General features: G+C 70.5%; 36 protein-coding genes and 5 pseudogenes. 25 read left to right on the top strand and 16 right to left on the bottom strand.

Annotation, left to right across the window (positions count from 1 at the left end):
- The 5 genes from GA0115240_RS33515 to GA0115240_RS33495 form a co-directional block, all read left to right on the top strand.
- Positions 1 to 636: FixH family protein (locus GA0115240_RS33515; RefSeq protein ID WP_176725246.1), on the top strand; the 636-nt coding region annotated here is incomplete at its 5' end.
- Between the two features lie 77 nt (positions 637 to 713).
- Complete coding sequence (gene efeB, locus GA0115240_RS33510; protein ID WP_256070170.1) at positions 714 to 1,949, top strand: iron uptake transporter deferrochelatase/peroxidase subunit; 1,236 nt, start codon at positions 714 to 716, stop codon at positions 1,947 to 1,949.
- A 161-nt stretch (positions 1,950 to 2,110) separates the two neighbouring features.
- Positions 2,111 to 3,040 carry a prephenate dehydratase gene (pheA, locus tag GA0115240_RS33505; protein WP_093742654.1) on the top strand — a complete coding sequence of 310 codons (930 nt, stop codon included), beginning with the start codon at positions 2,111 to 2,113 and terminating at the stop codon, positions 3,038 to 3,040.
- A 542-nt stretch (positions 3,041 to 3,582) separates the two neighbouring features.
- Entirely contained in the window at positions 3,583 to 4,935 is a 1,353-nt protein-coding gene (serS, locus tag GA0115240_RS33500) for a serine--tRNA ligase (protein ID WP_093742666.1), read from the top strand.
- Positions 4,932 to 5,768: an HAD family hydrolase gene (locus GA0115240_RS33495; RefSeq protein WP_093742652.1), complete on the top strand. Its 837-nt coding sequence runs from the start codon at positions 4,932 to 4,934 to the stop codon at positions 5,766 to 5,768. The genes serS and GA0115240_RS33495 overlap by 4 nt, the downstream gene beginning before the upstream one ends.
- Here GA0115240_RS33495 and GA0115240_RS33490 read toward each other — a convergent pair.
- The 5 genes from GA0115240_RS33490 to GA0115240_RS33470 all read right to left on the bottom strand — a co-directional run bounded on the left by GA0115240_RS33490 (position 5,701) and on the right by GA0115240_RS33470 (position 10,346).
- Positions 5,701 to 6,447, bottom strand: a complete 747-nt coding sequence (locus GA0115240_RS33490; RefSeq protein ID WP_202451988.1) for a rhomboid-like protein — start codon at positions 6,445 to 6,447, stop codon at positions 5,701 to 5,703. The two genes, GA0115240_RS33495 and GA0115240_RS33490, sit on opposite strands and share 68 nt — an antisense overlap.
- Positions 6,448 to 6,577: 130 nt before the next feature.
- Positions 6,578 to 7,444 carry an ABC transporter permease subunit gene (locus GA0115240_RS33485; RefSeq protein ID WP_093742650.1) on the bottom strand — a complete coding sequence of 289 codons (867 nt, stop codon included), beginning with the start codon at positions 7,442 to 7,444 and terminating at the stop codon, positions 6,578 to 6,580.
- Between the two features lie 13 nt (positions 7,445 to 7,457).
- On the bottom strand, positions 7,458 to 8,375 hold the full coding sequence (locus GA0115240_RS33480) for an ABC transporter ATP-binding protein (RefSeq protein WP_093742648.1): 918 nt from the start codon (positions 8,373 to 8,375) through the stop codon (positions 7,458 to 7,460).
- Complete coding sequence (locus tag GA0115240_RS33475; protein ID WP_093742662.1) at positions 8,372 to 9,286, bottom strand: ABC-2 transporter permease; 915 nt, start codon at positions 9,284 to 9,286, stop codon at positions 8,372 to 8,374. The genes GA0115240_RS33480 and GA0115240_RS33475 overlap by 4 nt, the downstream gene beginning before the upstream one ends.
- A gap of 1 nt (position 9,287) precedes the next feature.
- Positions 9,288 to 10,346: an ABC transporter ATP-binding protein gene (locus GA0115240_RS33470; RefSeq protein WP_093742646.1), complete on the bottom strand. Its 1,059-nt coding sequence runs from the start codon at positions 10,344 to 10,346 to the stop codon at positions 9,288 to 9,290.
- A gap of 312 nt (positions 10,347 to 10,658) precedes the next feature.
- Here GA0115240_RS33470 and GA0115240_RS33465 point away from each other — a divergent pair.
- The 8 genes and pseudogenes from GA0115240_RS33465 to GA0115240_RS37485 form a co-directional block, all read left to right on the top strand.
- A pseudogene (locus GA0115240_RS33465) lies at positions 10,659 to 11,717 on the top strand (alpha/beta fold hydrolase); the annotation flags it as partial.
- Positions 11,718 to 11,820: 103 nt separating this feature from the next.
- On the top strand, positions 11,821 to 12,717 hold the full coding sequence (locus tag GA0115240_RS33460; RefSeq protein WP_093742644.1) for a metal-dependent hydrolase: 897 nt from the start codon (positions 11,821 to 11,823) through the stop codon (positions 12,715 to 12,717).
- Between the two features lie 33 nt (positions 12,718 to 12,750).
- The gene (locus GA0115240_RS33455) at positions 12,751 to 13,698 is read left to right on the top strand and encodes a MerR family transcriptional regulator (protein ID WP_093742641.1); all 948 of its coding nucleotides are present in this window, start codon (positions 12,751 to 12,753) and stop codon (positions 13,696 to 13,698) included.
- A gap of 163 nt (positions 13,699 to 13,861) precedes the next feature.
- Positions 13,862 to 14,521, top strand: coding sequence for a hypothetical protein (locus GA0115240_RS33450; RefSeq protein WP_093742638.1), 660 nt, complete (start codon positions 13,862 to 13,864; stop codon positions 14,519 to 14,521).
- A gap of 26 nt (positions 14,522 to 14,547) precedes the next feature.
- Complete coding sequence (locus tag GA0115240_RS33445) at positions 14,548 to 15,570, top strand: hypothetical protein (protein ID WP_256070167.1); 1,023 nt, start codon at positions 14,548 to 14,550, stop codon at positions 15,568 to 15,570.
- Positions 15,571 to 15,678: 108 nt separating this feature from the next.
- Positions 15,679 to 15,993, top strand: a complete 315-nt coding sequence (locus GA0115240_RS33440; RefSeq protein ID WP_093742635.1) for a hypothetical protein — start codon at positions 15,679 to 15,681, stop codon at positions 15,991 to 15,993.
- A gap of 83 nt (positions 15,994 to 16,076) precedes the next feature.
- On the top strand, positions 16,077 to 17,765 hold the full coding sequence (locus GA0115240_RS33435; RefSeq protein ID WP_370673403.1) for a putative T7SS-secreted protein: 1,689 nt from the start codon (positions 16,077 to 16,079) through the stop codon (positions 17,763 to 17,765).
- Positions 17,762 to 18,640 (top strand): hypothetical protein, encoded by an 879-nt coding sequence (locus GA0115240_RS37485; RefSeq protein ID WP_161302636.1) that lies wholly within the window; start codon positions 17,762 to 17,764, stop codon positions 18,638 to 18,640. The genes GA0115240_RS33435 and GA0115240_RS37485 overlap by 4 nt, the downstream gene beginning before the upstream one ends.
- 460 nt (positions 18,641 to 19,100) lie before the next feature.
- On the opposite strand, the gene GA0115240_RS33415 is transcribed toward GA0115240_RS37485, so the two are convergent.
- Positions 19,101 to 19,814, bottom strand: a complete 714-nt coding sequence (locus GA0115240_RS33415; RefSeq protein WP_093742629.1) for an SDR family NAD(P)-dependent oxidoreductase — start codon at positions 19,812 to 19,814, stop codon at positions 19,101 to 19,103.
- Between the two features lie 156 nt (positions 19,815 to 19,970).
- Here GA0115240_RS33415 and GA0115240_RS33410 point away from each other — a divergent pair, with 156 nt between their 5' ends.
- Both GA0115240_RS33410 and GA0115240_RS33400 read left to right on the top strand, forming a co-directional pair.
- Positions 19,971 to 20,579, top strand: a complete 609-nt coding sequence (locus GA0115240_RS33410; protein WP_093742627.1) for a TetR/AcrR family transcriptional regulator — start codon at positions 19,971 to 19,973, stop codon at positions 20,577 to 20,579.
- 1,097 nt (positions 20,580 to 21,676) lie between these two features.
- Positions 21,677 to 21,865 (top strand): annotated as a pseudogene (locus tag GA0115240_RS33400) (LLM class flavin-dependent oxidoreductase); the annotation flags it as partial.
- A 34-nt stretch (positions 21,866 to 21,899) separates the two neighbouring features.
- Here GA0115240_RS33400 and GA0115240_RS33395 read toward each other — a convergent pair.
- The 3 genes and pseudogenes from GA0115240_RS33395 to GA0115240_RS33385 form a co-directional block, all read right to left on the bottom strand.
- Positions 21,900 to 23,117, bottom strand: coding sequence for a hypothetical protein (locus tag GA0115240_RS33395; protein WP_237555419.1), 1,218 nt, complete (start codon positions 23,115 to 23,117; stop codon positions 21,900 to 21,902).
- A gap of 43 nt (positions 23,118 to 23,160) precedes the next feature.
- Positions 23,161 to 23,466 (bottom strand): hypothetical protein, encoded by a 306-nt coding sequence (locus tag GA0115240_RS33390; protein WP_093742623.1) that lies wholly within the window; start codon positions 23,464 to 23,466, stop codon positions 23,161 to 23,163.
- Positions 23,467 to 23,685: 219 nt separating this feature from the next.
- Positions 23,686 to 24,108 (bottom strand): annotated as a pseudogene (locus GA0115240_RS33385) (LLM class flavin-dependent oxidoreductase); the annotation flags it as partial.
- Here GA0115240_RS33385 and GA0115240_RS35955 point away from each other — a divergent pair.
- From GA0115240_RS35955 to GA0115240_RS33370, 4 genes and pseudogenes are all read left to right on the top strand, one after another.
- A pseudogene (locus GA0115240_RS35955) lies at positions 24,094 to 24,252 on the top strand (LLM class flavin-dependent oxidoreductase); the annotation flags it as partial. The pseudogenes GA0115240_RS33385 and GA0115240_RS35955 sit on opposite strands and share 15 nt — an antisense overlap.
- 220 nt (positions 24,253 to 24,472) lie before the next feature.
- Complete coding sequence (locus GA0115240_RS33380) at positions 24,473 to 26,191, top strand: putative T7SS-secreted protein (RefSeq protein WP_093742622.1); 1,719 nt, start codon at positions 24,473 to 24,475, stop codon at positions 26,189 to 26,191.
- Positions 26,188 to 26,553 (top strand): toxin-antitoxin system YwqK family antitoxin, encoded by a 366-nt coding sequence (locus tag GA0115240_RS33375; protein ID WP_093742620.1) that lies wholly within the window; start codon positions 26,188 to 26,190, stop codon positions 26,551 to 26,553. Before GA0115240_RS33380 ends, GA0115240_RS33375 begins: the two co-directional genes overlap by 4 nt.
- A 245-nt stretch (positions 26,554 to 26,798) precedes the next feature.
- On the top strand, positions 26,799 to 27,704 hold the full coding sequence (locus GA0115240_RS33370) for an LLM class flavin-dependent oxidoreductase (protein WP_093742618.1): 906 nt from the start codon (positions 26,799 to 26,801) through the stop codon (positions 27,702 to 27,704).
- A gap of 40 nt (positions 27,705 to 27,744) precedes the next feature.
- On the opposite strand, the gene GA0115240_RS33365 is transcribed toward GA0115240_RS33370, so the two are convergent.
- On the bottom strand, positions 27,745 to 28,557 hold the full coding sequence (locus GA0115240_RS33365; RefSeq protein WP_176725245.1) for a hypothetical protein: 813 nt from the start codon (positions 28,555 to 28,557) through the stop codon (positions 27,745 to 27,747).
- A gap of 377 nt (positions 28,558 to 28,934) precedes the next feature.
- Here GA0115240_RS33365 and mptB point away from each other — a divergent pair, with 377 nt between their 5' ends.
- The gene (mptB, locus tag GA0115240_RS33360; RefSeq protein WP_107407258.1) at positions 28,935 to 30,488 is read left to right on the top strand and encodes a polyprenol phosphomannose-dependent alpha 1,6 mannosyltransferase MptB; all 1,554 of its coding nucleotides are present in this window, start codon (positions 28,935 to 28,937) and stop codon (positions 30,486 to 30,488) included.
- Between the two features lie 126 nt (positions 30,489 to 30,614).
- Here mptB and GA0115240_RS33355 read toward each other — a convergent pair.
- Together GA0115240_RS33355 and GA0115240_RS33350 are read right to left on the bottom strand one after the other, a co-directional pair.
- Positions 30,615 to 31,214: pseudogene (locus GA0115240_RS33355) on the bottom strand (hypothetical protein); the annotation flags it as partial.
- A 14-nt stretch (positions 31,215 to 31,228) separates the two neighbouring features.
- The gene (locus tag GA0115240_RS33350; protein WP_176725244.1) at positions 31,229 to 31,624 is read right to left on the bottom strand and encodes a hypothetical protein; all 396 of its coding nucleotides are present in this window, start codon (positions 31,622 to 31,624) and stop codon (positions 31,229 to 31,231) included.
- A gap of 753 nt (positions 31,625 to 32,377) precedes the next feature.
- On the opposite strand from GA0115240_RS33350, the gene GA0115240_RS33345 reads away from it, so the two are divergent.
- The 3 genes from GA0115240_RS33345 to GA0115240_RS33335 all read left to right on the top strand — a co-directional run bounded on the left by GA0115240_RS33345 (position 32,378) and on the right by GA0115240_RS33335 (position 36,362).
- Complete coding sequence (locus tag GA0115240_RS33345; RefSeq protein WP_141709059.1) at positions 32,378 to 33,943, top strand: glycosyltransferase family 39 protein; 1,566 nt, start codon at positions 32,378 to 32,380, stop codon at positions 33,941 to 33,943.
- A gap of 261 nt (positions 33,944 to 34,204) precedes the next feature.
- On the top strand, positions 34,205 to 34,759 hold the full coding sequence (locus GA0115240_RS33340; protein ID WP_141709058.1) for a DUF6344 domain-containing protein: 555 nt from the start codon (positions 34,205 to 34,207) through the stop codon (positions 34,757 to 34,759).
- Between the two features lie 715 nt (positions 34,760 to 35,474).
- Positions 35,475 to 36,362, top strand: coding sequence for an HAD family hydrolase (locus tag GA0115240_RS33335; RefSeq protein WP_256070165.1), 888 nt, complete (start codon positions 35,475 to 35,477; stop codon positions 36,360 to 36,362).
- Between the two features lie 149 nt (positions 36,363 to 36,511).
- Here GA0115240_RS33335 and cydD read toward each other — a convergent pair whose 3' ends face one another.
- The 4 genes from cydD to hisC all read right to left on the bottom strand — a co-directional run bounded on the left by cydD (position 36,512) and on the right by hisC (position 44,005).
- Complete coding sequence (gene cydD, locus GA0115240_RS33330; protein ID WP_093742656.1) at positions 36,512 to 40,090, bottom strand: thiol reductant ABC exporter subunit CydD; 3,579 nt, start codon at positions 40,088 to 40,090, stop codon at positions 36,512 to 36,514.
- A 73-nt stretch (positions 40,091 to 40,163) separates the two neighbouring features.
- Positions 40,164 to 41,168 (bottom strand): cytochrome d ubiquinol oxidase subunit II, encoded by a 1,005-nt coding sequence (gene cydB / locus GA0115240_RS33325; protein ID WP_093742610.1) that lies wholly within the window; start codon positions 41,166 to 41,168, stop codon positions 40,164 to 40,166.
- Between the two features lie 18 nt (positions 41,169 to 41,186).
- Entirely contained in the window at positions 41,187 to 42,704 is a 1,518-nt protein-coding gene (locus GA0115240_RS33320) for a cytochrome ubiquinol oxidase subunit I (RefSeq protein WP_093742608.1), read from the bottom strand.
- Positions 42,705 to 42,928: 224 nt separating this feature from the next.
- On the bottom strand, positions 42,929 to 44,005 hold the full coding sequence (hisC, locus tag GA0115240_RS33315; protein WP_176725243.1) for a histidinol-phosphate transaminase: 1,077 nt from the start codon (positions 44,003 to 44,005) through the stop codon (positions 42,929 to 42,931).
- Positions 44,006 to 44,353: 348 nt separating this feature from the next.
- Between hisC and GA0115240_RS33310 the strand changes: the two genes are divergently transcribed.
- Together GA0115240_RS33310 and GA0115240_RS33305 are read left to right on the top strand one after the other, a co-directional pair.
- Entirely contained in the window at positions 44,354 to 45,460 is a 1,107-nt protein-coding gene (locus tag GA0115240_RS33310) for a LacI family DNA-binding transcriptional regulator (RefSeq protein WP_093742604.1), read from the top strand.
- Between the two features lie 154 nt (positions 45,461 to 45,614).
- Complete coding sequence (locus tag GA0115240_RS33305; RefSeq protein ID WP_093742603.1) at positions 45,615 to 46,706, top strand: metallophosphoesterase; 1,092 nt, start codon at positions 45,615 to 45,617, stop codon at positions 46,704 to 46,706.
- Positions 46,707 to 46,741 lie beyond the last annotated feature (35 nt).

Raw genomic sequence — 46,741 nt, 5'->3', positions numbered from 1 at the left:
AGCGACACAGGCACCGGCACCGAGCGGGCCGCTCAGCTCCGCCGGCAGCAGGCCGCCCGCAGCGCCGCCCGGGCCCGCAAGGTCCGGGACGCGGACCCGGCCCGCAGCGCGCTGCGCCGTTCGGTGCTGGCCGAAGTGGTGGTGGCCGCGGCGCTGTTGACCGTGACCACGCTGCTCACCGGCTCCCAGCCCGGCCGGGCCGCCGAGGAGCAGAAGGGACTGGCGGACGCGCCGGCCGCGTCCTCGTCCACCGCGCCCGCCGGGCCCTCCTCGGCGCCGGGGGCGTCCGGCCGGATCGCGCTGACCATCCCCTACGACACCGGTGGCCCGAAGGGGCGGGGCACGGCGGCCTTCACGCTGTCCCCGGCCCGTGCGGGCGGCGCCAACCAGATCGGTCTGCGGCTGACCGGCCCGGGCGGCGCCCCGGTCGACGTCCCCGAGGTCCGGGTCGCCTTCACGCTTCCCGCCCAGCACCTCGGCCCCATCCAGGTGCCGCTGAAACACACCGGCACCGGTGACTGGACCGCGGCCGCCGTCCAACTCCCGCTGGCGGGAACCTGGCAGCTCCAGGTGACCGTCCGCACCTCCGACATCGACGAAATCACCCAGACCAGGAACGTGCAGGTCAGCCCGTGAGTACGGTGAACGACGACACAACAGCCCCGAAGAGCGGCGCCCCGGCCGCCCCGACGACCGGTGCCCCCACCGCTCCCGTGACCCGGCGCCGCCTGCTCGGCACCGCGGGCGCCGCCGGGGCCGCCGGACTCCTGGTGGGCGGCGGGGCGGGGGCCGCGACGGCAGCCGCCGCCCGGACCGAACCGACCGCGCTGAGCAGCGTGGGCACCGGGCACATCCCGTTCGAGGGTGCCCGGCAGGCCGGGATCGTGGAGCCCGCCCAGGCCCGCGCGCATCTGGTCGCCTTCGACCTGGCGCCGGGGGCCGACCGGCGGGCCGCGGCCGGACTGCTGCGCCGCTGGTCGGACGCCGCGCGGGAGATGACCCGGGAGGGCCGTCCGACCACCCCGGCTGCCTACGACGACCAGGTGGCCGATGACGCCGGACCTTCCTCGCTGACGGTCACCTTCGGCTTCGGCCGCAGCTTCTTCGCCCGCACCGGGCTGACCGGGCAGCGCCCGCAGGCCCTCGCCCCGCTGCCGGACTTCCCCGCCGACGCGCTCGACGCCCGGCGCAGCAACGGCGACCTGTGGGTGCAGATCGGCGCGGACGACGCACTGGTCGCCTTCCACGCGCTGCGGGTGCTGCAGAAGGCCGCCCACGGAACGGCTTCCGTGCGCTGGCAGATGAACGGCTTCAACCGCACCCCCGGGGCCACGGCCCGGCCGATGACCGTCCGCAATCTGATGGGGCAGATCGACGGCACCAACAACCCCAAGCCGACCGATCCCGGCTTCGACCAGAAGGTCTTCGTGCCCGCGGGCGGCAGCGCCGGCTCCTCACCGGCCTGGATGGCCGGCGGCTCGTACGCGGTGGTGCGGCGGATCCGGATGCTGCTGGACTCCTGGGACCACTTGTCGGTGGCGCGGCAGGAGAAGGTGATCGGGCGCCGCAAGTCCGACGGAGCGCCACTGTCCGGCGGCACGGCGACGACCCCGGTGAATCTGGCCGCCTTCGACGCCGACAATTCGCTCGCCATCGCGGGCGACGCGCACATCAGGGTGGCGGCCGCCGCCTCCAACGGTGGCGCGGCGATGCTGCGGCGCGGGTTCTCGTACCACGACGGGATCGGCAGCGACGGCAGTCCGGACGCCGGGCTGCTGTTCGTGGCCTGGCAGGCCGATCCGATGCGGGGCTTCGTACCGGTGCAGCGCAAGCTGGACGGCTCGGACGGGCTGTCCCGCTTCCTGCGGCACGAGGCGAGCGGGCTGTTCGCGGTGCCGGGCGGCGCGGGACCGGGCGAGTACGTCGGGCAGCGGCTGCTGGAGGGATGAACCGGCGGCGGTCCGGGAGCTGTCCGACAGCGGTCTGCGGGCGGTCCGCCCGTAGCGGGGGAGGCAGGGAGGCGGGCAGGCGGGCAGGCGGGCAGGCGGGCAGGCGATGTTTCACGTGGAACAGCGGCCGGGCGCTCACGAGCGGCCATTAGGCTGACGCCATGTCGCCGGCGAGCCGCTATACGTATCTGGGACCAGCAGGCACCTTCACCGAGGCGGCCCTGCGTACCCTGCCCGAGTCCGCCACCCGCGAGCTGACACCCATGGTGTCCGTGCCCGCCGCGATGGACGCGGTGCGCAAGGGGGAGGCGGGCGGCGCGCTCGTCCCCATCGAGAACTCGGTGGAGGGCGGCATCACCGCCACCTTGGACCAGTTGGCGTTCGGCGAGCCGCTGATGATCTACCGCGAGGTGCTGCTGCCGATCGCCTTCGCCCTGCTGGTCAGGCCCGGCACGGAGCTGGCCGACGTCAAGACCGTCACCGGGCACCAGGCCGCGCAGTCCCAGGTGCGCAACTGGCTGGCGGAGAACCTGCCGCAGGCCCAGTGGGAGTCGGCGCTGTCCAACGCGGACGGCGCCCGGCTGGTGCAGGAGGGCCGCTACGACGGGGCGTTCGCCGGCGAGTTCGCGGCGCCGATGTACGGGCTGGAGCCGCTCGCCACCGACATCCGCGACGCGAAGAACGCCACCACCCGGTTCGTGCTGGTCGGGCGGCCGGCCCGGTTGGCGTCCCCGACCGGCGCGGACAAGACCTCGGCGGTGTTCTGGCTGCGCGACGACCATCCGGGCGCGCTGCTCGAACTGCTGCAGGAGTTCGCGATCCGCGGGGTGAACCTGAGCCGGATCGAGTCCCGGCCGACCGGTGAGGGCCTGGGGCGCTACTGCTTCTCCGTCGACGCCGAAGGCCATCTGACCGACCGCCGGGTCGGCGAGGCGCTGATGGGTCTGCGGCGGCGCTGTCTGAATGTGCGGTTCCTCGGGTCCTATCCGCGGGCGGACGAGGTGGGGGTTCAGGTCACGCCGGGGACCACCGACATCGAGTTCAGCGAGGCGGCGGACTGGCTGAACCGCACGCTGGACGGCCGCGGCTGAGTTTTCCACCGAGTTATCCACAGGCCGCGCGCACCGCCTGTGGGTAACTTGCGGACAAGTCGACACAGTAAGCCGACCAAGTCGACAAATGGGTACACAGACACCAAGCGGGGTGAGAGTGACGCAGCTCACGCACGTCACCCCAATTCGCCCAATGAATCCTCCCGGGGGAACACTTCTCACTCCAAAGAGAGTGTGAGTCCGGTTTCAACGGGGAATCCATAGCCGAACATCGACCCCGGAAAATGATCTTGACCCTTCTCCACAGATCTTCCCCACACCCTGTGGACAAGACGTGGAAATCCCACCGAGGCTGTGGATAACTCACACAGCAAAGGGTCGCCGGCGGCCCTCCGAGGGCCTGTCAACTCCGGTTCTCCACAAGCCCGCTGACTCGAAGGAAGGATCAGGTCAATAGCGTTGACGTGATCCTTTTTCGGTCGTTTCACTGACCTATTGAGCTTTTCCGGCGAAGTGGACATAACGCATATTACGCCGCTAACGCGTCGCGCCGCCGACCCGCTCCCCGGTAACCTGTGACCGTGATTGACCTTCGCCTGCTTCGTGAGGACCCCGACCGTGTGCGCGCCTCCCAGCGCGCCCGTGGAGAGGATGTCGCACTCGTCGACTCCCTGCTCTCCGCCGACGAGCGGCGCAGGTCGTCCAGTACCCGCTTCGACCAGCTGCGCTCCGAGCAGCGGCAGCTGGGCAAGCTGATCCCCAAGGCGCAGGGCGAGGAGAAGGCCGAGCTGCTCAGGCGCACCAAGGAGCTGGCCGAAGCGGTGAAGGCCGCCGACGCCGAGCAGCACGAAGCGGCCGAGCAGGCCCAGCAACTGCTGCTCAAGCTCGGCAACCTGGTCCACCCGGAAACGCCGATCGGCGGCGAGGAGGACTTCGTCGTCCTCGAGCAGCACGGCGTCCCCCGCGACTTCGCCGCCGAGGGCTTCACCCCCCGCGACCATCTGGAGCTGGGCGAGCGGCTCGGCGCCATCGACATGGACCGCGGCGCGAAGGTGTCCGGCTCGCGCTTCTACTATCTGACCGGCGTGGGCGCGCTGCTGGAGCTGGCCCTGGTCAACGCGGCGATCGCGCAGGCCATCGAAGCCGGCTTCACTCCGATGATCACCCCCAACCTGGTCAAGCCCGCGGCCATGGCCGGCACCGGCTACCTCGGCCAGGTCGAGGACGACGTCTACCACCTGGCGAAGGACGACCTCTACCTGGTCGGCACCTCCGAGGTCCCGCTCGCCGCATACCACATGGACGAGATCATCGACGCGTCCCGGCTGCCGCTGCGCTACGCCGGCTACTCGCCGTGCTACCGGCGCGAGGCCGGCTCGTACGGCAAGGACACCCGCGGCATCATCCGCGTCCACCAGTTCGAAAAGGTGGAGATGTTCGTCTGTACCCGCCCGGAGGACGCCGAAGCCGAGCACCAGCGGCTGCTGGCCTGGGAGAAGCAGTGGCTGTCCGCGCTGGAGCTGCCGTTCCAGGTGATCGAGCTGGCCTCCGGCGACCTCGGCTCCTCGGCGTCGCGGAAATTCGACTGCGAGGCGTGGGTCCCGACGCAGGGCAAGTACCGCGAGCTGACCTCGACGTCCAACACCACTGAGTTCCAGTCCCGCCGGCTCAACATCCGGCTGCGCGACGCCGACGGCACCCGGCCGCTGGCCACTCTCAACGGCACGCTGTGCGCGGTGCCGCGGACGATCGTGGCGATCCTGGAGAACCACCAGCTCGCCGACGGATCGGTGCGCGTACCCGAGGTGCTGCGGCCGTATCTCGGCGGCCGGGAGTTCCTGAAGCCGGTCCGGCCGGCCACCGGCGGCCCCGCCGGCCCGTCGGCGGACCCGGCCGCCGGTACGTCCGCCGGTATCTCCGCCGCCGTCAAGTGACCGCGGGCAGCGCCCAGGAGCCGGGCCCCCTGCCGTACCGGCTGGTCGCCACCGATCTGGACGGGACGCTGCTGCGCGACGACGGGACCGTCTCGCCGGCCTCGCGTGCCACGCTCGCCGCCGTCACCGCGGCGGGCGCGGCGCACATCGTCGTCACCGGCCGCTCGGTGTCCTGGACCCGGCACGTCCTGGACGACCTCGATTACCGCGGTCTGGCCGTCTGCGGCCAGGGCGGGCAGCTCTACGACGCGGGCGCGCGCCGGCTGCTGACCTCGGTGACGCTGGACCGGCAGCTGGCCGCGCTGGCACTGGAGAAGATCGAGGCGGAGGCCGGTCCGCTCGCGGTGGCCGCCAGCCGTGACGGCCTGGCGGGCGAGGTCCTGGTCGGCGCGGGCTACCTCTACCACCCGGAGCTGCCCGTCACCTTGATGGCCGATCCCGGCGAGCTGTGGGCCGAGCCGATCAACAAGATCTACATCCAGCACGCGGGCGGCCTGTCCGACGACGCTCTGGCCGAGGCCGCCGTTGCGGCGGCCGGTGATCTGGTGGGGGTGACGATGGCGGGGGCCGGCATCGTGGAGCTGCTGCCGTTGGGACTGACCAAGGCCACCGGCCTGTCGCTGGCGGCGCGGCGCCTGCGGGTACCGGCCGCCGCCACCGTCGCCTTCGGCGACATGCCCAACGACATACCGATGTTCGCGTGGGCGGGACACGGCGTGGCGATGGGCAACGCCCACGAAGACCTGAAGGCCGTCGCCGACGAGATCACCGCGTCCAACGACGACGACGGGATCGCGCTGGTGCTGCGCCGGCTCTTCGCCCTTGAGGTGTGAGCGCGTAGCAGCAGAGCCCGATCAGGACGGCCGTCAGATGGCCCAGATCGGTGAACGTCCCCTGGCTGATCACCGGGTACGCGAAGAAAGCCAGCACGCCGGCCAGATATCCGCCGCGCCAGGGCCAGGGCACCCGGTAGGCCAGGACGCCGACCACGCCGGCCAGCCCATAACTGACTCCTATGTCGATGGTGTGGGCCAGTGAGTGCGGCAGCTTGTCGTCGCGGATGCCGAAGAAGACCGCTCGCTGGCTGACGAGGGTGGCGCCCACATGCGCCAGCGCGGCGACCAACAGCCAGCGTGCGGTGCCGAGCCAGCGTTCGGCGGTGGCGTGCAGCAGTTCGAACAGCACGGCGTAGAAGACGAAGCTGGACGGGGCCTCGATCCACAGCGCGCTGGCGACCAGGACTCTGATCGGGTGATGGGCCAACTCGTCCAGGTTGGTACTGACGCTGTGCAGGAGATACGACCGCAGGTCCGGAGACAGTCCGGCGGCCACACAGGTGGTGACGGCCAGCACGGCCAGCCACAGGTGGGTGCCCGGCGAGGAGGGCACCCAGCCCGCGAGGAACCGCCGCACGTCACCGGGGGTGAACCGGCGGCGCCTGGCGGCCGGGGGAAACGCGCGGCCCTGCGGGGGCGGGGAGGTCGCCTGGACCTCCGGTATCTTCGGGGCCATCCCTCCCAGTCTTATCCGATGATCTGTGAGCCCGCCGGGCGAGCGGGCTCACAGGGCGCCGGTAAGGACCGGTCTCCAGGGTGGGCGCCTCTTACGTCACTCCCCTTACGTCACTCGATTCGTCTTTTTCTTATTCGTCGCCGGCCAGCTTCAGTGACCGCAGCTTGTGGCCCGCGAACCAGGTGGCCGCGCCGGTGACCACCAGCAGCAGGACCACCGAGGTCGTCAGCCCCACATCGGAGCTGACCTGCCCGCCGTCGGCGATCTTCTGCGCGATGGCCAGCGACCACTGCTGGACGCTGAGGGTGCGCGCGCCCGGCACGTAGTTACCGATCACCGACTCCCACAGCAGCGCGTAGACCAGGCCGACCACCACCGCGTGCCGGGTGATGACCCCGAGCATCAGGAAGATCGCGGAGTAGGCGACGGACGCCACCGCCGCGGCGACCGCAAAGGCGACGGCGAGGTGCTGGCTGGAGCCGTCGAGGATGTAGCCGGCCAGCAGTGTCGGTACGGCGCAGAATCCGACGGTGACACCGATGGCCACCAGCAGCTTGGTGGCGATGATGGTGCCGCGTTTGACCGGCTTGGCCAGCAGGTACACGATCGCGCCGTCGTCGATCTCCGGCCCGATCGCGCCCGTGCCGGCGATCACGCCGACCAGCGGCACCATCGCGCTGAGCGCGAAGCCCTGCAGGAGGCCGGCCGCCGTGCCGTCGTCCGCGCCGGTCAGGGCACGGACCGCGGCCACGATGATCAGCAGCAGCATCGGCAGCGCGAACAGCAGCAGGGCGCGCCGGCGGCCGAGCAGGCCGCGGTAGGTCAGCCGGGCCACGGTGGGGTGGAAGAAGGCGGGACCGGTGCGCAGCGGCGGTCGGGGGCCCAGCGGGGCGTACGGACGGGTGGTGGAAGCGGAAGGGTAAGAAGGGGAGGAGGGGGAGAGGGTCGGGCCTGGGACGGCGGTCGGGTCCGCGGCGCCGGCGGTGTTGGCGGGCATCTGTGTCGGCTCCTTATGCCGTGACCAGGTAGGAGAAGACGCTCTCCAAGGACTCGTCGGACGGCGAGACGGTGAAGAGCCGGATGCCGTGGTCGCGGGCGATCCGGGGCAGGAACTCGGTGAAGCCCGCGAAGTCGACGGCCTGGATGAGCAGCGCATTCTCCGTACGGTCCAGCTCGATGGCTGCGGTGGACGCGTGCGCGATCAGCGCGGAGGCAAGAGCGCGGTCGTCGCTGGAGCGGACGAGGTAGCGGTGCGGGCGGTCGGTCATCAGTCGGCGGATCTTGCGGAAGTCGCCGGACGCCGCGTGCCGGCCCGCCACCACGACCTCGATGTGGTGCGCGAGTTGCTCGACCTCCTCCAGGATGTGCGAGGAGAACAGCACGGTCCGGCCGTCGGCGCCCATCCGGCGCAGCAACTCCATCAACTGCAGCCGCTGCCGGGGGTCCATGCCGTTGAACGGCTCGTCGAGCAGCAGCACCGACGGCTCGTGGACGAGCGCGGACGCCATCTTGGCGCGTTGCCGCATGCCCTTGCTGTACGTCTCGATCCGCCGGTCCTGGGCGTACTCCATCTCCACGGTGGCCAGCGCCCGCTGGGCGGCGGCACCCGGGTCGGGCAGTCCGTGCAGCTCGGCGTTGGCGACGACGAACTCCCGCGCGGTCAGGAAGTCGTACATCGACTCCCGCTCCGGGACGATGCCGATCTCGCGGTACGCCTGCTCGTTGCGCCAGATGGTCACGCCGTCGAGGGCGACCGAACCGGTGGAGGGGGCCAGGAAGCCCGCCATCATGTTGATCAGGGTGGACTTGCCGGCGCCGTTGGGGCCGAGCAGCCCGGTCACCCCGGGGCCGATGGTCATGGTGATGTCGTTGACGGCCACCACATTGCCGAACCAGCGGGAGACCTTGTCGATGCCGATCGTCGTCACGACAGGCCCACCTTCCGGTAGCGGCGCATCAGCAGTCCGAAGCAGCCGGCGACGAGGCCGGCGACGACCAGCAGGTAGACCGCCCCGGCCAGTGCGTCGGGCGGCCCGGCGGAATCGGGGAAGGCGGAGGTCGCGCCCAGGAACCAGGTGGAGAAGCCGTCGATCAGCGTGATCGGCGAGAAGACCCCGAGCCAGCCGATCACGTGCAGGTCCTCCTGGGAGGCGGCGACGCCCTGGACGGCGGAGACCGCGCCGTAGGTGATCACGAAGACAGCGATGATCGCCGCGACACCGAAGCCGCGGCGGGGCGTGACAGCGGCGATCACCAGGCCGATGCCCGCGAACAGCAGAGACAGCAGGAGCACGGAGAGCAACCCCTTCGCGAACCCGGCGGTCTGGGTGGCGAAGCCGAGCTTCGCCAGCAGCGCGCCGACGTAAAGGATGAGGAGGGGGACCGCGGTCAGCACGAACAGCGCGGTGGTCAGCGCGGCGTACTTGGCGGCCACGTAGTCGATGCGCTCGATGGGCCGGGAGAAGTACAGCGGAGTGGTTTTGAAACGCAGGTCGCGGGAGACGGACTGCGGGGCCTGCGAGGCGACGAAGAGCGTGATGAGTGCCTGCATGATGACGGCGTAACGGGTGTACTCGACCGGCAGCTTGCTCATGTCGGTGAAGACCGCCACAGCCACCATGATCAGCGCCGGCAGGCACATCACGCCCAGCAGGATCATGGGCAGCACCTTGGACTTGGCGCTGCGCCCGAGGCCGTAGGCGCCGCGCAGACTCTGGCTGTACAGCGAACGGCGGGCGTAGGCGCGGCCGAGCCGGGGGCCGTCGTACTTCCGGTAGCCGATGTTGTGGATGACGTCGGCGGGGGTGGGCGAGGCGCCCGGGGGCGGCGTGGTGGCCAGGTCAGGCTGCGTCACGGCCTTCTCCTTCCTTTTCCGTGATGTCGTCGCCGGGGGTGCCGGCCGGGGCGTCCGGCGGGGCCCCGGTCGGTGTCTCGGTCGGTGTCTTGGCCGGTGTCTTGGCCGGTGTCTTGGCCGGTGTCTCGGTCGGTGTCTCGGTCGGGTCGTCCGTGAAGAGCTCGGCGATGCGGTGGCGGCGCTGTTCCATCCGGACCAGGCCGACGCCGAGTCCGGCGACCGCGTCGCGCACCTGGTCGTACGTCTCCTCGTCCGCGATGTCGACCATCAGCAGGTGGCCGCCGGCCTTGGCGGTCAGGCCGCCGGCGGTCAGCAGGCCGAGCAACTCCTGTTCGCGGTCGGTGACCTCGACCGCGAGGGAGCCGGTGGCCTGGGTGAAGTCGCTGGTCGAGGAGGCGCGCAGCAGCTGGCCCCCGTCGATCACCACGATGTGGTCGCTGGTGCGCTCCAACTCCCCGAGCAGGTGGGAGGTGACCAGTACCGAGATGCCGAAGTCGGTGTGCACTCGGCGGATCAGGCCCAGCATCTCCTCGCGGCCGGCCGGGTCCAGGCCGTTGGTGGGCTCGTCGAGCAGCACGAGCCGCGGGTCGTGGACGAGCGCCTGGGCGAGTTTGACGCGTTGCTTCATACCGGTGGAGTAGCCGCCCATCGGGCGGTACCGCTCCTCGTAGAGGCCGACGTGGCGCAGTGTGTCGGCGGTGCGCTCGCGGGCGGCGGTCGGCGGCAGTCCGGACATCCTGGCCATGTGCACGACGAATTCGGTCGCCGAGACATCGGGCGGCAGGCAGTCGTGCTCGGGCATGTAGCCGACCAGGGCGCGGATCTCCGCTCCCTCGGTGGCCACGTCGAGCCCGAGCACGGCGGCACGACCCTCGGTGGCCGGGGACAACCCCAGCAGGATTTTGATCAGGGTCGACTTCCCGGCGCCGTTCGCGCCCACCAAGCCGGTCACTCCCGGCGTGATGTCGACGGTCAGCCGGTCGAGTGCGGTCACCCTCGGGTACCGCTTGCTCAGGCTTTCGGTAGCGATCACTGTCACGTGCATGACCGTAGTGGGCGGCGCAAGAGCAGGTCGTCAGCCCGGAGGCCCGGATCCGGGTAGTACTCGCGGCTGACGTCCCCGTAGGGGTCGTGCGGGTTGTCCACAGGCGGTCATGGGGGTCTTGACCATGTCAGTGGACGCTGTCACATTGATTGATGTCAGGGTTGAGGTCGGGGTTGAGGTCGGGGTTGAGCTCATCGCTGATGTCGCGGTTGACGCGGTTCGTTGTGAGGGCATGTTGTGGCGGCGTGCAGTGGCCGCACGCGGTGGCGGGATCAGTACCGCGCGATACGGGGGAAGGGCCGGGTGGGCGGCATGAGCGGCGACGGCAACGGGGGCGGCGGGACCCGGAGCGGCGGGACCGGGCGGGCCCGGGAGCGCTTCGTGACGGGCGCGGACGGGGTGCGGTTGTGCGTGGCGGAGTTCGGGGTCGTCGACGACGCCGCGACGGGGCGCGGTGGCGGCCTGGTCGGTACGGGGCGGGCGGGGAGCGGCGCGGGAGGTGAGGCGGAGTCCGGGGCCGGTTCGGGCGGGAGCGTCCGGCCGACGACGGTCGTGCTGCTGCACGGCTACCCGGACAGCAAGGAAGTCTGGTCGGAGGTGGCCGGCCTGCTCGCCGACCGCTTCCACGTGGTGCTCTACGACGTACGCGGGCATGGCCGGTCGGGAGCGCCGGAGCCGCTCAGGGGCGGCTTCACCCTGGAGAAGCTGACCGAGGACTTCGTGGCGGTCGCCGACGCGGTCAGCCCGGACCGGCCGGTGCACCTGGTCGGGCACGACTGGGGTTCGGTCCAGGGCTGGGAGTTCGCCACCGTCCCCGCCACCGACGGACGGCTCGCCTCCTTCACCTCGATCTCCGGCCCCAGCCTGGACCACTTCGGCCTCTGGATCAGCCGCCGGGTGCGACACCCCACCCCGCGCAATGCCGCCCAAGTCCTCCGCCAGGGCCTGAAGTCCTGGTACGTGTACGCGCTGCACACCCCGCTGCTGCCGGAACTCGCCTGGCGGGGACCGCTCGGCAGGCGGTGGCCCCGGATATTGGCCCGCGCCGAGAAGCTGCCCTCCGACGGCTACCCGACGGCCTCGCTGCCGGAGGACGCGGCGCACGGTGCCTGGCTGTACCGGGACAACATCCGGCGACGGATGGGCAGTCCGCGCCTCGACGCCTACGCCCGGGTGCCGGTGCAGCTCATCACACCGACGGCAGACGCGTACCTGTCCGAGCGGCTCTACGACGACCTCGACGCGTGGGTGCCGGACCTGACCCGGCGCACTCTGCCGGCCCGGCACTGGCTGCCGCGCTCACGCCCGGAGCAACTGGCCCGCTGGATCGGTGATTTCGTCACCGGCGAGCGGGACGGCGCCGGGGCCGTTCGCGGCAGCTCCGCGGGGGCAGGTCCGACAGTTCCGTGCCCCTGACAAGCGATCCGCATCGTGCACGCATCCGAAGCACCGCCCGGGCAAGGAGGCCCACCTCGTGAGCGACGCCATCACACCGCGCCGCGTGTCGTTCGACTGGACGCGGACCCCGCTGCACTGGATTCCCGACGAGCCGACGGCCACGCATGTCATCAATGTGCTGCATCTGCTGCTGCCCGCCGGCGAGCGGTGGTTCGTCAAAGTCTTCAAGGAGGCCCTGCCCCTGGTCACCGACGAACAGCTGCTCAAGGACGTCAAGGGATTCATGGGCCAGGAGTCCACGCACAGCGTCCAGCACGCCTACGTGCTCGACCACTTGGCCGAACAGCGGCTGGACACCGACGCCTATACCAGGCGGGTGGAGTGGATGTTCGACGTGCTGCTCGGCGAGCGGCCCCCCTGGGGCCTGCCGGTGCCGGACCGCGAGTGGCTGCGCTTCCGGCTGTCGCTGATAGCCGCGATCGAGCACTTCACCGCGGTGCTCGGCGACTGGATCCTGGCCGCCGACGCCCTGGACCGGGTCGGCGCCGACGAAGTGATGCTGGACCTGCTGCGCTGGCACGGCGCCGAGGAGGTCGAGCACCGGGCGGTCGCCTTCGACATGTACCAGCACACCGGCGGCAGGGGCGCGGCCCGCTACCTGCGCCGGGCCGAGGGGATGGCGCTGGCCTGGCCGACCCTGTTCTACCTCTGGGTCACCGGTGCCCGCTACACCATGCGGCACGACCCGCAATTGGACCACGGGGCGTACCGCTTCAGGGCACACCGGGCCGCGGCCCGCCGCGGACTGCTGCCGTCGTGGGCTTCGCTCAACCGCGCGATGCCCCGCTACCTGCGCCGGTCGTACCATCCCTCGCAGGAGGGTTCGTTGCGCAAGGCCGTCGAGTACCTGGCGATATCCCCGGCGGCCCGCGCCGCCACCGCCAAGCCGACGGGCAGCGCCGCTTCCTCCTGACCATCTGGAGCCGGGCGACCGAGGAGTCAAGGCGTGAGCACCGCCGCCGAGCAGCGCACGTACCGGATCGAGGACCTGTCCCGTGAGAGCGGGACGACGGTCCGCACCATCCGTGCGTACATCGACCGCGGGCTGCTGCCGAAGCCGGAGCGCCGCGGCCGGTCCAACGTCTACGGCGACACGCACCTGGCCCGGCTGCGACAGATCGCCGACCTGCTCGAACGCGGGTACACGCTGGCCAGCATCAAGGAATTGCTGGCCGCCTGGGACGCCGGCACCGGACTCGGCGGGGTGCTCGGCCTGGTGGGGGAGGTCGACCGGCCCTGGTCGGACGAGCAGCCGGCCAGGATCAGCCTGGCCGAGCTCGTCGAGAGATTCGGCGGGGTCACCGACCTCGTGGCCGTGCGGGAAGCCCTGCGGCTCGGCGTGCTGGAGCCGGCGCCGGGCAGTGACGACGAGTTCCTGGTGCCGAGCCCCCAGGAGTTGGCGGTCGCCGTCGAACTGCACGCCGCCGGGGTGCCCCTGCCCGCGATCACCGGCCACCTGGGCGAGCTGCGCACGCAGGTGGAGCACATCTCGGAGCGGTTCTTGGAGTTCACCACCGAGTACGTCTTCCAGCGGTTCCTCCAGCACCCGCCGACCGACGCCGAGGCAGCGGAAGCGGCCGACCTGATCCGACGGCTGCGTCCGCTGGCCCAGCAGACCGTCGACGCGGAACTCGCCCGGGCGATGCGGACGCGCGCCACCGAGCACATCCGCCGTCACCTCGGCGACGCCGGCCCGCCCACCGACCCCGCGCCGCAGCCGGCCCGGCCGCCCGTGAACGACCAACCCGTGCCGGTCCCCCTCCCCCCGACCACCGTGGCCGCCGTCCGCGCCCTGGTCGGCCCCGATCAGGTGTCCGCGTTCGTGGCCGCCGCCACCGACCGCGAGGTCGCCACCCGCCGGATGGACGCCCTCACCGAGCCGGACGCCCCCTGACGGGCGCAACGGCATCAGCCCGTGCGCTTCCCTCATCCCGGCGGCGGAACTTCGGTACTGTCGATGGCCAAGTGCCAGGGGGCCGTGGGCGGGACGTATGAGGGATACGTCGGTGAGTCCGGTTCGACGGTGTCCCGCCGACCGAACGGGGAGTTCATTGACCATGCGGGTACCGATCACGCTTGCCACCACCGCGGTGACGGCTTCTGCCGCGCTGCTGCTGGCCGCCTGCGGCGGAGGTGACGCGACCACCTCGGACAAGACCCCGACGTCGGCTGCGGTCACGCCGTCGACCTCAGCCTCCGCCTCGGCAACTGCTTCGCCCACGGCCTCTGCCACGCCGGGCCGGCCGACCATCACCTTCCCGTCCTACGCCAAGAATGTTTTCGAGGACCAGCACACCGGTGACCCCACCAAGGACTCGGTCCTCGCCGACAACGAGCAGTGGGTCGACTCGATGGACGACGCGATCTTCCAAGGATCCCCGAACACCGAACCGCTGGCGTTCTACAGCACCGGAAGGGGGATGGAGGCAGCCCTCACCTATGTCCACGGTTACATCGCCAAGGGCGACAAGTGGGCCGGCATCACGCGCTTCTTCGCGCGGAAGGTCACGCTTCTCGGTGCTGACACGGCCTCGGTGATCTACTGCTCGGACGAGAGCAAGTCGTACATCACGCATCCGAAGAAGCCGACGAAACACACGCCGACGTCTGCCAACAGCTACGTCCTGTACAACACGCATCTGAAGAAGAACGCCCAAGGCGTCTGGCAGACCGACAGCGTGTTGTCGGACAGGGGGTCCAAGCAGTGCCAGCCCTGAGACGGTCAAAACTCGTCAGCATAGCCGTGGCTTCGGCAAGTGGTCTGGCGCTCCTCGCCGGTCCGGCTCTCGCAGATGATCGCGGCGGAAACGGCAACGTCGGCAACACGCCACCCACAGGCACGCCGACCGGAGCAAGCGACCCCGGCAGGGGGTCGATCTCGGCCAGCGCCGGTGTCCAGTACGACACGTCGAAGAACGGCACCCCCGGCCGCGGTGGCCGTGTCGGCCCCCTCACCCCCGTCGGCAACTGGAGCCCGCCCGCTTGCTGGTACCAGCCGACCTACACGCCCGCGCAGATGAAAGCCTCCGCCGAGACCGTGTGGGCCGAGGACTCGCCCAGCCAGGAGTTCAAGAACGGCGAGCGGGACTATTTCGTCAACGGCAAGCCGTACACCAACTTCAACCTGGACAAGGCCGGCCAGGGATACTTCTGGTCCGGCTACACGCCCCCCGCCAACTACGACGAGCCGGGGGCGAGTTCCTGCACCGACGAACCCTTCTGGGTCGACAAGGGCCAGCCCGCACCGCCCGGGCACCGCAACGCGGTCACCCCCGAAATCCTCGCCGAGCTGGCCTACGAGCAGATCCTCATCCCGCAGGGAACGGCGAACATCAACCCTCCGAGCCCGCAGACCGTGAACGTCCCCACCTGGGTCTGGCTGGACGCCGCCACCTTCCGCCCCGTGTCGGTCACCGCCTACCTGCCCGACTACGGCATCTCGGCGACCACGACCGCCACCCCGGTCAGCATGCGCATCGACCCGGGCACCCCCGACGCCCAGCTCTACCCAGCCACCGGCACCTGCCCGCTCAACGCCGACCGGATCGGCACCCCGTACACCCCCGGCGCCGCAGACCCGCCCCCCTGCGGAGTCACCTACCTCCGCTCCACCCAGAACGCCGGCCCGTACCAGCTCACCGCGACCGTCACCTGGCACATCAGCTGGACCGGCACCGGCCAACCGGAGCCGAAGCCCCTCCCCCAAGGAGCCTTCGGACAACCGCAAGACATCACCGTCCGCGAAGTCCAGACCATCAACCGCTGAGCCGGCAGCTTGGGCAGCGGAGCAATCGGCAGGCCGACAGGCGCGCCCCGGGCCTTCGCGGGCCACCGTTGAACGCGGGACGACTGGGCGTTCGACATCAGCTACGACATGTCGGCCTTCGTCGAGGAGTTGCCCGGCCTGATCGAGGCTTTGCGCTCGGGCCGGGAGATCGAGCTCGATCTCTACCCGCAGGGCGTGGAGCGAACGCTGACGTTCCGCCCGGAGGGAGACCAGGCGCGCATCTCGTGTGTCTCGCACACGTCCTGGGTGCCGCGGCCGGACGTCGAGCTGATCGCCGCCGACGAGTTGCTGGCCATGTGCGTGCGGCTGGCCCAGGGTTTCGCGGAAGCCCTCTCCGCCGTCGCCCCGGCGATCGCGCGGTTGGCCCCCTTCGATCGCTGGTCGCGCGGCGACCGCTGGTGAGGTGAGCTGGGGTTCCTGCCGGGGCGGCTACGGGCCGGGTGGAGTGGTCTGTCGGGCTCGGGGGGAACTGCCTAGGCTGAGCGATGCGTCATTGGTGTTGTGACTGGGGAACTCCGGGGGGAGCGGGGCGGATGGGGCGGCCTGGGGACTGGCACATACTCGATTTGGACCGTGACCCGACGCCGGGTGATCCGTCGCGGGTGAAGGCGTTGTCGCTGCAGTTGCACGACTTCGCCGACGATGTGGAGTCGGCGCTGCGTCTGGTGAAGGGGATGCAGTCGGAGGACGCGATCCTGTCGTGGGCGGGGCTGTCGGCGGATGCGTTCCGGGACGAGTTCGGGTCGGCGCCGAAGAACCTGGACAAGCTGCACACCTCGTACCGGTTGGCGGCCGACGCCCTGGAGGCGTACTGGCCGGACTTGGAGCACGCCCAGTCCCAGGCCGACCGGGCGCTGGCGGACGGCCGCACCGCCCACGCCCAACTCACCGCCGCACAAGGCGGCCTGAACGGTGCGCAGAACTGGGTGCATACCGCGGCTGCCACCGCCGACACCTACGACCCGGCGAAGAATCCGGGGAAGACGGTTCCCCCGCCGGATTCGGACCAGGTCCGCCAGGCCACCCGCGACCTGGCCGCCGCCAAGGCCCAGCAGGCCCACGCCCAGCAGGCGGTGACGTCGGCGCAGTCGGCACTGGACGCGGCCAAACGCCTTGCCGAGCAAGCCCGCGGACTGCGCGAGGACGCCGCCCGCCGCACCGTCACCAAGCTCCACGAAGCCTCCGACGCCGGTATCAAGAATCGGCACTGGTGGGAGAAAGCGGTCCACTGGGTCGCCGACCACTGGGACGACATCGTCACCGTCTGCAAATGGATCGTGGCCATCCTCGGCATCGTCGTCATGATCATCGGCGGACCGCTGGCCTGGCTCGTCGTCGCCGCAGCCCTGCTCGTCCTCGCCGACACGATCAGCAAGTACATCCAGGGCAAGGCCACGTTATGGGACGTCCTGTTCGCAGCCCTGGACTGCATCCCCATGACCAAGGGCCTGACCTCCCTCGGCAAACTCGCCGAACTCTACAAAGCCGGCGGCCTCCTCCGCATCGGCGCCGAAGGCGTCAAAGGAGCGATCACCGGGCTCAAGGACATGGCTGCCGCCATCCGCGGCCTCGGCAACGGAGCGCGGATCATCGTCAAGGGCCTGCCCGACGCGCTGCGCGACATCGTCAAAGTCGCGGTGACTCCGGAGGGAATCGCGATTCCGGTCGCGGACTTCGGCGGAGTCAAGGCACTGATGACCGCGGCGTCGCAGGCTGGCGGCGGTGGACGGAGAACATGGCAGGTCGGGGAGGATGTCGCGGGCCCCGCGCGCGGCAAGACCCTGCGTGCGCCTCACCCGCGGCACACCTTCAGCGGTATCAACCTCAAGAACGTCCAGGCCGAGAACAGCCTCGTCCTGCCGGAGGCACGGCAGGCCGTCGACGGCGACATCGAAGCCATAGCCGCGGGTCAGGCCCGCTTCAACGCGGAGACGGGTCGCTACGAGGTCAATGGACGCTCGTACGGTGTCGAAGACACTGGGACGGTCTTTCCCGACTCGGGACCGGGCATCGTGAAGATCGGCCGTGTCGAGTACTCGGCACTCGCCATGATCAAGAAGGCCGGAGGCGATATGAGCAAGGTCGAGAGGGCCTTCGCCAACGACCCCAAGTTCGTGAACAACCCCCAAGCGGTCCAGACCGCGCTCGACCTCTACAGGACGTACACCAGATGACTTTCGACCCGCAGTTGCTCTACTCCGTGCTCATTCCGCGCCCGGTGGACCCGAAGGATCTGGCCGAAGCAGTGGGCGAGGCGTTCGGGGTTCCGACCGCGCGAGTCGGGGTGCATCCGATGGACGATTGGGAGGATCGGGACCCGCGGGCGCTCGCCACCTGCGAATACGGGGCACTGAACGGTGAGTTGGCTTGGTCGCTGGTCTTGTACACAGTCGAGGCGGCCGGCCCTCAGCCGTCCGAGCGGGAGTTGGCGCTGCGGCTCGCGCGGCTCCTGGACTGTGCCGCGCTGATTCCCACCGTGAGGATCAGCCCCGACGTGCGGCTCGCGGCGGCGCCCGACGGCCGGCTGGTGCACGTCGTGGTGGAGGAGCCGGACGACGAGGACGGCCCGTGGTATGTACGCGCGGCGGAGGAGCCGCTGGCGGACTTCCCCGGTGCGGCCGTAGGTCCCCTGGAGTCCGTGGTCCGCGCGTGGCGGGCTCCGACGCCGGTGACCGCGAGCGGATTCGCGCCGACATCCGGGGAGTCCGCTCCGGCACAGGCCGCACGCGACCTCCTGTCCGCCTGGGAACGGCTCACCGTACGCATGGCCGAGGGCTGGCCGCCCTCCAGGTGGTATTCCGCCGCCCTCTACGAAGACGATCTGCTGACCCGTACTCGGCTCGATACAGCCCTGGAGGGCCTGTCCGCCGATCAGCGTGCCGCGGCCCGCTCCGTGCTCGGCGTACTGGACGCGACCTACCGCTCCCGCACGGTCGACGACGGCGGCACCCTGCTCGCCACGGCACTCGGCCAGCCCGCCGAAGCCCTCGCCTCCCGCCCCTGGTACTGGCACCGTCACCCCGACCCCGCACCATGGGACGCCTCATAAGCAAAACACCGCCCACCCCGGCCGCCGTGCCCGCCGGTGGCCATGTGCGACGCGGCGCCACCGACCTGAGGACACGCCCTCAGCTTGGCTGCCAGTTCCCGGCACGACCAGCGCGACAGCGGAACTCCGGTCTCGGCCGGTAACCGGCAGCCCAGGTGGATTTCGGCGGCGATCCGGGCGTTGCCGCGGCCTCGTGCTGCCATAAGCACGATCGTCGCCCGCTGGCCTGCCCGGTAGGGGGTCTTGTGGCCGTAGGCCATCTTCTTGAGCCAGTGGCGCTCGGCAGCGGTCGGTTCCAAGGGCACGGCGGAGCACACGGGCATGGAAGGAGGGCGGCCCGTCTATCCGTGGTGGAGAACGAAGTTGCGGGGGCTGGCTTCCCGCACGGGCCATCGGCTCGCCCGGGCCACAGACTGGGCTTCGGGCCCGGTGGACCTTCCGGGCAGACCCAAATTACTCGTCAGGCGTTGGAGTGGACACCGATGCCGCCGGAGACGGTGAGGTTGTCGCCGGTGATGTAGCCGGCGGCGTCCGAGGCGAGGAAGGCCACGGCTTCGGCGATGTCGGCGGGAGCGCCGACGCGGCCGAGCGGGACGTCCCGGGCCCAGGAGTCGATCATTTCCTGGGAGACACCCATCTTGCTGTAGGCAGGGGTGTTGATCAATCCCGGGCTGACGGCGTTGACACGTATGCGACGGGGTGCGAGTTCGAGTGCCAGGGACCGCATGAGGGGCAGCAGCGCGCCCTTGGCGGCTGTCATCGCGGCCCCGAGCCCTTCGGCGGCGCCCACGGTGAACACGACCGAGGCGCCCTCGTTGAGGAGCGGCAGCGCCTTTTGCAGGGTGAAGAAGCTTCCCTTGACGTTGGTGTCGAACAGGGCGTCGAAGGCGTCTTCGTCGGTTGATTCGATCGGGCCGGGGCGGGAGATGCCCGCGTTGAGGAAGAGCAGGTCGAGGGAGCCGAGTTGCCGGCGCGCTTGGTCCATCGCCTGGTCGATGTCCGGCAGGGACCGTGCGTCGGCCCGGACAGCCGTGACGTCTTCGGGAAGTCCGGCGTTGGCGACATTGCCGAGGCCGGTGACCATGACGCGGTAGCCGCGGGAGTGGAGCAGTTCGGCGGTCGCCTTGCCGATGCCACTGGTTCCACCGGTGATCAGAGCTGTGGGTGCAGGCATGATGCGCTCCTTTGCGTGCTTCTGGGCGGGGCGTGAGCGGCTCCTGTCCGTGGGGCAGCGGGCGGTGCCGCTCATTCTGGCAGTGTATGCCAGATTGGCGGTGACTGTCACACGGGATGCGCATGCCGCCTTGGCAGCGCTGGGTAATCTGGTGCTATGCAGCAGGACGCCAAGGCAGCGACGAAGACTCCGACCACGCTGTGGGACCGGACACGACAGATGGCCTCCCGAGAGATCCTCGAGACGGCCTTGCGCCTGTTCACCGAGCAGGGCTACGACGAGACGACCATCGCCCAGATCGCCCGAGAGGCCGGCGTTTCCCAGCGCACCCTCTTCCGCTACTTCGGCACCAAGGAGGATCTTCTCGGCGGCAGCCAGGACCGCTTCGGGCAGGTCCTGACAGACACGATCGGCGAACTGCCGGCCGACGTCGGCGTCTGGGAGGCCCTGCGCGCAGGGGTTGCTGCCGTACTGACCCTGCACGACAGCCGCGAACAGGCCCTGGAGCGGTTCCGTCTCCTGCACAACACCGCCTCGTTGCGTGCCGGTTGGCTCGAAAAGCGACTGCGATTCCAGGACGATCTCCTGCCGCTCATCGAGACCCGTATGGACGCAGCTACCGGCACCGAGGGCGCGAAGGCCCGCGCGGTGATCGCGACGGCGTTCGCGTGCCTGGATGCCGCATCGATCACGTGGGTCGCCAACGACGGCAAGGGCGAAATCATGGACCTGTACGACGAGTGCCTGGCTGCGGTGCGCGGCTGACCCGCAGCGGCCAACCAGCCTGGAAACCGCTGACGGAAACCGGGCACATCCGCCGCCACAGACCGGGTCCGGATCCGGATCTCCCAGCTGTCTACCGACTGGTCACGCTGGCGTCACGCGCAACGACACAACTGGCACGTCCGCTCCGCTACCTGGACTCCACAGGACGAGTGCTTCAAGTCAACCCCGAAGGACTTCCAGCGCCGACCACTGAGCCGTCCCAGCCCGAGCCGAAGCCGGACTCCCGCGCCAAGACAACGGCCGAGCCGGTCACCCCTGGCCTTTGCGGTAACGCTTGGCCAGGACGGGGTCGGACTCCCACCACAGACCCGTCGATCCGCCCTCGTGGCCGCTGCTCCCTTGGCCCGCCGGTGCGGGTGCCCGACGTTGAACGTGAGGGCGCAGGCGGAAGATCGACCCGGGGATCAACATCAGGATGAGCCCCAGCAGAGGCACGATCGCCACCAGACCGAGCCCTGTGCTGGAACTGACGATCCGGCACCTCTCACCATCGGTCACCGTGACGGCCACCGCGTTCGACCTGTTGCCGCCGGCAGTGACCCGCACGCTGTGCGGACCGGGCTCAACAGTAAATTCCGCTACCTCCCCCTGCCGGACCGGACCGACCTTGTGCCCGTCCACAACGACACTGAGATTCCCCGCCCTGCGGAGCGGCGGAGCTTCCGCCAATACCGCCAATATTCCGGCCACCGAATGCTCCCAGGGTCTTCGCCAGCAACAAGTCCACGGACGGTACCCGAGAGCGATCACCCGACGCCATGGGAGGACGGGTTGCGTCGGCTGCACCTTCCACGTACCCGATGGAGCCGATCGGACATCCGCAGGCGCGGCGAAGGTGCGCGCGGCACATTCCCGCAGGTCAGCTCGTGATGCACGGACCTGGCTTGATCGACGTCACCAGGGTCCCGATCCTGATCCGTTCGGTCGGCCAGCACGTCAGGCTCATCAGCCTCTGACCGTCATTCCCGCAGGTCAGCCCGTGATGCGTGAACGCCCCTTGACTGAGACCAGTCTGGGCACGAGCCGGACGGTGGGGGAAGCGGTCGATCTAGGGCTGGCCCGAGCAGAGGCGGGAGGTGTGGCAGCGGGCCGAGCAGTTGAGGCTGCACGCCGCCTACACCTACGACCACCTGTCGTGGCGGGTGCCATTCCGGGACCGGACCTGGTTCGAGGCGGTGCCGACGCTGACGGCTGCCGCGGGGGTCACGGAGCGGATGCGGCTCGGGACGCTGGTGACGTCGGTCAAGCCTCGTTCATGCGTCACGGGCTGACTTGGTAGGACGGGCACAAGGGGGCGCCCTATGTGCGCTGGTGTCCATCAACGCTCTGGCGCACGCGCTCACCTGGCGCGACGCGGAGCAGCTCACTGAGCCGGTCGCCGATCACGGATACCCCGGGGCGGGGCTCGTTCAAGTAGTACCAGGGCTTGCGGCGGCGCAGCAGCGCATCACCGTGCTCGCTCCAGGTGAAGCCGGGCTTCCTCAGAAGTCTCCGGAACACCGCGTCGACGGTCTCTGGGTGTGCGGCGGCCAGCCGGCGGATCGGCAGTGGCGTGATCGACTCCTCGCGGAGGTACGTGCGGAGCAGGTCCTGGTGCCGTTTGTGGCCGGCGAGGGTCGGCTTCGCGAAGAGGTCCAGCAGCGTCCCGTAGTCGGCGTAGAAATTGAGCCCGTCGACCTCGTCGTAGATGACGCCGATGGTGTCCGAGTCCGCGAGTTCCGGCGGCAGCTCGAAGGCGGGCAGGTCCGGACTACGGCGACGCTTGCCCCGGGGAGGGCTGGGCTGTCCCGTGACGATGGTCGCCTGCCGGTGGCGGTAGTAGGCGTTGATGAGGTCCTCGGCCTCGGCAGGTGGAAGAACCAGTTCGTCGCTGCCGCAGAACTCGGCGAACGCGGCCCGGTCCTCCCGCATCCGCTGCCAGCCCTGCTCGACCTTCGCGGGGTTGCGGAAGACCAGTTCGGGTCGGCTGGTGGCCAGTTCGAGCGCCGCACCGGCGATGTCCCGCGCGCTGGACCGAGGGTAGGCGGACATCACACCGGAAACGAGCCACGCGCCGGGTACCGCCGCCAGGGCGACCAGTCGGGCGCCGAGGAAGCTTCCCTTCGTCACCGCGCGGAAGACCGACCGCCCCGCGTTGGAGTACGTCCGGTACTCCAGGTCGTCCAGCAGGTTGAGCAGGAGCAAGGAGCCGCCGTCCTTGCCCCGCACCTCGAAGAGTCCCTCTACCGGGTCGCGCCACGCCAGGACCGTCTCCCGGTCGGCATCGGTCAGGGCCGTTCGCCGGGCGACGAAGCGGTCGGCGACCGTGTTGCCGTCCGGCAGGCGGTACTGCAGCAGGAAGTGGTCGATGACGCTGATCGCGGTCGCTTCGTCCACCATGCCGTCAGGGCCGCCGGCCTCCGACAGGAGGGGCGTGAGAAATCGGTCGAAGGCGCGGCTCTCCCCGAACGCGACGAGCTCTTCCTTCAGTTCGGCGCTGCGCCGCAGGGCATGTGCGAGATCTGGGACGGTGTTCATGTCGCACTCCGATTCGCTGCGGCTTTCGTCCTGGTCCACTTCCTCAGCAGCCGGACCAGCGCCGGTACGCCTCGACCCAATGCGCTCCTTCCGGAGGCGGTACCGGCAGGGGAAGTTCCAGCAAGCCGACGTCCAGCTGGTACCCCTCCCGGACGCAACGAGCGACTAGACGGAAGTCGTTCGTGAGATCGACCCTGACCACCGTCACCTCGACGCCCAGGACGGTCGTGGAGAACGGGACCGCCAGGTGTTCGTCGATGACCGCCAGGAAACCGTTGACCGCCTCGATTGCGTCATACGTGTCAACCGTCGCTTCCTCGATCAGCGCGTCCAGTTCGGCGGTGCTCATTGTGCTCACCTTCGCCACGGTAGCGAGCGGGGGCGGGTTCCGTCGTCCGGTTCCCCGAACGATGGCCGCCGGCTCCGAGTGCCGGGAGCCCGCACTTGGTTGAGTGCGGGAGCCGAGGTAGGGGGTTCCACACCGCTTACGCCTACGACCACCTGTGGTGGCGGACCTTTGGGGACGGGTCGGGCCGTGCTTCGGAGCCGGTGACAACGGCGAGACGGGTCAGCTGAGTTGGGCGGGAGCTTCGGTGGCGATCTGCTCGAAGACGGCGGGATCGTGGCCGAAGATCGTGTCGGGTACCGGCCAGTGCAGCACGATCTCGTCGATGCCGGCCTCTGCGTGGCGGCCGGCGAAGTCCACGAAGGCGTCGAGCGAGGTGAAGGGCTCGGCGTAGTCGGGGGTGAAGCCGGTGAGGAAGATCTTCGGCACATCGGCCGGGTCGCGGCCCTCGCCGGCAAGGGCTGCGGAGACGCGTTCGACCTGGCCGCGGATGGCGGCGACGGACTGCTCCGGGGTGCCCTCCTCGAACACGCTCGGGTCCCCGGTGGTCACCCACGCCTGCCCGTACTTCGCGGCGAGCCGCATGCCGCGCGGGCCGGTGGCGGCCACGGCGAACGGCAGGCGGGGGCTCTGCACGCACCCGGGCTCGGGTTCCATGCCGCCTACACCTACGACCACCTGTCGTGGCGGGTGCCGTTCCGGGACCGGACCTGGTGCGGGGCGGTGCCGACGCTGACCGCCGCAGCCGGCGTGACGGAACGCATGCGGTTGGGACCCCTCGTCATCTCGGTCAAGCCTCGTTCACGCATCGCGGGCTGACCTGTGGGCGTGCGGTGTCCTGGCCGAGCCGGACGCCTGCTTCCGCATCGGCGGTTTCGGCCGGGACGAGTGCTCTGTCGAGCTGAGGGGAAACTGCCTAGGCTGAGCGATGCGTCATAGGCGTTGTGACTGGGGAACTCCGGGGGGAGCGGGGCGGATGGGGCGGCCTGGTGACTGGCACATACTCGATTTGGACCGCGACCCGACGCCGGGTGATCCGTCGCGGGTGAAGGCGTTGTCGCTGCAGTTGCACGACTTCGCCGACGATGTGGAGTCGGCGTTGCGGCTGGTGCGGGGGATGCAGTCGGAGGACGCGATCCTGTCGTGGGCGGGGCTGTCGGCGGACGCGTTCCGGGACGAGTTCGGGTCGGCGCCGAAGAACCTGGACAAGCTGCACACCTCGTACCGGTTGGCGGCCGACGCCCTGGAGGCGTACTGGCCGGACTTGGAGCACGCCCAGTCCCAGGCCGACCGGGCGCTGGCGGACGGCCGCACCGCCCACGCCCAACTCACCGCCGCACAAGGCGGCCTGAACGGTGCGCAGAACTGGGTCCATACCGCAGCTGCCACCGCCGGCACCTACGACCCGGCGAAGAATCCGGGGAAGACGGTTCCCCCGCCGGATTCGGACCAGGTCCGGCAGGCCACCCGCGACCTGGCCGCCGCCAAGGCCCAGCAGGCCCACGCCCAGCAGGCGGTGACGTCGGCGCAGTCGGCACTGGACGCGGCCAAACGCCTTGCCGAGCAAGCCCGCGGACTGCGCGAGGACGCCGCCCGCCGCACCGTCACCAAGCTCCACGAAGCCTCCGACGCCGGTATCAAGAATCGGCACTGGTGGGAGAAAGCGGTCCACTGGGTCGCCGACCACTGGGACGACATCGTCACCGTCTGCAAGTGGATCGTGGCCATCCTCGGCATCGTCGTGATGATCATCGGCGGGCCGCTGGCCTGGCTCGTCGTCGCCGCAGCCCTGCTCGTCCTCGCCGACACGATCAGCAAGTACATCCAGGGCAAGGCCACCTTATGGGACGTCCTGTTCGCAGCCCTGGACTGCATCCCCATGACCAAGGGCCTGACCTCCCTCGGCAAACTCGCCGAACTCTACAAAGCCGGCGGCCTCCTCCGCATCGGCGCCGAAGGCGTCAAAGGCGCGATCACCGGGCTCAAGAACCTGGCCGGGTTGATTCGGTCGGCCGGATCCGGCCTGAAGCAATTGACCATTCTGTTCCGTGATGCCTGGCGCGCGGGTAAGGAATTCAAAACCCTGCCGCTGCCTCCTGCCGGCTCGGGAGCCAAACTTCTCGAAGTCCTGGACGAGTCAAGAATCACTCGGAAGGACGGCCTGATCACGAAGATCGACGGCAGGCCGGTTTCCACCTACCTGAAACATGTCACCGACATGAGGGTGCAATCCTACAAGGACTTGATTGCCGAAGGCGGTGTCTTCCGCAAGAAGGACTTGGGTGATTGCATCGGAATCGGAGTGGACCGAAGGACGGGGCACGTGTACGAAGGCATCAATGGGCGCAAGGGAGACGTGTTGGATCCCAGCGAGGTCCACCCCACGATCCAGGACCGCGTGGACCGGCTGCATGATGCCGGCCCTTTCCCGGACCGCGAAGGAAATCCAACCTTCGACTACCCTCATCCTGACCTTCCTTTGCGTCACGCCGAGGTCAAGGCGACCAACATGGCCTTGCACGACCGCGCGGCGGCCGGTCTTGCGGACGGGGCCTCAGCCTTGCCCGAGATCACCATGAACACCCACTTCGTATACACTCGCGGCGGGATGCCGGCACCTTTCTGTGCCAACTGCCACCAAGTCTTGGGTGACGTCACGAGTGTCGCGGGCCGTTTCCCCGGATGGCCGCCCAGTGACGACATACTCATCCCTGGAGACACGTCATGACCCGCGTCAACGTCGATGATCCCGAACTGGATGCCGAACTCGACCAGTCAGTCACCTACCAAGGTCGCCTGTTCACCGGTGAAACGTATGAGGAGAATCCCCGCACGAGAGTCGTCGTCGCCGAGACGACTTATCGCGACGGCCTGGAGGACGGTCCCACCCGTGGCTGGTATCCGGACGGGGAGATCGAATTCGAGGGTACCGTCGAGCGGGGACTTCCCAAGGGCGTCTGGCGTTCATGGCACAGGAATGGCCGACTTGCCGAGGAGAAGGAATTTGGTGGCCGGCAGGGAGGCGTCGTCGCTTTAAGGCGATGGTCGGAGGACGGCGAATTGGTCGAGGAGCGTACCTTCGGCGATTAGTAAGGAAGCTTTGACGGACGGGCATCGATCGCGGGTTGGCCGCGCCATCCATGGATATGCCGGTGGTCGCGCCGGATTCCTGGTGCGGGACTGTCGGCTTCGGCGGACTGCCGCCGGCCGCAAGGTCAAGCCGCCGCCGCATCGGACAGACGCACACTCAGGCTTCGCCCCCTCTGCGAAGCGGACGCTGCCACCTGGCGCTTCGTCCCGGCCGCGACCTGCCGGGCCGACGTACGCTCGGCTCCATGAGCATGCGTCTGAGCACTGTGATCCTGCCGATCTACCGCTGGCACGAGCAGGGCCGGGAGGTGTGGCAGCGGGCCGAGGGGCTCGGGTTCCATGCCGCCTACACCTACGACCATCTTTCGTGGCGGGTGCCGTTCCGGGACGGGCCGTGGTTCGGGGCAGTTCCCACGCTGACCGCGGCGGCGGGGGTGACCTCGACGATGCGGTTGGGCACCCTTGTAACCTCCCCTAATTTCCGGCATCCGGTGCCGTTCGCGAAGGAGCTGATGACGCTGGACGACGTCAGCGACGGGCGGTTGACGCTGGGGATCGGGGCGGGCGGGACCGGGTTCGACGCGGAGGTGCTCGGGCAGCAGCCCTGGTCGCCGAAGGAGCGCGCCGACCGGTTCGCCGAGTTCGTGGAGCTCCTCGACCGCCTGCTCACCCAGGGCGACAGCAGTTTCGACGGCACCTTCTACTCCGCTGTGGAGGCCCGCAACATCCCCGGGTGCGTGCAGAGCCCCCGCCTGCCGTTCGCCGTGGCCGCCACCGGCCCGCGCGGCATGCGGCTCGCCGCCAAGTACGGGCAGGCGTGGGTGACCACCGGGGACCCGAGCGTGTTCGAGGAGGGCACCCCGGAGCAGTCCCTCGCCGCCATCCGCGGCCAGGTCGAACGCGTCTCCGCAGCCCTCACCGGCGAGGGCCGCGACCCGGCCGGTGTGCCGAAGATCTTCCTCACCGGCTTCACCCCCGACTACGCCGAGCCCTTCACCTCGGTCGACGCCTTCGTGGACTTCGCCGGCCGCCACGCAGAGGCCGGCATCGACGAGATCGTGCTGCACTGGCCGGTACCCGACACGATCTTCGGCCACGACCCCGCCGTCTTCGAGCAGATCGCCACCGAAGCTCCCGCCCAACTCGGCTGACGCCGCCGCCACGCGATCCGTCCCCTGGGGCCGGCGGCGGTCAATGCTCTGAGGACGCCGGGAGTTGGTCGTAGCTCTTGAAGGTGTAGTAGGCCGTGAAGGATGCGAGGTTGTCGCCCGCGCCGGAGGGCAGGGCGAAGCGGCGGTTGAGGAGGAGGCCGAGGGGGCCGCAGTGGGTGGCCGCGGGCGCCGAGACGGTGTTGTCGTACGTGGTGAACTCGATGAGGGGCGGGTCTTCCGAGAGCCAGGTGCTCGGGCCCGCCGGCTTGAGGTGGAGGCTCACGGGCTGCTGGTCCGTGCCCATGGTGCATGCCGGTGCGAGAGCCGGCGACACCAGCCGGAATTTCATGTCCAGCGCGCCCCTGTCCTCGCCGGTGCCCAGGAAGTCGGCGTATCCCCCGTACTCGGGCAGGAGGGACAGCCTCGGAGTCGGCAGGCGGTCGGACCGCGTCCCCTTGCCGAACAGTCCGCCCGGCACCGGCGTCGCCTCGGCCCGTAGGGAACCGAAGACCTGGCCGGTCGTGCCGTCCGGCAGGGGGCCCTCGGCGTGTACGAGGGTGATCGGCTTGATCTCGGGAAGGTCGATTCCGCCGAGCCGGACGCTCCCGGCGGCGATCATCACCTCGCAGCGCCACTGAGCCCGGTCGACGCCGGCCGGGAGTACGCGCGGGCAGTCTCCGAAACCGGCCGAGAACGCGCCTGCGGGAGGAGGGGTGTCGGCGGCGGCACCCTGGGCGAAGGCCGGCGCCTGGGCCGCGGCGGTCACCAGAGCGAGGGCTGCTGTGACGGCGGCCGCGGCGGCAGTGCGACGACTGCGATGACCGCGGCGTCCGTTCGTGATCTTCTTGTCCATACCCTTGATCCTGGCCGCCGGCCGGACCCGGCCCATCGGGAAAGACCCCGAGCGGCCCCCACTCGCACCCTGACGCAGCGTCAGGGCGGAACCGGCCGGGGGGCCAGGGGGCCGGAGGGCCAGGGAGCTAGGGGGACCGGCGTGACCGGCGTGACCCCGCGGGCCACTCGCCCGCTGATCGTGGCGCCGACTCACCTGCGGGATAAGGGAGTTGTCCTCCGATTGGCCGGAGCAACGCCCGCCGTTCGCCCGAGTGACATCTCGAACCGGTGTGCTCTGGAGACGCCAGACGCACCTGGCTGAAGTGCTGAGGTTGCGGCACTTTTGGGGCCGGGCCCGGTGGAGGACACACCTCGCCGTTCGAGTGAAGAGCGCCGATGGGTGATATTTCGGAGACTCGCAGGGCTCAGGCGTCCGAGGCCGTGTCGAGCGACGTACTGCGGTACCGGTGGCTGGGTGCCGGCGGCTCCGCGGCACTGAGCCTGGCCGGCTGCTGGGCGGGAGTTCTGCCGGTCTACCAACCCCAGGCCCTCTGGTTCGACGCGCAGCCCACGAAAACCTTCGCGGCCGCGACGATCGGCTACGCCGGCCTGATCGTCCTGGCGGTTTCCTGGTGGCGGCTGGGGCGGCTGATACGGTCCGGCTCGGCCGGCGGCGCCCGCCAGATGATGGTCACCCTCTGGTACTGGGTGACGCCGCTGGCCCTGGGCGCCCCCCTGTTCAGCCGGGACGTCTACAGCTACGCGGCCCAGGGCGCCATGGCCGCACGGGGATGGGACGTGTACACGGCCGGTCCTTCGCTGCTGGGCGGGCCGTTCGCGGCCGGGGTGAACCCGCTGTGGCGCGACACCCCCGCGCCGTACGGGCCGGTGTTCGTGTGGCTGGCCGAGCATGTGGCGCGGGTGACCGGCGATCACGTTCTCACCGCGGTCATGGGGATGCGTGTTGTGGCGCTGATCGGCTTCGCGCTGATCGTCTGGTCGGTGCGGCGTCTGGCCGTCGCCTCGGGTGCCGATGAAGCCGGCGCGTTGTGGCTGGCCGCGCTCAATCCCCTGGTGCTGGTGCACCTGGTCAGCGGCGCCCACAACGACGCGATCATGCTCGGGCTGATGCTCAGCGGCCTGGTATTGGCCCGGCGGGGCCGGCTGGCCCGGGCCGCCGTCCTCATCACGCTGGGCATGCTGGTGAAGGCGCCGGTCGGGCTCGCGCTGATCTTCCTGATACCCGGGTGGTCGGGCAGCCGCACCGGATGGGTCCGGCGCTCGGCGGTGGTGGCGGCGGCTTCGGTGACGACCGTGATCGTGACCACGGCGCTGCTCGGCTACGGCTACGGCTGGCTGTCGGCACTGAGCACGCCGGTCGCATCCGGTCGCGAACTGTCGATCAGCTCGGACATCGGCGTCGTCCTGGGCGCGCTCAGCGGTCATCTCGGGCTCGCCGCGTCCCACACCGTTGTCTCGGCGGTGCGCGCGGCGGGTCTGCTGGCGGCCCTGGGGGGCGTCCTGTTCTGGTTCTGGCGGACACCGCGGCTCGGGCCCGAGTACGCGCTCGGCATGGCGCTGCTGACCGTGGTGATCCTGTCCCCGGCCGTGCAGCCGTGGTACTTCCTGTGGGGCCTGCTGCCCATCGCCGCCGGAGTCGCCGGCCAGGCCGTGCAGACCAAGCTGGCGGCGGCTTCGGTCGGCCTGCTCTACTTCGCGTTCCCGTGCGGTCAGAATCCCGACGTGGCCTACACCCTGTGCTGCTACCTCGGAGCGGCACTGGCGTTGATGATGCTCCACCACATGGATCCGGCCGCCGGATTCTCCCGGCGCACCGGCTGGTTGAGCGGCCTGACGTACCGGCAGGCGGACCATCTGTGGCCCTCACTGCTCGACGAACCGCCCCGGCGACGGCGTATGGCCCGCCGGACGGCCGGCCTGCGGCTCTGACCGGCCGGACATCCTTCGCTACGCCGGCCCCGCCTCCGGCTCCGGCCCGGCCCCTGGAACCGGACCCGACCCCGACCCCGACCCCGACCCCGGCCCAGGAACCGGCCCCGGCCCCGGCCCCGCCGGGACGAAGCGGAAAGTGGACGTGACCGCGTCGAAGATGTCGTGGAAGGCGTCGGCGAGGTCCAGCACGGGCGAGGCACCGGAGATGAGGACGATTTCCTCCGGACGGCCCGGGATGGGGATGTAGGTCTGGGTGAGGACCATCCGGACCGTGCGGGCGTCGGCCTGCTCGACGCGCACGTCCTCGACACCGTAGGTGCGCGCGCACAGGCCGACGTCGGCGATCTCGACGGTGGTGACCTTGCGCCAGGCGTCGCCCTCGCGGCGCGGGGTGATGGTTTTCAGCCCGGCCGCGATGGCCTGCGGATCGGTGGACAGTGCCACCCCCTGCGCGTCGGCGGCGCCCAGAACGGTCACGGTCATCGTCGCGGTGAGCGGAACGCCCTCGAAATTCTCGGCCATGCAGCCGAGGTAGAGCGCTCCGGAGTCGTACGCGTCCCGGGCCATGCGGCGCAGCAGGGTCGTCAGGTCACCGCGGTAGGGGGCGAGCTCGGGGACGGCGCGCACCCGGTCGTCCACCAGGTGGCGCACGGTCGCCTCCCGCCCCTCGGGGCGGATGTCGAACTCCCACCACGATTCGGGCACCGAGACGGAGACGCCCAGCGGCGGTGCCGCGGTCACTGCGCGCCCCGGTCGGCACCGGCGGCCGGCGCCTGCGTCCGCCCACCGGGCCGATCGGGCTGAGCAGGTTGACCCGGCTGACCAGGCTGAGCGGCAGGCTGCATGGACTGGGCGAGTTGCTGTGCCAGGTCGGCATCCACCTTGCGTATCTCCCGCACCACGGTATTCGCCATCTTCTCCAGCCCGCTCAGCTGCTTGTGGATATCTCCCCGGCCGTCCTTCCAGTTGTTCTCGAAGTGGTCGAGCGCGTCCACCACGGACCCGTCTCCCATGTCTTCCTCGAACCCGCTGAACGTGGCCTTCGTATCGTCGAGCCGCTGCACGATCGACCCCAATCGCTGCGCGAAGTCCTCCAGCAGATCAAGAGGAATCGCCAATCGGTCGTCGCTCACGGCTGGGGAATCCTTTCAAGTGAGGAGATCTCCGGGACCCGGAACGGCAGGACAACGGCGATCACGCGGAGGGCGCCTTTCCGGGCGGGATCATGTCGAGGCCGCCTCGCTGGGTCGGATACGTCCTGGCCTCCGGTCCGGCGGCGTGGCGGGAGCCATGGCGAGCCTACCGTTCGGGTACAGCCGCAGGAAGGCGTCGAGGAGTCCGCCGGACCAGCCGAGGTGACCGGGGTGACCGGGGTGACCGAGGTGACCGAGGCAGCCGAGCCGATTCCGGCCGGATCCACCGCGCGGGCAGTGGGCGGTACAGGCGACGGGCCGGTCCGGCTCCCGTTCCGTTTGGTTGCCTTCATCGGCGATGCCCATAGGATAGGACCGAAGACGAGCGGGTTTTCCAGGGGCGGGACAGCTATTCCGGAACCGGAATCCGACCCTCTCGCGCGGGCCCAAGATCCGCCTTTAGCAAATGCGCCGCCAAGGGCGCCCCACGGCAGCGTAAAACAGCCCGCCCCCCGCCCCGAGGGAGGCCGGCCATATGCGGCCACGGCTCGTTTCCGCAGGTCCGGCAGCGATCCCGGGAAGCCGGCCGGATGGTAGCGCGTATACACCCCCCGTGTCGGCTTGCTAATGGTCGGCTGTGCATAATGGCACGTGACCACAACCCATGTTTCGAGCGTCTCCGACCGGGGAGACGACACCGCCAGCCCCGTCGGTTCCACCGGTAGAACGGGGAATCGAATATTCCGCTGGACGGTGCCCTCGCTTCCCGGTCTCGTGGCGCTGGCCTTCGGGCTGTGGCGGCTGACGACCCCGGGGATGTGGCGGGACGAGGCGGCGAGTTACTCCATAGCCCAGCGCAGCCTCGCGCAGCTGTGGAAGATGACCGCGCAGGTGGATGCCGTGCACGGCGTCTACTACCTGCTGATCCACCTGGACTTCGCGGTCTTCGGCCCGAGCGTGCTGGCCCTTCGGCTGCCCTCGGTGCTGGCCGGGGCAGCGACGGCCGCCCTGCTGGCCGCTGTCGGCGCCCGGCTGGCCAATTCCCGGGTGGGCCTGTTCGCCGGATTGTTCTGGGCAGTCCTGCCCCAGGTCAGCCGCTACCTCCAGGAGGGCCGGTCGACCTCCCTGGTGTCTCTGTGCGTGGTGGCGGCGGCCTATTTCCTGATACGGCAGAAGTGGGTCGCCTTCGGCGTCGCCGCGGCCCTGGCCGGCGCGCTGAATCTGCTGTCCGTGCTGTGTCTGGTCGCCTTCGCCGTGGCGCTGGTGGTGTGGCGGACCCAGCGAGCCGTCGACAACCGCGTGCTGCGGCGGGCAGGGGCGGTGATGGTCGTCGCGGTGCTGGTGGGGGCCCTCCCCGTGGCTTTGCGCAGCCACGGTGAGGCGTCGGTGCTCTCCTGGATTCCGCGGCCCAACAGCCACACCCTGATGGGGCTGGCCCGAGCGATGACCGGCACCCGGCGCCTGATCGTCCCGGTCGGACTGCTCAGCCTCCTCGGCTGCGTGTACGCCTTCCTGCGGAGGGAGGAACGCCAGCTCGCGGCCCTCGCGCTTCCCCTCACCGTGCTGCCGCCGGCCCTGCTGATCACGTACTCGCTGATCGGCCCGCCGACCTTCGTGCTGCGGTACGTCCTCTACTCGCTCATCGGTGCCGCCTGGCTGTTCGCACTCGGGCTCGACGCGCTGCTGAGCCTGGCGGCCCGCCTGCTCGGCCTGTTGGCGGGCCGGCTGGGCGGGGCGGTCAACGGCCCGCCGGGCCTGGTCGCCGGCGCCCTCGCGATCGCGATCGTCAGCACGCTGAGCTGGCACAACCAGACGCAGATCAGGACCGTCGACGGCCACGGGGATCCGCTGTTGCGGATGTCGCGGGTGATCCGCGACAACTCCCGGCCCGGTGACGGGGTGCTCTTCTTCCTCGCCGACCGCCGGTACGCCGAGCTGGCATATCCGGCGGACTTCCGCAACACCAGGGATCTGATGCTCGCAACTACGCCGGCCCAGGCCGGCGACCTCTACGGCGAGGAGTATCCGCTGCCCCAACTCGCCGCCCGGCTCAAGGGGTACAAGCGCGTCTGGGTGCTCTGGGGGCGCTTGAAGTGGGTCGCGGAGCGGACCGACGGCTTCAGCCAGATCCGCTCGGACGGCTTCCGGCTCAACGCGACCTGGGTGATCGAACCCTCCGAGCAGGTTCTCCTCTACACCCAGGACCCGAAGGCCGCCAAGGCTGGCAAACACCCCAAGGGCAGCAAGAACGGCAAGGGCGCCAAGGACGGCAAGCACGCCGGGAGCACCGGGAGAGCCAAGAGCGCCGAGAAGCACTGAGAAACCACCGGAGAGCCCTGGGGAGCACTGCGGGGCACCGGGGGGCACTGCGCCCGCTGCCGGCCGGCGCTCGCCTGACGAGTCGCGCCACCACCTGCCTCAGCTGATCAGTCGGTCCGGAAAGCCCGATTGGTACAGACGGGTGGCGTTGATGTGTATATCCGCGAATCCGAGGTGCGGCGCCGTGAAATCTGTGCTGGCTTCCGCATGATCGGACTTGTCGGTTCACCGCATCATGGGAAAGCGAGAGGTCGTCAGATCATGGCTGCTGCAGTAGAGGTCAGGACGTTCTGGAGCGCGCTGCTCAGCGTGCTGCTGAAGTGCATCGCCGCGCTGGGGTTCGCCACCCCGGCCTCCCGGGCCGCCGCCGCCCGCGTGGACGCGCCGGGTGCGGCGCAGGCTCAGGGCCAGGGCGCCGCCCAGGTCGCGGGTCGTACGGACGCGGTCCGGATCGGGGGGCAGTCCGTACCCAGGATCCCGGCACCACGCGGGTACGAGCCGACGCGCCAGGCACGGACCCGTACGCTGCCGCCCACAATGAAGCAGCGGATCCGCGCCGAGGCCCACGGTTCGTCGCCCAGCGCCCGCAGCGTCCGTACCGGGGACCTGGCGGAGGACATCAGTGCGGTGGTGGCGCTGGCCGAAGCCGCCGCGCGGAAGACCGCCGACCCGGGCACGGCTTCGGGTGTCGGCGCGGACGCGACCTCAGGTGCCGGTACGGGTGTCGGCGCGGGTGTGGGCGCGGACGCGACCTCGGGTGCTACAGCCGGGATGACCGCGGGCGTGAACCCGGTCGGCGCCGGCGCCAACCGCTGACGGCGTCTTTTCACCGCTGACGTCCGGCCGCACCTGGCCGATTGCCCCGCTGGGCAGAGCCTCCGGCGGACAACGACGGAACCGGTCACCAGCCGGACCGACCAACAGACGGACCGATCAACAGACGGACCCGATCACCAGACGGACCGATCAACAGGCAGACCGATCCAGTGCCACAGGCCGGCACCACGCCGAAAGGGCGCGACGACCGGCCCGGCGGATCAGCACAAGCCACCACGGATCAACGCGTACCACGACCGATCACGGGCAACGACGACCACCAACGGTCGGGCATCGCAGGGCAGCCACGGCAAGCCCACCGATCGACCCGCTCCACCACTGACACCGAAGAACGCAACGCAGAGCCCAGCCGAACACCCTGACCTTCACCGGCAGTCGCCGCAGCCCCGCGTACGGACACGCGCGGACCGCCGGCCGCTTCCCGGATCAGGCCGCGCCCCGAGTGCGGCAGTGCCGCGCCGCCGTACGTGCCCACGCACGACAGCAGCGCCAGGAGCAGGACCCGCCCCGCGTCCTCGCGGTGGCCGGCGCGTGACCGTCCCGCGCCCGCTCCCAACTGCCTTGCACCGGCCGCGCCCAGGCCGCTCCACCGGCGTCACCGGCGACGTTTCCTCACTCCCGTCGCGACGCCCCGCCCCCACCACCGCCCGGCACCCTCGTCCGGGGCATGGGTGCAGTGCGGGAGGATGACGTCGTGACCTCAGCAAACAAGCCCCCCGCCCGTCCCCAGCCGTACGAGAAGACGTTCGCCGATCCCGCGCCCCGGCTGATCGCGACCGACTTGGACGGCACGCTGCTGCGCGACGACAAGACGGTGTCTGCCCGTACCGTCGCCGCGCTGGAGGCCGCCGAGAACGCCGGGATCGAGGTCTTCTTCGTCACGGGTCGCCCGGCGCGCTGGATGGGGGTGGTCGCGCCGCACCTCGCCGGACACGGGATGGCGATCCTGGCCAACGGCGCCGCGGTGTACGACGTCCGGGCCGGCCGGCTCATCGAGGCGTTCCCGCTTCCCGAGGAGGACGCTCTGGCGGTGGCGTACGCGCTGCGCGAGGCCGTACCGGGGACGGCCTTCGCGGTCGAGCGCACCGGCAGTTTCCGGCGTGACCCCGAGTACTGGTCCGCCGAACCGGAGGGTCCCGGCTCGGTGGTGCCCGTCGAGAGGCTGCCCCTGGAGGCGTTGCTCGCCGTGGACCCCGCGCAGCCGCTGCTGAAACTGCTGGCCAAGCATCCCGCGATCGATCCCGACGACTTCCTGGCCACCGCTTTGTCGGTCGCGGGCCGGCACGGCGAGATCACCCGGTCCAGTGAGTCCGCGCTGCTCGAAGTCAGCGGGGCAGGGGTCAGCAAGGCCACCACGCTCGCCAAGTGCTGCGCCGAACGCGGGGTGACCGCAGCCGAGGTGGTGGCCTTCGGGGACATGCCGAACGATCTGGCCATGCTGGACTGGGCCGGCACCGCCTACGCGGTCGCCAACGCCCACCCCCAAGTGCTGGCCGCCACCATTCTCCACACCGACAGCAACCAGGACGACGGCGTGGCCCGCGTCATCGAGCGCATCGTCGCGGCCCGTCAGGAAACGTGACGGCAAGAGGTCCGCCCGTAAGAAGACCGCTCGCAAGAAGACTGCCCGTAAGAAGACTGCTCGCAAGCAGCCGCGGATCCGTCAGGCTTCCCGACCTCCCGTGCCGCGGGCGGTCAGGCGGGCGGTCAGGCGGCCGGTCACGCGGGCCGTCACGCGGCCAGCCCCGCCGTCCGGCCACCCGCCACGGCCGGATGCGCGTCGGCTTCCCGCTCCCGCTCCAGCGTGCGGCGGAAGGGCCCGTCCGCCGTGGCCAGTTCGTCATAGGTCCCGCGTTGGACGACCCGTCCGGCCGCCAGCACCAGGATCTCGTCCACGGCGCCGTCCGCGAGGCCGGCGAGCCGGTGGGTGACGATCAGGGTGGTACGGCCCCGGGTGGCGGCAAGCAGGTCGGCGGTCAGGGCGTCGGCGGTCGCGATGTCGAGGTGCTCGGCCGGCTCGTCCAGGATCAGCACCGGGAAGCGGGCCAGCAGCGCGCGAGCCAGGGCGAGCCGCTGCCGCATGCCGCCCGACAGCCGGGCCCCGTGCTCGCCGACGGCGATGTCCAGATCGATGTCCAGCCGGGCGGCGGCCAGTGCGGCGCGCAGTTCGTCGTCGTCTGCGGCGGGCCGGGCCAGCCGCAGATTCTCCCGAACCGTGCTGTCGAAGACATGGGCGTCCTGGGCGCACAGGCCCACCAGTCGCCGTACGTCGTCGCCGGCCAGTGCCGCGGCGTCCCGCCCGGCCAGCGTGTACGAGCCGGCCTCCACGTCCAGGAACCGCAGCAGGACCTGCGCCAGGGTGGTCTTGCCCGCGCCGGACGGGCCGACCACCGCGATCCGGCGGCCGGGTGTCAGCGTCAGGTCCACCCCTGCCAGCGCGGGCCGGTCCTGTCCGGGGTGACGGGCCGTCAAGCCGCGGATCACCAGCGGATACGGTGCCGCGGGCGCCTCGGTTGGCGTTTCCGGTTCGGTGACCGGCGGCGGTGTGTCCAGTACTTCCCGGACCCGTTCGGCGGCCCGGCGACTGCGCTGCCGCTGCTGGGCGGCGAGCGGCATGCCGTTGACGGCCTCGAAGGCGGCGAGCGGCAGCAGCACGACAACGGCGAGGGTCACGCCGGGCAGGTCGTGCCCGGCCACCGCGCGCACCCCGGCCCAGGCGCAGGCCGTCACGGTGAGGCCGCTGATCAGCGCGGTCAGCCCGGCGCCCAGTGCGGTGGTCGCGGCCGAGCGGGCCGTGATCGCCGTGAGCGTGCGGTCGGCGCGCTCGGCGGCACGGCGGCGGCCGGTGAGCGCGCCGGCCACGGTGAGTTCCGCGGTGCCGGTGAACAACCCGAGCACCTGGGCGGACAACTCGCCCCTGGCCGGGGCGACCCGGCCCTCGGTGCGGCGGGCCACCGCGACGGCCAGCGCGGGCACGGCGGCGCCGGCGGCCAGCAGCCCGGCCGCCAGGATCACCCCGGCGGTCGGCAGCAGCCACCCGGTGAAGGCCGCCGCCGCGGCAGCTGTCGTGCCGGCGATCACGGCCGGCAGCAGCCAGCGCAGGAAGTAGTCCTGCACCCCGTCCACGTCGGCGACCAGCCGCGACAGCAGGTCACCGCGCCGTACTTCGCGCAGCCCGGCGGGCGCCAGCCGCTCCAGTCGGCGGAAGACCGCGACCCGCACCTCGGCCAGCGCCCGCAGCACGGCGTCGTGCCCCACCAGCCGCTCCCCGTAGCGGAAGACGGCCCGCCCGATCCCGAAGGTCCGGGTGGCGGTCACCGCCACCATCAGATACAGCACGGGCGGATGCTGCGAGGCGCGGCTGATCAGCCACCCGGACGTGCCCATCAGGCCCACCGCGCAGCCCAGGGCCAGCACTCCGAGTGCCGCCGCCCCGGCGAACCGCCGCCAGAACCCGGCGCCCCGGATCAGCCCGGCCACCCGGCCCGCGGTCGGGCGGCCGCGCCGGCCGGGAGGGGAAGCCGTCGGGGCTCCCTCGTCCGCGTCGTTCACAGCGTTCGACGCGACCGAAGCGACCGAAGCGACCGCACTGTCCGAAGCATCCGCCGAGATGTCCGGTTCCGGGGGCGCGGCCGCCGGGACGCGCTGGGCCGGGAAGGCCGCCGCCGCAGGAGTGACGGGCACGGCGGAAGGAGTCGGCGAGGACAGCGGGAGTACCCGGTCGGCCAGCGGCAGGAGGGCCGGGCGGTGGGCCGTCACCACGACCGTGCGGCTGGCGGCGAGCCTGCTCAGCGCCGCGATGACCTCCGCCTCCGTCACGCCGTCGAGGTGGGCGGTCGGCTCGTCGAGCAGCAGCAGGGGGCGGTCGGCCAGGAACGCGCGGGCCAGCGCCAGGCGTTGCCGCTGGCCCGCGGACAGCCCACTGCCGTCCTCCCCGATCCGGTCCCCGGCGGCGGCGAAGGCCGCGGCTCCGGCGGCGGCGAGCGCGGCCCCGACCTCGGCGTCGGTCGCTCCGGGCCTGGACAGCCGCACATTGTCCGCGATCGTGCCGGCGAACAGGTGCGGGCGCTGCGGCACCCAGGCGATCTGGCGGTGCCAGGACGCCGGGTCGAGGTCGGCCAGGTCGGTGCCGTCGACCAGGATCCGTCCGGCGGCAGGCGGTGCGAAGCCGAGCAGTGCGCTGAGCAGGGTGGACTTTCCGATGCCGCTGGGTCCGGTGACGGCGAGCGTCTCTCCGGCGGCCAGCGTGAAGGTGGTCGCGGCCAGCAGACCGTCCTGCCGCACCGTGAGGTCTTCGACCTGGATGGTGGCCGTCCGCAGATCGGGCGCGGGCCGACCGCCGGCCGCCGATCGCGGCGCGGTCTCCAGCACCTCGAAGACCTGCTCGGCGGCGGCCAGTCCCTCTGCGGCAGCGTGGTACTGGGCCCCCACCTGCCGTAGTGGCAGATAAGCTTCCGGCGCGAGGATCAGCACCAGCAACCCGGTCCGCAGATCGAGTTCGCCGTGCACCAGCCGCATGCCGATGCCGACCGCCACCAGGGCCACCGCGATGGTCGCCAGCAGTTCCAGCACGAAGGACGACAGGAACGCGATACGCAAGGTGCGCAGCGTCGCCCGGCGGTAGTCCCCGGTGATCTCCCGGATCCGGTCCGCCTGCGCCTTCGCCCGCCCGAAGACCTTGAGGGTGGGCAGCCCGGCGACGACGTCGAGGAAGTGTCCGGACAGCCGGCCGAGCAGCGCCCACTGCCGGTCCATCCGCTCCCGGGTGGCCCAGCCGACCAGCACCATGAACAGCGGGATCAGCGGCAGCGTCACCACGATGATCGCCGCCGACACCCAGTCCGCGGTGACGATTCTGGCCAGCACCACCACCGGCACCACCACCGCGAGCCCCAACTGCGGCAGGTAACGGGCGAAGTAGTCGTCCAGCGCGTCCACCCCGCGCGTGGCGAGCGTGGTCAGCTCGCCGCTGCGCTGCCCGGTCAGCCAGCCGGGGCCGAGCGCGCCGGCGTGCTCCAGCAGCCGCAGCCTGAGCTGCGACTTCACCGCGGCCCCGGCCCGGTGGGCGCACAGTTCGGTGAGCCAGGCGACCAACGCCCGCCCCGCCGCCACGCCGGCCAGCCCCAGCAGGTCGCTCCGCAGCGCACCGGCTCCGTCGCCGTGCTGGAAGCCGCCCACCACGACATCGGCGATGAGGACGGCTTGGGCGACGATCAGGACCGCGCCGACCAGCCCCAGCAGTACCGACCCGGCGAGGAAGACACGGCTGGTGCGGGCGTACCGCAGCAGTCGCGGATCGACAGGTTTCACGTGGAACATCCCCCTTCGATCGCTTCGCCCGGAAGATGTTCCACGTGGAACATCGCCGGCCGCGCCGCGGGCATCAGTGCGCCGCTTCCGCTATGTGCTGGGTGCCGATCCGCTTGCGGAACACCCAGTACGTCCAGCCCTGGTAGAGCATCACCAGTGGCGCGGCGATGCCCGCGCACCACGTCATGATCCGCAGCGTGTACGGCGTCGCGGACGCGTTGCCGACGGTCAGGCTCCAGGCCGGGTCGAGCGAGGAGGGCATGACGTCGGGGAAGAGGGTGAGGAAGAACATCGCCATGACGGCCGCGATCGTCACCCCGGAGCAGGCGAACGACCAGCCCTCGCGGCCGGCGAGATTCGCCCCGAGCGCGGCGGCCAGGGCGGCGAGCGCCACAATCAGCGCCACCAGGCTGCGGCCGTTGCCGGTATGGAGCTGCGTCCAGATCAGGAACACCGTCGCGAGGGTGAACGCCGCCAGGCCCGTCCGGGTGGCCGTCGTCCTGGCCCGTTCCCTGATCGGCCCGAGCGTCTTCAGCGAGGCGAACACCGCGCCGTGGAAGGTGAACAGCGTCAAGGTGACGGCTCCCCCGAGCAGGGCGTAGCCGTTCAGCAGATCGAAGAGTCCGCCGACGTACTCCTTGTTCGCGTCGATCTTCACCCCGCGCACGATGTTGGCGAAGGCCACGCCCCACAACGCGGCGGGCAGCAGCGAGGTCCAGAAGATCGCGTGCTCCCAGTTGCGCTGCCAGCGTTCGTCGGGCCGCTTGGCGCGGTACTCGAAGGCGACCCCGCGGACGATCAGACACACCAGGATGACCAGCAGGGGCAGATAGAAGCCGGAGAAGAGGGTGGCGTACCAGTCGGGGAAGGCGGCGAAGGTGGCGCCGCCCGCGCTGAGCAGCCACACCTCGTTGCCGTCCCAGACCGGGCCGATGGTGTTGATCAGCACGCGCCGCTCGGTGCGGTCGCGGGCCAGCAGTCGGGTCAGCACGCCGATCCCGAAGTCGAACCCTTCGAGGAAGAAGTAGCCCGTCCACAGGACGGCTATCAGGACGAACCAGACGTCGTGCAGATGCATCTCGCGCTCCTCAGGACCTCAGTAGGAAAAGGCCATCGGCCGGTCGGCGTCCGCGTCGTCGTCCCGGTCGCCGCCGATCCTGGTGGGGGACCGGCGGTCGTCGTCGGTGAGTTCGGGCGGGCCGGCCTTCGCGTACTTCGCCAGCAGCCGCACCTCGACCACGGCCAGTACGCCGTAGAGCAGGGTGAAGACGGTCAGCGAGGTGATGACGTCGCCGGTCGAGACCCCGGGGGAGACCGCGTCGCTGGTGCGCAGCAGGCCGTAGACCACCCACGGCTGGCGGCCGGTCTCGGTGAAGATCCAGCCCCAGGAGTTGGCGAGCAGCGGGAAGACCATGGTCCACAGGGCGATCCGCCAGTACCAGCGGGCCAGTCCGTCGCTGATCCGGACGCTCCGGGTGAGCATCAGATGCGGCACCTCGTCGTCGTCCGTCCGGTGCTCGGGCGCGACCCAGAATCTGCGCCGGGTGAGCCACAGCCCGGCCGCGCCGACCCCGATGGACACCACTCCGAAGCCGATCATCCAGCGGAAGCCCCAGTAGGCGACGGGGATGTTCGGCCGGTAGTCGCCGGGGCCGTAGGTGGCCTGCTCGGCCTTGTTCACATCGTTGATGCCCGGCACATAGCTGGTGAAGGAGTCGTCGGCCAGGAAGGAGAGCAGGTTCGGGAGGTCGATCGCGACCTCGTTGTGGCCCTTGTTGACGTTGCCGACCGCGAAGATCGAGAAGGGCGCGCCCTTCTGGCCGTCCCACAGCGCCTCGGCCGCGGCCATCTTCATCGGCTGCTGCTTGAACATGACCTTGCCCAGGGTGTCGCCGCTGATCGCGGTGAGCGCGCCGGCCAGCACCGCGACCACCAGCGCCAGCCGCAGCGAGGACCGCATCACCGTGATGTGCTGCTTGCGCGCCAGGTGGTAGGCGGCGACGCCGATCATGAAGGCCGCGCCGGTCAGGAAGGAGGCGGACATGGTGTGGAAGAACTGGGCGAGCGCGGTGTTCTGGGTGAGCACCGCCCAGAAGTCGGTGAGTTCGGCCCGCTTGGTGACGGGGTTGTAGCGGTAGCCCACCGGGTGCTGCATCCAGGAGTTGGCGGCCAGGATGAAGTACGCGGACAAGATGGTGCCCAGCGAGACCATCCAGATGCAGGCGAGGTGGATGCGGCGGGGCAGCTTGTCCCAGCCGAAGATCCACAGACCGATGAAGGTCGACTCGAAGAAGAAGGCGATCAGCGCCTCGAAGGCGAGCGGGGCGCCGAAGATGTCGCCGACGAAGCGCGAGTAGTCCGACCAGTTCATACCGAACTGGAACTCCTGGACGATGCCCGTCACCACGCCCATGGCGATGTTGATCAGGAAGAGCTTGCCCCAGAATTTGGTGGCTCTGAGGTAGGTGTCCTTGCCGGTGCGCACCCACGCGGTCTGCATCCCCGCGGTCAGCGCGGACAGCGAGATCGTCAGGGGTATGAAGAGGAAGTGGTAGACGGTGGTGACACCGAACTGCCACCTGGCGACGTCCAGAGGCCCGAGAGCGAGCTGCACGATACGTCTCCTTTCCGGTGATACGAGCTCCGCTTGTGAACGTGAACTCATTCACAAGCAGTATCACGCACAGCAGTTCGCCCCCTGCCACCGGGGGGTGGTCAGGGGGCGAAAGGGCAGATCAGGGGAGGTTTCGTCGGCGTTTTCCGGCTGCGGCCCCCACTGCGGTTTCCCACTGCGGCTTCCCGCCGCGGCCCGCGAGGAAGCCGGGCGGCGCTTCCCGGCTACAGCTCCTTGCGGAACTTCTCCGCCGCCCGCAGCAGCAGATCGTTCGCCTCGGTCTCGCCGATGGTGATCCGGACTCCTTCGCCGGCGAACGGCCGGACCGTGGCACCGGCCCGCTCGCACGCCTCGGCGAAGTCCACGGTGCGCTCCCCCAGCCGCAGCCAGACGAAGTTGGCCTGGGTCTCGGGCACCGTCCAGCCCTGCGCGGCCAGATGCTCGACCACCCGGGAGCGTTCGGCGACCAGGCCCGCGACCCGCTCCAGCAGCGCCGGTTCGGCGCGCAGGCTGGCCACCGCCGCGTCCTGGCCGACCTGGCTCACACCGAAGGGGACCGCCGTCTTGCGCAGCGCCGCGGCCACCGGCTCGTGGGCGATCGCGAAGCCGACCCGCAGCCCGGCCAGGCCGTAGGCCTTGGAGAAGGTGCGCAGCACCGCGACATTGGGACGGTCCCGGTACAGGTCGATGCCGTCGGGCACCTCGGGATCGGTGTTGAACTCCCGGTACGCCTCGTCCAGCACCACCAGCACATCGGCCGGCACCCGGTCCAGGAAACGTTCCAGCGCCGCCCGCCGGACCACCGTCCCGGTCGGGTTGTTGGGATTGCAGACGAACACCAGCCGGGTCCGCTCGCCGACCGCGTCCGCCATCGCGTCCAGGTCGTGCGTCTCGGCGGCGTCCAGCGGCACCTGCACCGCCCGGGCGCCGCTGATCCGCGTGATGATCGGATATGCCTCGAAGGAGCGCCAGGCATAGACCACCTCGTCGCCCGGCCCCGAGGTCGCCTGTACCAGTTGCTGCGCCACACCGACCGAGCCGGTGCCGGTCGCCACGTGCTCGGCGGGCACGTCGAAGCGCGTCGCCAGTTCCCCCGTCAGCAGCGAGCAGGCCAGATCCGGGTAGCGGTTGACGGCGCTCATGGCGGCGGTGACGGCCTCCATGACACCCGGCAGCGGGGGATACGGGTTCTCGTTGGAGGACAGCTTGAAGGCAGGTAGGCCCTCGGTCGCCGTCGGGGGCCGGCCCGGCTTGTACGTCGGGATGCCGTCGAGTTCCGCGCGCAGCTTGGGGGTGCTCATGACCACACCCTACGAGCGGCGGGACCGGCTGGGGAGGGGTGCGCCGGGTCACGGGAAAGGGGGTGCGCGGCCGGCGACCCGCGCCGGGTGCGCCGACGGACCGGAAAACGTGCCCGGGTGGCGTGCGCGGTGGCGCGCATCCCCCGTAGGAGTGAGTTGCCGGGACCAGCCGTCGCGGACCAATGGCCGGGTGATCCCGGCGCCCGGGACCGCATCGCCCGGACCTGGGCCACTGCCGCCTGCATATTCCACTTTGCATACGGCTTTCGATCTTGCAGAAACCGTTCTTCTTGGGGGTTGCGCTGGCGGAAGCCGGATGGACCAGCACCGCCCTACTATCGGCACGCCATGACAGCTGCAGGGAAACACCAGGCGAACCGGCCCGTCGGACGCCGGCTGGAGCGGGCGGGGATCAGGGACGTCGCCGCTGCCGCCGGAGTCTCGATCACGACTGTCTCCGACGCGCTCAACGGCAAGGGCCGACTGCCCGACGCCACCCGTCGCCATGTCCGGGAGGTCGCCGACCGGCTCGGCTACCGGCCGTCCGCGGCCGCCCGCACACTGCGCACCGGCAAATCCGGCCTCATCGGTCTGACCGTGACGACCTACGGCGAAGAACCGTTCACCTTCACCGAGTTCGCCTACTTCGCGGAGATGGCCAGGGCCGCCACCTCGGCGGCACTCGCCCGCGGCTACGCCCTGGTCATCCTGCCCGCCTCCTCACGGCACGACGTGTGGGGGAACGTGGCGCTGGACGGCACCGTGGTGATCGACCCCTCCGACCAGGACCCGGTGGTCACCGAACTCGTCCGGCAGGGCGTGCCGGTGGTCAGCGACGGCCGCCCGGCCGGCAGCCTGCCGGTGCACGCCTGGGTCGACAACGACCACGAGGAGGCCGTGCTCGGCATCCTCGACCACCTCGCCGCGGCCGGTGCCCGCCGGATCGGTCTGCTCACCGGCACCAGCACGGACACCTACACCCGGCTGTCCACCACCGCGTATCTGGAGTGGTGCGAACGCGTCGGCCAGGAACCGGTCTACGAGGCGTATCCCGCCCACGATCCCTGCGCGGGCGCGGTCGCCGCCGACCGGTTACTCGCGCGCCCGGACCGACCGGACGCCGTCTACGGGCTGTTCGACCCCAACGGCACCGATCTGCTCGCCGCCGCCCGGCGCTACGGCCTGCGGGTCCCCGACGACCTGCTGCTGGTCTGCTGCAGCGAGAGCGGCGGCTACGCCGGCACCGACCCGCCGATCACCACCTTGTCCCTCCAACCGCGGCGGATCGGCACCGCGGTGGTGCAGCTGCTCATCGACGCCATCGAGGGCAACGGCCCGGCCCATCCCGTACAACAGGTGATGCCGACCGAGTTGATCGTCCGGGCGTCGTCGCAGCGCCGGGCGCACCGCACCACCGTCAGCCCCCCGCGCGGACCCGCCCGCGGGGAGGGGTGAGCCGGACGTCCGCCAGGAGGCCCCGAAGCGGCGGCGAACGGGGACTAAAGGGTAGTTTGTCTGAACCTTCTGAAAACCAGGTGCCTGGGTATGTCACAACGCGCCAGCGTCATTCCTATGATGGGCGGATGGCGGCGCGATCGTGGAGGGGTCGATGACTCAGGGGGCAGATCAGGGGTACGACCCCGGATCCGGGTACGAGCCCGGCTTCGAACCCGCGCCCGATTACGGGGCGGCGCCGGAATTCGAGCGGGCGCCGGACGGCTACTCGCCGCTTGCGGCCGTCTACGACCCCGCCAGGCCGGAGGTTCCGCTGGTGTCGACGGACTACACGCCGACCGAACAGGATCTCCCGGTGATCACGGCGACAGCCGAGAACGGTGACCGGCCCGGTCCGCTCTTCGTGGTCGGCGATGTGCACGGCTATCTGGCCGAGTTGCTGGCCGAGCTGCGGCAGACCGGACTGGTCGACGAGGAGGGCCACTGGTCGGCGGGCAGCGCGCGGCTGTGGTTCCTCGGCGACTTCACCGACCGCGGCCCCGACGGCGTCGGCGTCATCGAACTGGTCATGCAGCTGTCCGCCGAGGCCGCCGCGGCCGGCGGCTACTGCCGGGCCCTGATGGGCAATCACGAGCTGCTGCTGCTGGGCGCCCACCGCTTCGGCGACGCGCCCGTCAACTCCACCGGCGGCACGGCCTCCTTCCTGGCCGCCTGGCGGCTCAACGGCGGCCAGCCCTCCGACATGGAGCGGCTGGAGGACCGGCATCTGACCTGGATCTCCCGGTTGGACGCCGCCCACCTGACCGACGGTCACCTGCTGCTGCACTCCGACACCACCGCGTATCTGGAGTACGGCGGCAGCATCGAGGAGATGAACGACGCGGTCACCGGCGTGCTGCAGCGCGGCGACGCCGACGAATGCTGGGAGCTGTTCCGCAAGTTCACCAAGCGGTTCGCCTTCCGCGGCGACGAGGGCGCCAAGGCCGCCCGCGAACTCCTCGGCGCCTACGGAGGCAGCCAGGTCGTGCACGGCCACAGCCCCATCCCGTACCTGCTCGGCGAGGTCGGCGGCGAGTACGTGCCGGCCGAGGGCGAGGAGCGCGCCCAGGCCGTCCGCGGCCCGATGGTCTACGCGGACAGCCTGGCGGTGGCCATGGACGGCGGCGTCACCATGGACGGCCGACTGCTCGTCGCCCAACTCCCGCTCGTCGTCCAGCCCGTCTCCCCCAACGCGCCCGGGGCCTGACCCTGCCACCAGGTCCCTAGGCCGTGTCTGACAAA

Source organism: Streptomyces sp. DvalAA-14 (assembly GCF_900091855.1).
Classification (GTDB): domain Bacteria; phylum Actinomycetota; class Actinomycetes; order Streptomycetales; family Streptomycetaceae; genus Actinacidiphila.
Note: the sequence above shows the minus strand (reverse complement) of the source record. Positions and strands in the feature narration are given on the sequence as shown.

Bases quoted from the DNA above. Each gene is read 5' to 3' on its own strand.
- pheA (WP_093742654.1), top strand. From the start codon at position 2,111: ATGTCGCCGGCGAGCCGCTATACGTATCTGGGACCAGCAGGCACCTTC.
- GA0115240_RS33490 (WP_202451988.1), bottom strand. From the start codon at position 6,447: ATGGCCCCGAAGATACCGGAGGTCCAGGCGACCTCCCCGCCCCCGCAG.
- GA0115240_RS33485 (WP_093742650.1), bottom strand. From the start codon at position 7,444: ATGCCCGCCAACACCGCCGGCGCCGCGGACCCGACCGCCGTCCCAGGC.
- GA0115240_RS33470 (WP_093742646.1), bottom strand. From the start codon at position 10,346: ATGCACGTGACAGTGATCGCTACCGAAAGCCTGAGCAAGCGGTACCCG.
- GA0115240_RS33450 (WP_093742638.1), top strand. From the start codon at position 13,862: ATGCGGGTACCGATCACGCTTGCCACCACCGCGGTGACGGCTTCTGCC.
- GA0115240_RS33440 (WP_093742635.1), top strand. From the start codon at position 15,679: ATGTCGGCCTTCGTCGAGGAGTTGCCCGGCCTGATCGAGGCTTTGCGC.
- GA0115240_RS33435 (WP_370673403.1), top strand. From the start codon at position 16,077: ATGCGTCATTGGTGTTGTGACTGGGGAACTCCGGGGGGAGCGGGGCGG.
- GA0115240_RS37485 (WP_161302636.1), top strand. From the start codon at position 17,762: ATGACTTTCGACCCGCAGTTGCTCTACTCCGTGCTCATTCCGCGCCCG.
- GA0115240_RS33415 (WP_093742629.1), bottom strand. From the start codon at position 19,814: ATGCCTGCACCCACAGCTCTGATCACCGGTGGAACCAGTGGCATCGGC.
- GA0115240_RS33410 (WP_093742627.1), top strand. From the start codon at position 19,971: ATGCAGCAGGACGCCAAGGCAGCGACGAAGACTCCGACCACGCTGTGG.
- GA0115240_RS33395 (WP_237555419.1), bottom strand. From the start codon at position 23,117: ATGAACACCGTCCCAGATCTCGCACATGCCCTGCGGCGCAGCGCCGAA.
- GA0115240_RS33390 (WP_093742623.1), bottom strand. From the start codon at position 23,466: ATGAGCACCGCCGAACTGGACGCGCTGATCGAGGAAGCGACGGTTGAC.
- GA0115240_RS33375 (WP_093742620.1), top strand. From the start codon at position 26,188: ATGACCCGCGTCAACGTCGATGATCCCGAACTGGATGCCGAACTCGAC.
- GA0115240_RS33370 (WP_093742618.1), top strand. From the start codon at position 26,799: ATGAGCATGCGTCTGAGCACTGTGATCCTGCCGATCTACCGCTGGCAC.
- GA0115240_RS33365 (WP_176725245.1), bottom strand. From the start codon at position 28,557: ATGGACAAGAAGATCACGAACGGACGCCGCGGTCATCGCAGTCGTCGC.
- mptB (WP_107407258.1), top strand. From the start codon at position 28,935: ATGGGTGATATTTCGGAGACTCGCAGGGCTCAGGCGTCCGAGGCCGTG.
- GA0115240_RS33340 (WP_141709058.1), top strand. From the start codon at position 34,205: ATGGCTGCTGCAGTAGAGGTCAGGACGTTCTGGAGCGCGCTGCTCAGC.
- cydB (WP_093742610.1), bottom strand. From the start codon at position 41,168: ATGCATCTGCACGACGTCTGGTTCGTCCTGATAGCCGTCCTGTGGACG.
- hisC (WP_176725243.1), bottom strand. From the start codon at position 44,005: ATGAGCACCCCCAAGCTGCGCGCGGAACTCGACGGCATCCCGACGTAC.
- GA0115240_RS33310 (WP_093742604.1), top strand. From the start codon at position 44,354: ATGACAGCTGCAGGGAAACACCAGGCGAACCGGCCCGTCGGACGCCGG.
- GA0115240_RS33305 (WP_093742603.1), top strand. From the start codon at position 45,615: ATGACTCAGGGGGCAGATCAGGGGTACGACCCCGGATCCGGGTACGAG.